26 protein-coding genes (1 of these 26 running past the window's edge) are annotated in these 43,554 nt (G+C 37.8%); 21 read left to right on the forward strand and 5 right to left on the reverse strand.

Annotated elements, in window-relative coordinates; translation table 11 throughout:
- The 10 genes from B9A18_RS10915 to B9A18_RS10960 form a co-directional block, all read left to right on the forward strand.
- On the forward strand, positions 1 to 2,119 hold the 3' portion of the coding sequence (locus B9A18_RS10915) for a SusC/RagA family TonB-linked outer membrane protein (RefSeq protein ID WP_084289322.1). 932 nt of this gene lie to the left of the window's left edge; 2,119 of the gene's 3,051 nt are visible here — the last part of the coding sequence; its start codon lies beyond the left edge, outside the window; it ends in the stop codon at positions 2,117 to 2,119.
- 18 nt (positions 2,120 to 2,137) lie between these two features.
- Complete coding sequence (locus tag B9A18_RS10920; RefSeq protein WP_084289323.1) at positions 2,138 to 3,490, forward strand: RagB/SusD family nutrient uptake outer membrane protein; 1,353 nt, start codon at positions 2,138 to 2,140, stop codon at positions 3,488 to 3,490.
- A gap of 46 nt (positions 3,491 to 3,536) precedes the next feature.
- Complete coding sequence (locus B9A18_RS10925) at positions 3,537 to 6,710, forward strand: SusC/RagA family TonB-linked outer membrane protein (RefSeq protein WP_084289324.1); 3,174 nt, start codon at positions 3,537 to 3,539, stop codon at positions 6,708 to 6,710.
- A gap of 19 nt (positions 6,711 to 6,729) precedes the next feature.
- Complete coding sequence (locus B9A18_RS10930) at positions 6,730 to 8,223, forward strand: RagB/SusD family nutrient uptake outer membrane protein (RefSeq protein WP_084289325.1); 1,494 nt, start codon at positions 6,730 to 6,732, stop codon at positions 8,221 to 8,223.
- Between the two features lie 28 nt (positions 8,224 to 8,251).
- Positions 8,252 to 9,022 (forward strand): DUF4843 domain-containing protein, encoded by a 771-nt coding sequence (locus B9A18_RS10935; RefSeq protein ID WP_159452635.1) that lies wholly within the window; start codon positions 8,252 to 8,254, stop codon positions 9,020 to 9,022.
- 16 nt (positions 9,023 to 9,038) lie between these two features.
- The gene (locus B9A18_RS10940) at positions 9,039 to 10,712 is read left to right on the forward strand and encodes a PKD-like family lipoprotein (protein WP_159452636.1); all 1,674 of its coding nucleotides are present in this window, start codon (positions 9,039 to 9,041) and stop codon (positions 10,710 to 10,712) included.
- Between the two features lie 70 nt (positions 10,713 to 10,782).
- Positions 10,783 to 13,293 (forward strand): zinc-dependent metalloprotease, encoded by a 2,511-nt coding sequence (locus B9A18_RS10945; RefSeq protein ID WP_159452637.1) that lies wholly within the window; start codon positions 10,783 to 10,785, stop codon positions 13,291 to 13,293.
- A 34-nt stretch (positions 13,294 to 13,327) separates the two neighbouring features.
- Entirely contained in the window at positions 13,328 to 15,838 is a 2,511-nt protein-coding gene (locus B9A18_RS10950; protein WP_159452638.1) for a zinc-dependent metalloprotease, read from the forward strand.
- Between the two features lie 89 nt (positions 15,839 to 15,927).
- Positions 15,928 to 17,328, forward strand: a complete 1,401-nt coding sequence (locus B9A18_RS10955; protein ID WP_159452639.1) for a TlpA family protein disulfide reductase — start codon at positions 15,928 to 15,930, stop codon at positions 17,326 to 17,328.
- Between the two features lie 10 nt (positions 17,329 to 17,338).
- The gene (locus tag B9A18_RS10960; RefSeq protein WP_084289331.1) at positions 17,339 to 19,117 is read left to right on the forward strand and encodes a TlpA family protein disulfide reductase; all 1,779 of its coding nucleotides are present in this window, start codon (positions 17,339 to 17,341) and stop codon (positions 19,115 to 19,117) included.
- Positions 19,118 to 19,242: 125 nt separating this feature from the next.
- On the opposite strand, the gene B9A18_RS10965 is transcribed toward B9A18_RS10960, so the two are convergent.
- The 3 genes from B9A18_RS10965 to B9A18_RS10975 form a co-directional block, all read right to left on the reverse strand.
- Positions 19,243 to 20,178 (reverse strand): helix-turn-helix domain-containing protein, encoded by a 936-nt coding sequence (locus B9A18_RS10965; protein WP_084289332.1) that lies wholly within the window; start codon positions 20,176 to 20,178, stop codon positions 19,243 to 19,245.
- Between the two features lie 190 nt (positions 20,179 to 20,368).
- Positions 20,369 to 22,039, reverse strand: coding sequence for a tetratricopeptide repeat protein (locus B9A18_RS10970; RefSeq protein WP_144009465.1), 1,671 nt, complete (start codon positions 22,037 to 22,039; stop codon positions 20,369 to 20,371).
- Between the two features lie 89 nt (positions 22,040 to 22,128).
- Entirely contained in the window at positions 22,129 to 23,823 is a 1,695-nt protein-coding gene (locus B9A18_RS10975) for a tetratricopeptide repeat protein (RefSeq protein ID WP_144009466.1), read from the reverse strand.
- A gap of 259 nt (positions 23,824 to 24,082) precedes the next feature.
- Between B9A18_RS10975 and B9A18_RS10980 the strand changes: the two genes are divergently transcribed.
- The 11 genes from B9A18_RS10980 to B9A18_RS11030 all read left to right on the forward strand — a co-directional run bounded on the left by B9A18_RS10980 (position 24,083) and on the right by B9A18_RS11030 (position 42,036).
- Positions 24,083 to 24,652, forward strand: a complete 570-nt coding sequence (locus B9A18_RS10980; RefSeq protein ID WP_084289335.1) for an RNA polymerase sigma-70 factor — start codon at positions 24,083 to 24,085, stop codon at positions 24,650 to 24,652.
- 65 nt (positions 24,653 to 24,717) lie between these two features.
- Complete coding sequence (locus tag B9A18_RS10985) at positions 24,718 to 25,902, forward strand: FecR family protein (protein WP_084289336.1); 1,185 nt, start codon at positions 24,718 to 24,720, stop codon at positions 25,900 to 25,902.
- Positions 25,903 to 26,011: 109 nt separating this feature from the next.
- A complete protein-coding gene (locus tag B9A18_RS10990) occupies positions 26,012 to 29,353 on the forward strand; it encodes a SusC/RagA family TonB-linked outer membrane protein (protein ID WP_084289337.1) in 3,342 nt (1,113 codons plus the stop codon).
- A gap of 34 nt (positions 29,354 to 29,387) precedes the next feature.
- Entirely contained in the window at positions 29,388 to 30,809 is a 1,422-nt protein-coding gene (locus tag B9A18_RS10995) for a RagB/SusD family nutrient uptake outer membrane protein (RefSeq protein ID WP_084289338.1), read from the forward strand.
- Between the two features lie 35 nt (positions 30,810 to 30,844).
- Positions 30,845 to 31,588 carry a DUF4843 domain-containing protein gene (locus B9A18_RS11000; protein WP_084289339.1) on the forward strand — a complete coding sequence of 248 codons (744 nt, stop codon included), beginning with the start codon at positions 30,845 to 30,847 and terminating at the stop codon, positions 31,586 to 31,588.
- A 21-nt stretch (positions 31,589 to 31,609) separates the two neighbouring features.
- Complete coding sequence (locus B9A18_RS11005) at positions 31,610 to 33,124, forward strand: PKD-like family lipoprotein (protein WP_084289340.1); 1,515 nt, start codon at positions 31,610 to 31,612, stop codon at positions 33,122 to 33,124.
- A 73-nt stretch (positions 33,125 to 33,197) separates the two neighbouring features.
- Complete coding sequence (locus B9A18_RS11010) at positions 33,198 to 34,322, forward strand: TlpA disulfide reductase family protein (protein ID WP_084289341.1); 1,125 nt, start codon at positions 33,198 to 33,200, stop codon at positions 34,320 to 34,322.
- Positions 34,323 to 34,370: 48 nt separating this feature from the next.
- Positions 34,371 to 36,515, forward strand: coding sequence for a S46 family peptidase (locus tag B9A18_RS11015; RefSeq protein WP_084289342.1), 2,145 nt, complete (start codon positions 34,371 to 34,373; stop codon positions 36,513 to 36,515).
- Between the two features lie 54 nt (positions 36,516 to 36,569).
- Positions 36,570 to 37,940: a TlpA disulfide reductase family protein gene (locus tag B9A18_RS11020; RefSeq protein ID WP_084289343.1), complete on the forward strand. Its 1,371-nt coding sequence runs from the start codon at positions 36,570 to 36,572 to the stop codon at positions 37,938 to 37,940.
- A complete protein-coding gene (locus tag B9A18_RS11025) occupies positions 37,937 to 39,289 on the forward strand; it encodes a TlpA family protein disulfide reductase (RefSeq protein WP_084289344.1) in 1,353 nt (450 codons plus the stop codon). Before B9A18_RS11020 ends, B9A18_RS11025 begins: the two co-directional genes overlap by 4 nt.
- Positions 39,290 to 39,444: 155 nt before the next feature.
- On the forward strand, positions 39,445 to 42,036 hold the full coding sequence (locus tag B9A18_RS11030) for a PAS domain S-box protein (protein WP_159452640.1): 2,592 nt from the start codon (positions 39,445 to 39,447) through the stop codon (positions 42,034 to 42,036).
- Between the two features lie 134 nt (positions 42,037 to 42,170).
- Here B9A18_RS11030 and B9A18_RS11035 read toward each other — a convergent pair whose 3' ends face one another.
- Positions 42,171 to 42,962 (reverse strand): hypothetical protein, encoded by a 792-nt coding sequence (locus B9A18_RS11035; RefSeq protein ID WP_144009467.1) that lies wholly within the window; start codon positions 42,960 to 42,962, stop codon positions 42,171 to 42,173.
- A 326-nt stretch (positions 42,963 to 43,288) separates the two neighbouring features.
- A partial coding sequence (locus B9A18_RS11040; RefSeq protein ID WP_144009468.1) for an integrase core domain-containing protein occupies positions 43,289 to 43,554 on the reverse strand: 266 nt, incomplete at its 5' end.

Here is a 43,554-nt window from a genome sequence, read left to right on the forward strand (position 1 = left end):
GCTGGGCATCGAAAGTAAGGCAGGTTTGTATGCAGGCGATCTGGCACCGTATTATGCAAAGCGTTATGATGATGCTTATAATAAAGGTATAAATACAAACTGGTTAGAAATGCCCTTGCGTCAGGGTATTGGAATGAAACATTCCCTTAGTCTGAGTGGTGGAAACGACGATATGGTTTATAGTGTAACCGCTGCTTTTAATGATAACCAGGGTAGCATGAAAGGTTCGTCTAGAAAAACGTCAGAGCTGGGGGCTTTATTTGGAGGCCGAATAAGGTCATTTTCGTTTGACAACAGATTTTCATATTTAGCTGCTGTTGCGTCGAACTCGCCTTACGGAACATTCAATACTTATACCTTACAAAACCCATATTGGAATCCTTATGACCCAGAAACAGGGAAAACGCAAAAAATATTAGAGGAAATTACTATCGGAGGGAAAACAATCAATTTGATGAACCCGGTATACAATACCACTATTGCAACTAAGGATATTGCTGATTATTCGAGAGTTAGTAACATAACCAATTTGAACCTGGTGATCAATGAAAAGCTGAAGCTAAATGGAAATGTAGGGATTAGTAAACAAATGGATGAAGTCAATTACTTCTTGCCACCTAGTCATACTACTTTTGCTGACGTTACTGCAGACAATCTGTTTGAGAGAGGGCATTATGAATATACTTCAAATTCATTTATGAATATGGAAGCTGGACTTCGCCTGGATTACCATAATATATTTGGAAAACATGAAGTCTATGCAACTGCAGGACAAAATATGATCCAGACTTCAAGTGAATCTACTGGGTTAATAGTTCAAGGTTTTAATGTTGACCGATTATCAGATATTGCTTTTGGAGCTGCGTACGCTACAACAAAACCCATTACCGGAAAAATTATTACCAGATATGCTTCTACTTTTGCCAATGCAGTATATAGTTATGCAAATCGCTACCAATTGGATTTATCTGCTGCCAATGATCTGCATTCTGCAATTGGAAGAAACGATAATAGCGTACTATTTTGGGGTGTTGGTTTATCATGGAATGTAAAGCAGGAAAGTTTTCTTGAATCAATTAAATGGATAAACAGGCTTAAATTAAGAGGAAGTTTAGGTACCACAGGTAATCAGTATTTCTTATCTTATCTGAACAGTACAACTTATAATTATTATACAAATCAACAGTATATCCCAGCTGGTACAGGAAGTGGTGTTATAGGCCGTGGGTTAGGCGCATACTTAACAAGTTATGCCAACCCTAATTTGAAGTCGCCCGAAACATTTAAACAAAACATAGGTTTGGATGTTGCAATGCTCGACAACAGACTAGCTTTAAATATTGATCTGTATCAACAAAAAACTTCCAATCTAATTTTGCCTTTAATTTCTGATCTCTCTAGTGGTTTTGTTGATTATACTTATTATCAGAACCAGGGTAGTATTGAAAATAAAGGACTGGAGTTTAGTGCGCTAGGTACTATTTATAAATCCGATAAAAATAACCTGAACTGGAATCTGCGTGTAAATGGTAGATGGAACAAAGATGAAATTACATACCTGACAGGATATTCACCTAGCGCAATCTGGGCAGTACCTTCATTAGGCATTGATTCACAAACAGGAGTGGAAATGTTCCAGAAAAAGGATGGATCTACAACAAGCGTTTGGGATGCAAATGATAAAGTTCTAGCCGGAGATTTGATGCCTTCTTTAATGGGCTCTTTTGGAACAGATGCCTCATTCAGACAGTTTTCTGCAGGTATCTATTTCAATTATCAATTGGGAGCTAAGGTCTATAACCAAACTTTAGCAGACAGGGTTGAAAATGCAGATGTCTTTTATAATGTAGATCGTAGAGCACTCATGCAAAATTGGACAAATACTATTCCAACATATGCAACAACCAGACTGGTTCAAAAGGACGATAGAATTCAATGCTCGTCAATCATGCTGGGTTATACTTTGCCAAAGAATCTTGCTAATAAAATCAAAGCTAAAAATATAGGTGTCAGGTGTATGTTGAATAACGTCTTTGAATGGGGAGGTGCCGAAATGGAGCGCGGAATTTACTATCCGTTCCAACGGAACTATACTTTTTCTTTAAATGCAAATTTCTAAAAGCGTAAAATCAGATTTATGAAAAGTTTTAAAATCAAAATATTAACTGTTGTAGGGGGGCTTTTACTGTTGTTTAGTGCATCATGTAAAAAATGGGTGAGCGACACCAGCGAACCTTTGCAGGTGGATGAATCACTTGTATTTTCTACAGAAAAAGGCTTTCAGGATGTGTTAACTGGTGTATATCTGCAAATGGGCGATTCGACCCTTTATGGACGTGATTTATCAATGGGCGTTCTTTCTTTGCTGGGCAGGAGTTATGACCAGAATATTGAAACCTCTATAGGACCTTTGTTTTATGAAAGTGCCAGATATAATCTTCAGGGTGCTGACTTAAAGAAATATGCTGCTGAGGTATGGATAAAAATGTATCAGTCTATTGCTAATCTAAATAATCTTCTGGTAAATATCGAAGCTAAAAAAAGCATATTTACTGGTAATAATTACAATCGCTACAAAGGAGAAACCCTGGCTTTAAGGGCCTATTTACATTTCGATCTGCTTCGTTTATTTACGATGGCGCCGGCAGCTGGTACAAGTTCTGGCCCTGGTATTCCTTACATTAAAACAATAAGTCCGGGTAAGGCAGCAATCTCCACTATAGATGAGGTGATGGGAATGTGTATAGAAGACCTGAAAACTGCAGAAAGTTTACTGAGTCCTACTGATGTAACAAATTATAGAATTAATAACTGGGCAGTGAAGGGAATGTTAGCCCGTTTATACTTATATAAGGGTGATCATGAAAATGCGAAACTGTGTGCCAATTCTGTAATAGAAAGCAACAAGTTTCTGCTAGCCAAAACGAATGCAGATCTGTTTTTTACCAATGAAAATTTGTTTAATCTGTTTCTATATCAGTCGCAGTCTTTTCAGAAATCCGTATTTGCTGACCAGGCCAAACTGGGGCTAACCGCGGTTAATCAGACTGAACTTTATGTAAAAGTAAATGGTGCTGTGGCAGATTGGAGAAAATCATTTGTAGACCCTACAACAGGAAACGGGACAGGCGCTCCCTTTATGCCTAAAAAGTTCTATCCTTTCGCTTCAAAGCCTTCAATGCCCATGGTTCGTTTGACGGAAATGTACTATATAGCCGCAGAGTGTGCCCTAAAAGATGTTGATGCAGTTAAAGCTACTGCTTTACTCGATACCGTAAGGGTACACAGAAATTTGCCCAAATATCCTATCGCAGGGTTGACACTGGAAAATTTAGGAATAGAAATCAAGAACGAATATCAAAAGGAGTTTATAGCAGAGGGACAGATGTTTTTTTACTACAAACGCAAGAATATGCCGTTTGCAACATTACCATTTACCAAAGTCCCGGTTGATGGAAATGCATCATACCTTTTTGTTAAGCCAGAATAATTTTTTAAGCATCCGATTTCTAAAACATTTTTGTTAAACGATCAATATGAGTAACGACTATAAAATATTAAACAAGACTTACAGGTCCATTTGTAGAGGATTGTCAGCACTGTTATTGCTAAACCTGCTTTCAACAAGTCTTTTTGCCCAAAATGTCACCATCACTGGTACAGTTAAAGATGAAAAGGGTGGACCAATACCAGGGGCTGTTGTTCAGGATGTAAATAGTAAAATTGTCACCTCAACTAAAGCCAACGGTACTTACGAGTTAAAAAACGTGTCCCCTAAAGCTACTTTAAGGTTCTCATATGTAGGTTTCAAACCGGTATACATGCCTTTAAAGTCAGGAGAAAAAATCGTGGATGTTATCTTGAAAGCTTCAACAACAACTTTGGCAGAAGTATCTATCAATAACGGTTTGTATAAAAGACCAGTTGGGAATTTTACAGGTGCGGCAAAGGCATATTCGGGTGAAGAATTAAAAATGGTAAACCCTCGTAACGTGATTCAGGCATTGGCTGCAATCGATCCATCAGTACGTTTGACAGAAAATAATATCCTGGGTAGTGACCCGAATCAGTTGCCTGTTATACAGATTCGGGGACAAAATAATTTACCCGTGTCAGCTTCTGGTAATCCTACAACTGGAACACCGGTTTCAAATGGTGATATGATGTCGAGTTATTTATCCAATCCAAATGAGCCTTTACTCATTTTGGATGGGTTTCAAACGACCATGCAAACGATTTACGATATGGACATCAATCTGATTGCCAGCATTACCGTATTAAAAGATGCAGCGGCAACAGTTGCTTATGGTTCTAAAGCTGCAAACGGTGTAATTGTAGTCGAAACCAAACAACCCTTACCTGGTAAAATCAGAGCTACCTATTCTGTAAATTTTAATATTGAATTGCCTGATTTATCCTCTTATGATTTATTAGATGCAGAAGGAATACTCGAAGCCCAACGATTGGCTGGGATATATAGTGATGAAAATCGTTTCAATGATATTGCTAAAAAGCAATGGTACAATTACCGTTTAAATAATGCGAAAAGGGGAGTAAATACCTATTGGCTTTCACAACCTGTACAGATTGGTTTCGGCACAAATCATAGTTTTTCATTATCTGGTGGGGCCGGGGCATTACGTTATGGACTTAACCTGAATTATAACAATTCTGAAGGTGTAATGAAAGAATCGTCCCGAAGCCGTTATAATTTAAGTTATAATCTTTCTTACGTAGTTAAGAACGTGAAGTTTGATAACCGGATAACCCTGGGCTATACTAAAGGTAACAATACGCCTTGGGGAAGCTTCAGAGATTATGCAGATCAGTTTCCTTTTTTCAGAAATAAAGATGAAGCGGGAAATATCATTAAAATATTAGAACCGAACAATAAGGAATTGGAATTTGATGGGAACGCACCCGGTGGAACCTTCACCAATCCATCTTATAACTCGACTTTAAATATAAAGGATTATTCAGCCAACTTAAGCATTGGGAACAACACCAATGTGGAATGGACAATAATGGATGGATTGCAATTGAGAGGTAGTTTGGGATGGAACAGGAATGTTCCAGAATCGGAAAGCTTTTACCCAGCTGATCACACTTCATTTGTAAAATCAATCTCGATATTTTCAGAGCTTGGAAGTTATGGACAATTAAGAGGGATAAATACAGCTATAGATGGTAAGATCAATGGAAGCTACCATAAAAAAATGGGTAATCATTCCCTGTTTGTTGCAGTGGGAGGTTCATTTCAGCAAACATCAAGTCAAAGTACAAGGGTGGGCGTAACGGGTATCCCGATCGATTATCTTAGTGAATTGGGCTTGGCTAATGGTTTTGGTTTGTCGAATACTAGGCCCCTTTCTAATAAAAGCTTAACCAAAAGTTTGTCCAATTATTTGAGTTTAAGTTACAATTATGATGATCGATATACAGCAGAATTTACCTTCAACCAAAGTGGTTCTTCTCAATTTGGTTCCAATAATAAATTAGCCCCTTTTTATGGAGGTGGCGTGGCTTGGAACATTACAAATGAAGATTTTTTTAAAGAAAATGATATTGTACAATCAGCTAAGCTAAGAGCTAGTTTTGGTATCACTGGTAACCAGAATTTTTCTCCGTATATGTCAACCCAGGTATATGAGTATAGCTTTATCAATGATTACCGCTTGTCACTTGGTGCATTGTTAAATAATTACGCCAACCCGGATTTGAAATGGCAGCAAACCTTAAAACAGAATCTGGGCTTAACCTTAGGTTTGTTTAAAGGAAAAATAAACGTTGGGATGGATTTGTTTAGAGAAACTACGGATAATTTGATTTTACCTCTGGATGTTGCACCCTCTACAGGCTTTGTAAATTATCAGGATAACCTTGGAGGTACCAGAAATCAGGGGTACGAGGTTTCGATTTCTTCACCGCTGATTAAGAATTCAAAAAGAAATATATTTTGGACGGTTGGCTTTAATACCGGCCATTATACCAATGTGATTACCAGGTTGTCGCCAGCTATTGAAGCTATTAATAAAGCTAATAACAGTTCTTTTGATCGTGAAACTCAAAAATCGCCATTGCCAAGATTTGTCGTTGGACAATCAACGACCCAAATCTGGGCTGTTCCATCATTTGGGATTGATCCTGCAACCGGTAAAGAAGTATTTGAGAAATTAGACGGCAGCAGAACTTTTATTTGGGATGCTAATGATAAACGCCCAATTGGAGACGCAAACAGTAAGTTTAAAGGTGGTATGTCATCAAATTTCACTTATAAAAACTTTGTGCTGAATTTTAATCTCGTTTTCCAAACAGGTGGATACATGTATAATCAAACGCTTGTTGATAGAGTTGAAAATGTTGATTTGCTTTCAGGTAATGCGGATCGCAGAGTACTTACAGACAGATGGAAACAGCCTGGTGATCATTCTTCTTTCAAATCGTTGGTATCTGGTCCAAATGCCGGGTTACAACTGACCAATGCCACTTCAAGATTTGTTCAAAAGAACGATTTTCTTGATATAACCAGTATGACTGTGGGATACAATTTCCCTTCAAACTTAAAGTGGGTTAAGGCTGCCCGCCTGTCCACACCACGCATCATGATTACCCAGAACAATTTTGCTCGTTTTGCTACAATCAAAACGGAACGCGGGACTGGTTATCCATTTGCCAGAAGTTTCAGCTTTGGCTTATCTACTAATTTCTAATCTTTTGTATCATAATAAGATGAATCAGAAAACACAACAAAAAAGAGGCCGAATCACCATACTAAAATTTGGGTATTTTGTGCTATTCAGCCTTGCCTTAATTGGGACAGGTGGTTGTTCTAAAATGCTGGATTTACCAGCCAGGGATAAATTTCCACAAGATATATTGTTTAAAGACGAGCAAGGATTTATTGACGCGCTTACTGGTATTTACATTGGAATGGATAAGCCAAATAATGGACCGACAGAGGGCTTGTATACCAATAATTTAACTGCTGGAATGCTTTCCATAATGGCTTATAATTATACGAATGCATCCAGCTCATCTGCCAGCAGTGGTTTGTATGCCAATGCTTCTCGGTATAATTATGAGGATTCAGGCGTAAAAAAAGAGATTGCAGGTATTTGGGCTGGGATGTATAACAATATTGCCAATTTAAATAACCTGTTGCGACATATAGATGAGAAAAGAGGATTATTTACCCGGGACAATTTTTATCGTGTAAAAGGCGAGGCACTGGCTTTAAGGGCATTGTTTCATTTTGATCTGGCCCGTTTATTCGGACAACCTCCTTTAACTGGAGCTGATGCGCCGGCTATACCTTATATCACAAAGTTCGATATCCAAACCAAACAATTTGTTTCTTTAAATATGGCTGTGGATTCTTGTATAGCAGATCTGCAATCGGCGAAAACTTTATTGTCGCAAACAGATACCACAGCACTTAAAATGGGTTCTCATGATTTATTCTCTTCCTATACCCAAAATCACATGAACTATTGGGCAACACAGGCCCTGCTGGCACGCGCTTATCAATATAAAGGAGATCATACCAATGCCATTAAAGCGGCTCAGGCATTAATCGGTAGCAATAAATTTCCTTTAATTACTACGAATGTTGCCAGTTCGTCAAATACGACAAGAGATCGCTTGTTTTCACAAGAATTGGTATTTTCTTTATATAGCAATAAGGTAACGAATATCAATAATAGCTTATTTAATATACCGAATACTGCGCTCACTTTAGCTGCTACTAATAAGGATTTAATTTATAAGGGATCTACTGGAAGTGCTACAGATTATAGATACATTTCCTGGTTTGATGCCAATACTCCAGGTGTTAATGTGCCTTCTAAATTATTTCAAGATGCTAAACTGCCTTATTTTCTTCAAAATAATATTCCCTTATTAAGAATTTCTGAAATGTATTATATCGCTGCCGAAAGTGCAGGGCGTGCAGGAGACCTAGGCGCTGCTTTAAGCTATTTAAATAGAGTTAGGGTTAGCAGAGGTTTAACTGATTTAACTACAACAACGGTAATAGATCAGGAAATACTTTATGATGAAATCATGAAAGAATATAAGAAAGAATTTATACAGGAAGGACAGACTTTCCTTTACTATAAACGATGGAACAAAGACCTTGCAGCGGTAACAGGAACTACCGTAATTGTGCCTAAAGGGGCTTATGTTTTTCCTATTCCTGATAAGGAAATTGAATACAATCATTAAGCTAAATCAATTGATAAATAGAAAAGACATGAAACGATTTAAACAATATTTGATATTATTTTCTGTAATTCCTTTTATATCTGCTTGTGAAAAGCAACCAGAATTATTTAAGGAAACTGCTGGACTTTATTTCGGTGTTGCGGAAGGACAGCTCAGTTATTCCTTTGCTAAATATCCGAAAAAGCTGTTGGATACGATATATGTGCCTGTGAATATTTTAGGCGATGCAGCGGGTACAGATAGATCCATTTCCATTGACTACGTAAAAGCTGTTGATATGGATGGTCTGGAAGGACAACATTTCAAATTACCTGAACAGGCAGTAATGCCGGCAAATGCTTATAAGACGGTTGTTCCCGTTGCGGTTTATCGTACCGCAGATCTTGAAAATAAGCCAGTTAAGTTTAAATTAAAAGTTAACCAGAGTGATAGTTTTCCTGGTTTAGGTATTACCAATCAGCAGACGGTTATTGTGAACCTGGCGTATATGCAACAGCCTGCAAATTGGGGTACACTCACAGGTTCACTTTTTGCCGGTTATTCAACCAATTTTGGTACCTGGACCAAAACTAAGTATAAGGTGATTTTAGATGCCTTATATGATGAGGAGAAAGGGGAAACTATTACAGAATTTCCAGGTACTCGTAGTCAGCCTCCTGTTATATACAGTCAATATTTAAGTATTGTAAGGAATTATATACGCATAAACTATCCTGGTAACTATGGGGGAGTCGGGGCTAAATTATTAGATCCAGACGCGAATAATCAGCCTGTACAAGTTGGACCTGCAAATTATTAGCGCTAAAATGAAAGACATGAAAAAGACAAAAATCACGCTATTAAGCGCTATTGTTGTATCAGTTTTGTTTATTGGCTGTTACAAGGATAAGGGTAATTATGACTATCAGGATCCAGAGGCGGTAAATATTGCTACGGATATGGATAAGGTAGATCGTACTGTTTTTATAACTGCAGACTCTATAGATCTGAATCAGAATGACAGCCTAAAAGTAAGACTTAAAATCAATTCTTCTATAGGTGTTGCAGACGATTATAATTATCAATGGTTAGTCACACAGTATAGCTCAACGAATCAGAATCCAAAAACAAATGTCATTGGTTCGGGGGTTCATCTGGACGCAAAAATTGTCTTGCCTCCCGATTTGTATCGGTTGGTAGTAAAATTGACGAGTAAAAAATCGGGTATCGAGTTTTACAAGCATTTTGCATTGAATGTTTCGGCAGCTGCCTGGGGTAGAGAAGGATGGTTGGTGCTGCAGGATCAATCTATTGGTGGTGGGGCAGACCTATCTGTGATCACAACAAGAGACGGATCTGTAAAAGGCCAGGTGTACAACAATGTTTATTCTTTGTTTAATAAACACAAATTACCTGCGGGTACTTATAAGGTAAATGTGACTAACTATGCGACCAATTTGCGTGCACAAAGGGTAACATTTTTTTATCCGAACGGTGGTGTAGAAGTAAGAAGTACTGACTTTGCTGATTCAACTAAATCTGAGGGATGGTTTGTTGTTCCTCCAGGTAATACTAATTTTCAATTGAATGGTTCTGCAGGGGGCAGTGGTGCGGGATGGGAATACATCATCAATAACAACCAGATATCTTACCGTCAGGTGTCTGCACTTTCTATTAAAAATCCTCCTATTTTCTTTAGCCCGCCATATTTGGGCAGCTTTACTTTGAGTCCTTTTGTAATTAGTTCAGCTAATAGTGATTCATATATGACTTTGTATGATAAGGCTAACCGTTGCTTTTTATTGCTAAGAGTAGAGACAGGTACATTCGTTCCTGCAAATCCTGATGTTCCAAACAAGCATTTTGTGAATTATGCAGGAACTGCATCAGATCTAAATCCCGTTACAGGTTCTGGATTTGATTTAAATAATATGCAGCATAATCTGGTTCATGCTGAAAATGCACAGCCTATGACCACCAATAATGGTTACTGGAACTGCATTTTTAGAAATGAGGGTGGTGATGCTACTTATTTAATACAGTTTCAGAGAGCGATAACTTACGCTAATAATTTTAAAACAGGTCGATATCTATTAACTGAAGCCAATTGTCCTGGTATTAATTCGGCTACGATGTTTGCCTGCCCTACTTATTTGTCTTTACCCGAAGGCGCATTTTATTATGTAAATGGGAACAATATTTATAAATGTGAGGTCAATCCTTTAGCAACATCTATAGCGAAAGTTGGTTTGACTTTTCCTGCCGGTACGGTAATTAAAGTGATGAAAACATTGAATTCCGGATATACAGCTGCTAATCTACCTGCTACTGAGGGTCGCGTGTTGGTCGTGGCTACAGATGAATCCGCCAGTGGAGGAGGTCATAAAGTATATTTCTTCAACTTAAACGCAACAGGGGATATTACTGGTTCGCCCGAAAATCCCGCTGATGTTTATACCGGCTTTGATAAAATCACAGATATTACTTTTAAAAAGGCCCTGGGACGTTAAACAGAACTAAAAACACAATTATATAAAACTCGGATAATCAGAGTGATCACTCTAAATGAAACAAAAATTTATGAAATTAAAATTTATCCCTTTTCTTGTTGCGCTATTCGCATTTGAGACAGGATTTGCGCAGGATTCTGCAGCAGTGAAGAAGCCGGTAGTAGCTAAACTGAAGGCTTATAAAGATATTATTACGGCCAAAGCTACTTCTAAAAATGGCTTGTTTAAAGTCCATAAAGTAGACGAGAAGTATTACTTTGAGATTCCTGACTCTTTATTATCAAGGGAGTTTTTATTTACTACACGTTTGTCTAAAGTAGCTACAGGTAGTCCGAAATTTGGTGGCGAAATGATGAATGCCATGATTGTATCATTTGAGAAAGCTCCAAATGATAAGTTGTTTGTAAGAGCAATTACGAATGTAGCCCAGAGTAATCCAACAGATATCATTTCTCGAGCAGTTAGAAATGCAACCATTGAACCGATAATCATGGTGCTTGATTTAAAAACTCGTGGTACTGATAATAAATCATCAGTGATTGATATGACAGATTTCTTTATGAAAGATAATATGATCTCTGGTTTTAATGCTGAAGCAAAGAAGCAAATGGGAACAGGAGCACCGGCGGCCGACAGATCAATGCTATTATCGATGGATGCTTATCCTGAAAATATTGAAATTAAGTCGTTAAAAACTTATACTATAGGTGCTGCACCTGCAGCTGCAGCAGGACCGGATGGTCCGGCAGCGCCAGGCGCTGGACCAGCTTCGAGTGTTGGTGTAACATTTGAAATTAGCAACTCGGTAATGGCCATGCCAAAAGTACCGATGTCAATTCAAGTATATGACCCTAGAGTTGGCTATTACAATGGTAGCTATCAGGTTTTTTCTGATGCACAACAGCAAGTTGAAACTAACCGTTTTATTGTTAGGAATAGATTAGAGGTTAAACCACAAGATATGGCACGCTATAAAGCAGGCGGTCTTGTTGAACCGAAAAATCCTTTGGTTTATTATGTCGATCCTGCTACACCAAAGCAATGGAGACAATATATCATTGCAGGTGTAAACGATTGGAATGAAGCCTTTAAAGGCGCAGGGTTTAAAAATGCAATTGTTGCAAAAGAATGGCCTGAAAATGATAAGTCAATGAATATTGAAGATGCTCGTTATAGAGTAATCCGTTATTTTCCTTCTGTATCACCTTTTGTAGTTGCGCCAAGATTGAGTGATCCCAGAACAGGGGAGATTCTTCAGGCTTATATAGGATGGTCGCACAGTCAGGTTAAAACTTTGCACGATTGGTATATGATTCAAGCTGGTGCTGCAGACCCTAATGGTAGAACAATGAAATTTAGTAATGAATTGATGGGGGCATTGATCCGTGCTGAAATTAGTCGTAACGTAGGATTTAACCTTGGTTTACGTGAAAATTTAGGTAGCAGTTCAACTATTCCAATTGCTCAGCTTAGGGATAAAAAATGGTTGGAAAAAAATCCATTTAACCATTCGATCATGGATCTGAACTTTTACAATTATGTAGCACAGCCAGAAGATATGATCTCAAGAAATGGATTGATTCCTAAAATAGGTGTGTACGACAAATGGGCAATTAAATGGGGTTATACTTATACAGGTGCCAAAGACTTCGAAAGTGACAAAAAGATCCGTTTGAAATGGATTTTGGATAATGTTAAATCGGGTTCTAAATTATGGTATGGAACAATCACTGCAGGCACTAATCCAAGTGATCCATTTGATCCAAGCGTACAATGGGCAGATTTGTCAAATGATCCGATAAAAGCAAGTGAGTATGGAGTTAAGAATTTAAAATTTGCGATGGCAAACTTGCTTAAATGGGCAGATAGAGAAGGTGATACCTATTATACTACTTCAGATTTATACTATACCTTATGCGATCAGTTTTCTTTCTTAATTCGTCACGTTTATTCTAATGTGGGTGGTGTTCATACTACTATTAAAAGTGTAGAGGAGGATGGTGATGTGTTTAAACCAGTAGCTAAAGCTACTCAAAAAGCAGCTGTAGCATTTATGAACAGAGAGGTGTTTAATACACCAACCTGGATTTTTGATCCAAATATTTTAAATAAATTTAGTAAGCCAGCTAAGAAAGAGCAGTATCAGAAAATGCAGGACAATGCTTTGAGTTATTTAATTCATTCTCCTCGTCTTTTTAGAATGAATGCGGCCACCATGCGTTACGGTGCAGAAGCGGTTTATACGGTGGATAACTTGTTTACAGACCTGAATAATGGCTTATGGGCGGAAGTGAAAAGCCATAAAGCGGTAGACAGTTATAAACGTATATTACAGAAAGCTGCTATTGGTTATATGATTAAATCTGCGCAAGACGGTGAAAAACTTCCTGATTTAAGTAAGCCAGGTCTGGAAGAATTGGCTGGTACTGATGTTCCGGTAGTATTACAATCTCACCTGAAATTAATTATGGATCAGTGTAATGCAGCTATTCCTGCTTATAAAGATCAAGTGATGGTGGCACATTTAAAATACATTTCAGCAAGAATTGCGAAGTATTTAGATGTAGAGAAAAGTAAATAAGGATTTATTAGAACGATATTTTTTAGAGATGAAGATGAAAATGATATTTGTTGGGCTACTGGGCTTATGTTGCAGTACTTCGATGGCTCAACAAGAAAAAGTTCAGAAAGCCAAGACAGATTCGGCTAAAAACACAATCAAGCCGATCAGTTCGATTGTAACAAAAGATACAGAGAGTAAAAATGGAATGATCAACATTCACCGGAATGGAGATAAATATTATTTTGAAATTCCTGATGCACTCTTGAAAAGAGAACTTCTGGTAACCAGCTGGTTGGTAACTGTACCTGGCGGTAGTCCAAAATTTGGTGGAGAGATTATGAACACACGTACGATTTCTTTTGAAAAGGGATTTGGTGGCAAGCTGATCATGCGAGCAATGAGTGTAGGTAACCAGGTTGATCCAAAAGACAACATCGCGAAGGCTGTAGCCAATTCAAGCATTGATGCCATTGCAATGGTGTTTGACATTAAGGCTGTTGGACAAAACGGAAAGAGTTCAGTAATTGATATTACAGATTTTTTCCAGAAGGAAAACACCTTTACGATGTTGAGCCCTGAGGTAAAATCAAAAATGTCTGTTAGTGGGATTGCTGCGGACAGAAGTTACCTGAAAAGTGTGGCTTCTTATCCTGCCAATATGGAGTTTAAAATGGTAAGAACTTATGCTGCTACGGCTGGTGGTGGAGCTGCTGCTCCGGGACGTCCCGCAGTCGCACCAATAGAAGCTGCTAAAATTGGATCTGCAATTACAATGGAGGTTTCAGTTTCCATTTTCTTAATGCCGGAAAAACCAATGATGCCGCGCCATTTTGATTTACGTGTAGGTTATTTTGCAAATTCATATCAACCCCTTTCTGATCAGCAGCAAGATTTTGGGCCGACAACCTTTATTGTTCGCTATCGTTTGGAACCAAAGGCTGAGGATATGGCAAAATATAAAAGAGGTGAATTGGTAGAACCGAAAGAGCAAATTGTATATTATATAGATCCGGCTACACCTAAACAATGGCGCCCATATTTAATTGCAGGTATTAACGATTGGAATGAAGCCTTTAAGGCTGCCGGTTTCAAGAATGCTATTATTGGTAAAGAATGGCCTGAAAATGATACGACGATGAGTCTTGAAGATGCACGTTATAAAGTGTTGAGGTATTTGCCATCAGACATCCCTAATGCTTACGGACCTAATATTCATGATCCTAGAAGTGGAGAGATTTTACAAAGTTATGTGGGATGGTATCATAACGTGATGAGCCTTGTGCACGATTGGTATATGGTTCAGGCTAGTCCGAATGATCCTAGAGCTCGTAAAATGAAATTTAGTGATGAGTTAATGGGAGAATTGATCCGTTTTGTATCCTCACATGAAGTAGGTCATACATTAGGGCTACGCCACAATATGGGAAGCAGTAGTTGCACTCCAGTTGAAAAATTAAGAGATAAACATTGGTTGGAAGCGCATGGACATTCTAGTTCTATCATGGATTATGCACGTTTTAACTATGTTGCACAACCTCAAGATAGTGTAGGTATTGTTTCAGGTATTATGCCACGTATCAATGATTATGATAAATGGGCCATCAAATGGGGATACACCTATATTGGCGCTAAAAATGACCAGGAAGATAAAAAAGTAGTATCTAGATGGATTACAGACAGCTTGAAAGCTAATCCGAGATTATGGTTTGGTGGTGAAGGTATGAACTTCGATGCACGTTGTCAGACAGAAGATGTGGGCGATAATGCCATGAAAGCCAGTGAGTACGGTGTTAAAAACTTACAATATGTATTGGCTCATCTTGCTGACTGGACAAAGGAAGACAATGATTTGTACAATAACCAAACAAAAATGTACTTACAGGTGGCCACTCAATTTAATAGATATGTGAACCATGTGATAAAAAACATTGCGAGTGTATATGAAACCATTAAAATGCCTGGTCAACCTGGTGATACCTATTCTTCAGTACCTGTTGAAAAGCAAAGGGAAGCAGTTGCATTTTTGAATAAGCAGGTTTTTGAAACACCGACATGGTTATTAGATTTAAACATGTTGAATAAAATTGGTAGCCCTGCACGCTCTGGCGCAGTACGTTCAGTTCAAAATAGTACCATGGTTCAGTTGTTTAATGATAGGGTATTCAATACTTTAAACATCATGGAGCAACGTTTTGGTGAGGAAAAAACCTATTCTGTAAATGAATATTTATCAGATATAAAATCAGGTGTGTGGAAGGAGCTGCAAACAAATCAAGAAATTGATATGTACCGTAGAGATGTACAAAAAAATTACATCAACTGTCTCTTGAGGGTGAAAAATGAAGCGGAAGTTGGTAATAATGCCTTAGGGTTACTTTTTGGTGGACCAACCGCGGCAGAGACCATGCCATTAACTGTGAATTCTGATATTGGTTCTGTTATAACCTTACATTTAGAAAATTTAAACAAAGAAATTTTGGCTGCTGCTGATAAGGCTACTGACAAAGATTCGAAAGCACATTTGCTATTTGTTGCCAATCAGATTAAAAAGGATCTGAAGTAATTTTTAAAGTATAAATAATTTATGTTAAAAAACTCATTCCCTGCTCCGCTTTAATTGTAGAGCCGGGAATGTTTATAAAGGAGGAAATTATGAAAAAATTATTGACGATTCTGCTATTGTTTGCCGTGGGTATCATTGAAGCTATAGCAGCATCGGGTAAGGCAACTGTTAATTGTACCGTTTATGGAGCACAGGGAAGTGGTTTGTACTTATATCAGCTTAAAGATGGCGAAGCCCATAGTTTGGGCTTTAAACGCCCTGATGAAAAAGGGACATGTAAGTTTGTCGTAGATGTAAAGGAAGGTGTTTATTTTTTTAGAAAGGCAGGAGGCAAAGGTCATACCTTTAATCATGTCATTTATCTGAAAGATGGAGATGTAAAAAAAATTGATCTGTATGCAGGTAAATTATCTCTTGATTACGACAGTTGTATTGTTGAACAACCAAATGCAGAAACAAAAGCTTTGGCAAACTGGATGCTCCAGTTTAATGCGTACGAGAAGTCAGTGGTAAATAGAAAAGATCAATCCCATGATAAGTACAGGGTTTTTGAAAAGTCTGCCTCCTCATTTTTGCAAAAAAACAAAACAAAAAATGTTTATTTTAACCAGTGGCTGGCCGACAAAGTAGAAACGGATCTCAAATACCTTTTAGCAGCAAACTATTTTAATTTTGGATCGAGGTTAAATACCACTTATGATAGTACTGCTAATGCTCAGGCATTTTATAAGCCATTGCAAGACAAAAAGATTGTATGTAATCCTAGTTTGCTGCGCTCAGAAAATGGCATGCAAATGCTCAATTATATTTTTGGTTACTGGAAATTTAATAAGGTGAAAAATACAAAAGATTTGGTTGCTTCATCTTTTTCTGAAAACACAGCATTCATTTGTAATGATCAGGTTAGGCTGCGCTATCTGGCCTACCATATGAGGAACATCAAAAAATATGAAGACTTTGTAGATCATGTAAAACCTTATCAGTCATTGTTCGCTTCAGCAGAAATGAAAGCAGCCTATCAGCAACGTTATGAAGATCTTTATCTCTTTGCCAAAGGTACTCAGGGTTATGATTTCGAATTGAAAGATGTAAATGATAAGCCCCACAAGTTATCCGATTTTAAAGGAAAGGTTGTCATCATTGATATGTGGGCTATGTGGTGTGCGCCTTGTTTAGCTGAGAAACCTATTATGGCAAAAATTGAACATGATTATTATAAGGATCGAACTGATATTGAATTTATTGGCGTTTCGGTGGATGGATTAAATCGCAGTGATCTTTGGAAGGGTTTTGTAAAGAGAAATGGCTTTAAAAGTTTAGAATTACTATCAAATTCAACTGAATCTATTCAAAAGTATTATAAGATTGCAGGCATTCCACGTTTTTTGATTTTTGATCGTGAGGGAAAAATTGTAACTGTAGATGCACCCATGCCATCAAATCCTGAATTTAAAAAGCTAATTGATAAAACCCTGGCTTCAACCAACTAACGAAATTTATATGAAAATTTTAAAAAATAATATTTTATTCTTTTTATTCCTGCTTATAACTGTTGATGCCCTGGCACAGGAGCAGTTGGTTAATGTAACAGGACTACTTACAGAGAAAAAGCATGCTGAAATTGCCATCTGGAGCAATACAGCCGGATCACCGCGCCTTATTGCTACCGCAGTAACGGATCCTGCGGATAACAGGTTTTCCCTTGCTGTTCCGTATCGTGCTGATGCAACTTATCAATTGCGTGTAACGATCATGAAAATGGGTAAATTGAGATTGGAACGTGATCTTGGTGCAACATTCCCAATACAGTTAAATGCGGGCGAAAATATCAACGTAACCTTGAATCCTGCACAGTTTGATGAGAAAGCACTAAAAGGTATGGTCGTTGAAAAAGGAGCTGCTAAATTTTCTACAGCAATGGTTAGTGGTACTTTGACGAATTGGAAAATTGGAGGAGAGTTGTCGTTGGAGAAGGTAGTTGAAGGCCGTTTCCAAAAAATAGAAACCTTTAATATAGAAAAGGGTAATCCTGTTTTTAGCTTGTTAATTCCTGTGAAGGAGGAAGGTTTCTATTACCTTTCAACTACCCGATGGAAAAAGCGCCTGTATTTGAAACCTAATGATAAGGTTGCTTTAAACATAGATGGTGCCTGGGCTACAGAAACCGAATGGGTAAAAACTACAGCAGAAAACAAAGTGCTGGTTAATTGGGAACAGCTGATTCAGCCTGCTTCCGTTTATGGTTATAATTTGGAGCAGCGGTCAAGAGCGCTTATAGATTCTGTAGCTTTTAAATCAGCGTACCAATCGTTACAGCCAAAGGTTAAAGACTTTTTAGCCGGTGTTAATACGCCTAATGAGAAGTTTAACAAGCTGTTTAAAACTGCAGGTCAACTGGATAATAGCCTGCTACCATTGCGCTCATTGCTCAATCTTGCGGGGAAAAAGCATTTGTTTTGGTTACCGGCCAGGGAATTTTCTAATGTGCCAGCATTTTACAGGGAGGTGTTAAAACAAAACAAAATTAATTCCGCTGATTTGTTGCTGTTTGGGGAAGGAAATGAATACATCAACTTATATGCTAAATTTAGCCTTAGCGAACTGGATGCGCAAAAAAGACAGGGCTTGGGTGACGCAGAGAAGCTACAGCATATGATGAGCACAGTTTCAAATGAGACTTTAAAGGCATTTTTATTAAAAGGACAGCTGGAAGACCTAAATGTTAATAATTACAGCGAGTTTAAGCATGTTTTTCTTCCTTATGCAAAGTATACAAAACCGGAATCCGTAAAGTGGAAATACAATCATGTTTTGGCACAGTTTGCTCCTGATACCGTTTTTATTGGTAAATCAGCTTATGATTTTACTTTACCGGATGTAAACGGCAAACCTGTATCAATGAAAGATTTTAAAGGTAAAGTGGTACTCATAGATGTATGGGCTACCTGGTGCGGTCCTTGTAAAGCACAAATGCCTTTCCTGAAGGAAGTTGAAGAGGCGTATAAAGGAAATGATAACATTGTTTTTGTGGGTATTTCTGTTGATGCTGAATCCGCCAAACAAAAATGGTTGGATATGATCAAAGAAAAGGGACTTGATGGGGTTCAACTCTTAGATAAGTCGGGTAAAGCCTTCGCTAATAAGTACAAGATTAATGCGATTCCTCGCTTTTTGCTGATCGATAAGAAAGGCAACTGGGTTGAAGTTCGCTGCCCGCTACCTGAAAATAAAGCAAGGTTAAAGGATTATATTGATCGTGAACTAAATAAAGGCGTGTAGCGGTTTATTTTAAAGATAGAAGAGCCTGTATCAGTTTTTGATACAGGCTCTTCTATTTTACGTACTAATTAGGGATACCGGCCTTCGCGGGTATGACAAGTGCTTTACCTGGAAAAGCAGTTCTCTTAGTAAACCGGTTCGAACTGACGGAGTGAGAAAGACGCTTTCGGGCTTTTAACTTTCAATCGTCCTTTATATTCAACAGGCGATTTACCGGTAACTTTCTTAAAAATTCTTGAAAAGTAAAAAGGGTCTTCATACCCTACTTTTTGGGCCACTTCTTTTATGATTAAATTACTTTGAGTGAGCAATTGGCATGCATGACGAATTTTTATTCTGATAAAGTAATCAATTGGTGAAAGCCCTGTTTTTTGCTTAAAAAGTGCAGAATAATGCGATGATGAGTAATTAAATTCTTTGGCAATGCCTTCAACAGTAAGGTGGTTTTGTAAGTTGTCTTTCATAAAGGCAATCGACTTTTCCAGTTTATCTTCATCTTCTTCTATATTTTTATTTGCCTTATTGGGAAATAAAAATAAGGAGATCAAATGATATAGATTGAAATTGGCATAGCCTATATTTTCGAAAGCAAAGCCATCTGATAAGCTTGAATAGATTTTGTGCCATGCTTCGAGCACGTCATCACCAAAGGGTAGCTGAGTAGGGTTTTCATATTTTTGGAAATCGAAGTCAGCTTTTAGGTCATCCGCCATGCTGCCACCAAATTGTACCCAGTAAATACTCCCTGGAATTTCGGCATCTGCTCGAAAAGACTGTAGCTGATCAGGGGTTAATAGCATGAATTGATTCGTATGAATGGTAAAGGCTTCATTTCTCGTTTCAAAATGACCTTTGCCATCCAGACAATAAATCAGGATATAATTAGAGTTGCTGTCTTCATTAAATGGGTAATGATGTTTAACATTGGATGAATAGCCAATTTCAGTTATATAAAGCGCATTTCTGAAAAACTTATTCTTAATGTAGTCGTTGATTACTTCAGTTGGAACAGTGATTTGATTTTTTCCAAAGAAATCATCTTTGTGGTTAGCCTTCTCCATGGTTCTTTAGTTAGGGGTATTGGTCGAAATTGATGGAGGCTAAATACGGGCTTTAGTTCTGGATTAAAGAAAAAGTGACCACTACAAAACCACTACAATGGCACTTTAAATGCTATTTTACAAGGGTTTTAACAAACAAACCGATTAAAAGAGAAGAAAGAACCAGAAGGCGTCCTGTTTTTATGATGTTCTATTGCCCGACTGGAGTTTGATCTAACTGAGATAAAAATATCACCAGGTTCGTATCGGTTCCGGTTAAATTCAACTTTTTGCGCAAACGGGTTCGGGCGATTTCTATTGACTTAGGACTAATGTTTGTGATTGCTGAAATCTCTTTAGTGGTTAGATTTAATTTTAAAAAAGCGCATAACCTAAGCTCACTTGGACTAAGGTCGGGGAACCTTTCGTTCAAAATATCAAAGAAGTCTTTATGAATGTTCTGGAACCTAAGCTTAAATTCTTTTAGGAGTTCTGGTTGAAGATTGGATTGTAGATCTATGACTACTTTTTGTACAGCTGTTTGAGACTCTGGTCCCATATTTTGTTTGATTTCCAGCAGCTTTTCAGAAATGACATCTATCAGTTCGTTCTTTTGAACTAAGTGTAATACCTGAGCAGTCAGTTCTTTATCTTTTAATTCTATGTCTTTTTCGAGGTTTTTTTTCTCCAGCTGCAAATGAGCTTGGTTCAGCTGTGATCTTCGGGCTTTATTTTTTTGCAGGAAGAAAAGAAGCGTAATGATGATCAAAGAGAGTCCTAGACTAATAGCAATTATCCAGCTATAAAGATCCTTTTCCCGTTGTTTGGTTTGCAGCTCACTTTGCTTACGGTCAAATTCAAACTGCATTTCTAACTGTGCGATTTTGCGCGTCCTTGCTTCATTAAACAGGCTGTCATTTGTCTCTTTCTGGAGTTCAATCGCTGCCAGGGCCTCTTTGTATTTACCTTGTTGTTTATATATGTTGTATAAATAGGAGGAGGATTGACTTAAAAGCCCATAAGAGCCCAGATCCTTTTTTAGAATGGTCACTTTTTTTAGGTACGGTTCGGCAGCTGTGTAGTCTCCTAAGCTATAATAGTACTGACCAAGTCTATAGTTTGAACTGGCTATACCCATCGTATCCCTGGTTTTTTCCCTGATTGCCATCGCTTCAAGATAGTGTTTAAGCGCTAGTTCATTTTTACCAAGATGTTGATAAACCTGTCCTTGATTATTTAAGATATTTGCAACATTCCCCTGATCACCTATTTGCTTACTGATCTTAAGCGCCTCATTTAAATAGATTTCTGCTCTACGGTAGTCTTTAATTTCTTTATAGGTCCCCCCAAGATTATTCAATAAGCCTGCTTTTCGTTCAAGATTTCTTTCTGTTTTATCTCCTAAATAAGTAAGCGCTTTGGTATATTTTGAAATCGCATTTTTAAAGTCGTTTTGCATCAAATATATTGTACCCAGGTTAACATAAGCAGCAAAAAGGATATTGGGATCGGGCTTTTTTTGCGAGTTATGAATAACCTTATAGTAAAATTGTACGGATTTTGGGTAATTCTCAAGCTGCAGATAGACTGTAGCCAGATTTAGATTAGCTCTTTGTAAGAATGAATCAGATTTAATCATATTTGCAAGCCTTGCTGATTCCTCTGCGTATTCCAATGCTAAAGCAGGCTTGGTTTTGGTGTTTAATTTGGTAAGCTCAGTTGCTATTTTAAATTTTTCCTCATCATTCTCTGTCAGGCTTAATGACTTTTTTAAGCTATCTATTTTTGAGGATTGCGCATCAGAATTTAAGCAAGAAAATGAAATACATGCCAGTAGGAAGAAGTGTTTGATTAATAAATTCTGAAGTAGTTTTTTTCTCACCAAATAGGGATTTAATTAAAAATGCAACATTCAATAATTAAGGTTTAACGCGATAAAAATACGAATCTTAATCCTTATTCAAGCTAATTTTAGTTTCTAGCCTGAGTCTGATCGAGTTGAGATAAGAATATAATTAAGTTCTGGTCGGTACCGGTTAGGTTTAATTTTTTACGCAAACGGGTTCGGGCTATTTCAATTGATTTCACACTTGTATTTGTTATAGCTGAAATTTCTTTGGTAGTTAGGTTTAGTTTTAAAAATGCACAGAGCCTAAGTTCAGTGGAACTAAGGTTGGGGAATTTTTTGTTTAAAATATTGTAAAAATCCTCATGAATGTGCTGGATTCTTAGCTTAAATTCTTCAAAAAGTTCTGGTTGAAGATTTGATTGTAGATCGGTAATGAGGTTCTGAACCGCCATTCGAGACTTGATATCCAGATTGTGGTTGATCTCAAGCAGTTTTTCTGAAATTACATGGATGAGTTCATTTTTGTGAACCAAATGCAATACCTGTGTCGTTAGTTCTTTATCTTTTAATTCAATGTCTTTTTCCAGATTTTTTTTCTCTGATTGTAGGTTCGCCTGTTCAAGTTGTGCACTTCTAACTTTACTTTTTTGCAAATAAAAAAGAAGGGTTGCAACGATTAAGGAAAGACCAAGACTAGCTGCGGCCAATATGAAATACAAATTCTTTTCCCGTTGTTTTGCTGCTAATTCAGCTTGTTTGAGATCCAAATGAAATTGCGTTTCCAATCGACCTATTTCTCGTGTTCGTTTTTCGTTGTATAGTGTATCATTTACTTTTTTGCTTAATTCAATCGCCTCCAGAGCATGCTTGTAATCACCTTTTTGCTTATACAACTGGAAAAGATAGAATGAAGAAACACCTACATAATGCAAGGATTCTATTTGTCTTGCGGTTTCAATCGCTTTCTTGAAATACGTTTCTGAGGCGTTGTAATCGTTCAACTTGTAATAGAATTTGCCAACACTTATATAAGATTGGGTAAGTCCCCATTTATGATCGTTTCTCTTCCTGATTTCTATGGCTTCCAGGTATTGTTTAAGGGCAGTATCGGTTTTACCCTGATCAGCATACAAAGTTCCCTGATTATTCAGCACATTAGCTATGAGTTCATGATTATTCAAGTGTTTAGCAAGGCTTAGTGCTTCATGGAAGTAATAGGCAGAGGGGGTATACATTTTTTTCTGATTATACAGAATCCCCATATTGTTTAGCAAATAGGCCTTTCGTTCAATTTGTTTGTTATGTGTCGGTTTTTTGATGGAGTATTGTTCAAGTGCTTTAAAGAAGTACTGAAGAGCTCTTTTTTGGTCATTTTGGAAATAAAAAAGAATTCCCGTCATTTCATAAGCGGAAAATAGTAAGTGTGAATCTCCATTTTTTTTTGCAGCGCGGATACTTTTGAGGAGCAGCTGGAGCGCATGGGGATAATCCCCCATAGATATATAAGCGGTGGCCTGACTGATGTATGCTCTATTCAATAATGAATCAGCACCCAGGCTTTTGGCTAACCGCTCAGATTCATTCGCATATTCAAGGGCTTGGGTGGGGGTAGGTTTATACAATTCTTCAGAAAGGAGAAGAGTTAATCTAAGTCTGTTCTCGACAGATTGGCTACGATTCAATAATTCTTTTAAGCGCTGAATAGTACTGTCTGACTGTGCATTTACATCTGTCTGAACAAAAAAAATGGCAATAAAAATCAAAACTAACTTTAGTTTAGTGCCAGTTTTTACGTCTCTATCGAATTTTAAGTTCAAAACAGTTAGGCTATAAAATTTAGATAAAGCACTAATTGTGCTAAGGAAGGAATAGTTATAATTATTAGGGGCAGAAAATGGATACAAAAAAATATTATTTTCAAAAGTAAGAATAATAAAACATTGGAACTGTCTTTTATATTAACTATTAATATATTTGTAGCATAGTACTTGCTGAATTTTATTGTTTTTGCAAATAAATAAAATCATCTTAGATGGTTGTTATTTTATACATCTATTGATTATTCATTCGGGGCACATGGGGGAACCTGACCAACCATTTTTATCTATTACTGACTTTGAACTACTATTCCAAAAGCACTATAAGTTTCTGTGTTTGGTCGGGAATCAGGTAATTGGTGATTTGGATGTGTCGAAAGACCTGGTACAGGAGTTTTACATTGATTTTTGGAGACGAAGGGAAACGCTACAATTATCAGGTACATTTCAATCCTATGCAACACGCGCCGTTAAAAATTTATGCATTTCTTATTTGCGTAAGCTTGAAGCTACTGAGGCTAAGAAAAATCAGTTCAATGTTGAAGAAAGTTTTGATCCCCAGGTTGATGCAGAGCTTCAGTTTGATCGCGAAAAACTTGATGTAGAACTTCGGGCTGCTATTGATAAGCTTCCAAAAGCGTGCAGGAATATATTTATGTTGCATAATTTTGAAGGTCTGAGTTACGCTCAAATTGCTGAACGAAATCAAATCTCAATCAATACTGTTAAAACACAAATAAAAAGAGCTTATGCCTTTTTACGGAATGAACTACCAAAACAACCTCTTGTTTTTATTTATTTTATGTTTCTGTATTCCAGGTACTTGTAGTTTGTTTTAATGGTTTTTTAACATTCTTGTCACCCGCTCTCTAATTTTTTTCGACTTATTTTTAGATGATGAGCAAACCAGACAATAACGATCAACCGGAATGGGAACAAATTCTTCGTTCACTTGAACAAGGATATGAAGTGACTGAAGATCGCCTCAATGAACTGACTGTTGATGAAAGAGCTTATATCTCAGAAATTACAGACAAACAAAAGCTAGGTGAAGCTGTAGCCTCATTGGAAGCTATTGATTTGAAAGCAGACTGGGGTTTAGTTAGCAGTCAATTGGATGAAGCCTCAGTTAACAAACGTACTGTTGCGCTCTTTTCAAAATGGGCACGTTATGCTGCCATTTTATTCCTGCCTGTTGCCTTGACTGTGGGCTTATACCTGACCTTATCAGACAAGCAGCCAAAACAGGATCAGCTGGCCCGTAAACATGAAAATAGAGGGGCAAATAAAGTAACCTTAATTCTTGGAGACGGAAGAGAAATTGAGCTTGACAGCCAGCAATCTATCAAAACTTCGGACGGAACTCAGATTCAAACAGATGCTGATCATGGCCTCGTGTATACAACTGAAAAGAATGAAAACAGATCCGCGATTTTTAACACCCTCGTGATCCCGAAAGGTGCAGATTATAAATTGTTACTGGACGATTTAACTGAAATTTGGCTAAATTCCGACTCCCGTATAAAATATCAGGTGAATTTTAATGCAACCAAAACCCGCGAAGTATATCTTGAAAAAGGAGAAGCTTACTTCAAGGTTGCTAAAAATCCAAATAAACCATTTATCGTACGTAGTGCTTTAATGAGTTTGCAGGTTTTGGGTACCTCGTTTAATATGAATACTTATTCAAATGAAGTTCAGACTACGTTGGTTGAGGGTAAAGTGAAATTGGAATCATTTGGTTCCAGGGAGCAGATGTTACTGAACCCGGGCCAACAAGGCAATTTTGATAAGTTTACCGGAAGTCTGAAAAAGCAGGATGTAGATGTCTTTCCTTTTGTAGCCTGGAAGGATGGAATTATAGTATTCCAAAATGAGAATATGGGAGAATTAATGGCCCAGTTAGGAAGATTGTATGATTATGAAATTGAATTTAAGGATCAAAGCTTAAAACAATTGCATTATACCGGTCGTGCTGACAAATCAGAATCCATACAAAATATACTGGCAATTATCCAGGAGACAGCAAACTTGAAATTTATGATTAAAGAAAGGAGAATCACCGTAGGAAAGCAATAAAAATTAACGGGCAATGTGCAACCATTACCCGTATAGCCAAGTTTTTATAAATCATTTGCTTGTGGGCAACAGGGATTTAATATGTTCAACTTAAACCAAACCAAATCTAATGAAAAAAAATTACGAAGAACTTATCAACGTAAAAAACATTCGGAAAGGAGAATGCAGGAAAATAGGGATGTTAACCTTACTGTTTTTAGCTCTTTCCATCAATGTGATGGCGCAATTGAGGCCAAAAGTGAGCCTCGACGTTAAAAATGTCCAACTTTCAACTGCGTTGGATGCGCTTCAGAAACAGGTAAAGACTTACATTGTTTATAACCATGAAGAAGTAAACGCTAAGCCTAAAGTTACTTTAAAAGTTAAGGATCAGTCGCTTGATAATGTGTTGGAGCAGTTACTGGCTGGTTCTGGTCTGAAGTTCAGTTTTCGGGCTAACAGTGTAATTATTGGGCCTAAACAAAAGGATGAAAATACCGGTACCAGAAAAGTTTCCATTACCGGAGAGGTTACCGATGAAAATAGGATGCCTTTGCCCAGGGCTACGGTTTCCGAACTGGGAACCAGCAATGGTGTGCTTAGCGATGAAAATGGACGATTTCGATTAAGCGTTGCTGAAGATGCTGTTTTAGTGATCACTTATTTGGGGATGACGGATCAGCGTATTTCAGTAGCTGGGAAAACTTCATTCAAAATCACCATGAAATTAAAAGATACAACCATTGATGAAGTGGTTGTAACGGGTATTCCATTTAACCGAAGAACGGAAAGCTTTACAGGCTCTGCATCAAAAATTACACGTGAGCAATTATTAAAGGCCGGAAACCTGAATATCTTTCAAAGTCTGAAAAGTGTAGAACCTTCGCTTAACATTCAGGATAATCTAGCTTTTGGTTCTGATCCAAACAGAATGCCTGAGATGCAAATCAGAGGTGCTTCTTCATTTCCGGATCTTAAAGGTCAATATGCAACCAGTCCGAATCAACCCTTATTTATTGTTGATGGTTTTGAAATGACCATTCAAAAGGTTTCAGATCTTGATATCAACAGAGTAGAGTCTGTTACGATTTTGAAGGATGCCTCTGCTAAAGCTTTATATGGTTCAAGAGCAGGTAATGGGGTTATTGTAATAGAAACAGTAAAAGTGAAAGCAGGTGAGTTGAGGATTAACTATACGGCAACTGTGGGCCTGGAAATGCCTGATCTGAATAGTTATAACCTGGTCAATGCCACGGAAAAAATAGACCTGGAGCGACAATTAGGTGCTTACAGCAGACTACAGCCTATTGTTGGTTTACAATATGATAGTCTTTATTACGCCAATTTGAAAGAAGTACAAAGCGGCGTAAATACCGATTGGTTAGCGCAACCTGTTCGGACAGGCATTACCAATAAACATACTTTTGGTTTTGAGGCCGGTGATGATAAATTAAGGGCAGGACTTACTTTCTTCTCTAACAACACACAGGGTGTGATGAAGGGCAGTGAGCGGAAAAGTCTTGGTGGTGCTCTATCACTTACCTATCGCTATAAAAATGTATTGTTCAGAAACCAGCTTCAATATACTGGTGTAAAAGCTGCCAATTCTCCATATGGTGAATTCTCGGAGTATGCAAGGTTAAATCCATACTGGAGACCTTTTAATGCCGACGGTAGTGTTCGTAAGCTTCTGGGCATCGGGCCAGTACTTTCTGAAAGTGTTTACAATCCAATGTACAATGCTACACTTAATACAGCTTCAACATCAGAATATACTGATGTCACCAATAATACTTATTTGGAGTGGACACTAAACCAAAATATCAAAGTTATCGGTAGGGTTGGGTTTACTAATACAGTAAGCGGAACGGAAGTATTTCTTCCGGGTAATCATACCAGGTTCAATAGTTTTATAGGTGATAACCTGTTTTTGAAAGGAACCTATGATAAGGGGAACGGTAAGTCTACTATGGTAAGCAGCGATGTGAACGTGAATTATTCGAAAGTATGGGGGAAGCATGTCTTATATACAAATGTCGGTGCAAATATTAGGGAGGATAATTCAGAAAATTACCTGTATAGTGCTATAGGTTTCCCTAATGACAAAATGGATAACATCATTTTTGCCAAACAATATGCCCTTAATGGTAAACCTTCAGGTACTGAATCTATCAATCGTGAATTAGGTGGATTGGCAGCCGCGAATTATTCTTTCGACAACAGATATTTTGCAGATTTATCCGTGCGTACAACTGCTTCATCACAATTTGGTACAAATAGTCGCTGGGGTTCATTCTGGTCTGCCGGTGCAGGTTGGAATTTGCACAATGAAAAGTTTTTACAGGGAAATAAGACAATCACGCACCTGAAGTTACGTGGTTCAATGGGATATACGGGCTCGCAAAACTTCAATTCCGACCAGGCGCTGTTATTGTACAACTACTTTGTTGACAATTCATATCAGGGCATGTTGGGTACGTATTTGAATGGTTTGGCCAATGAGGATTTAAAGTGGCAACAGAAACTGGATTATAATGCTGGCCTGGATGCTGAAATCATGTCGCGTTTAAACTTGCGCGTTGATGTTTATAATGCCATTACAACAAACCTTTTAACGGATATTACCACACCTCCTTCACTTGGTTTCGATTCTTATAAGGCAAATCTAGGACAGATTCGCAATACAGGAATTGAACTTAAACTAAATTACAGGATGCTGTTAAATCCGGCTATCCGGAGATCACTCAACCTGTTCGTAACAGGTATATCAAACACCAATAAAATCGTAAAAATCTCTAATTCACTCCAGAGCATTACAGAAGAGCAGGACAGGTTATCAACGAGAAGTAATAAACCTTTAGTGAGATTTCAGGAAGGGCAGTCGTTGGATGCCATCTGGGCAGTACCCTCTATGGGAATTGATCCTGCCACAGGAAAGGAGATTTTCGTGAAACTGGACGGAACGCTTACGGAGACCTGGAACGCAAATGATAAAGTGGTAGTAGGGCTAAACCAACCTAAAGTATTTGGTAACATGGGAGCCAACTATGAATATAAAGGTTTCAGCATCGGTTTTATTGCACAGTATAAAGTGGGTGGACAAATCTATAACCAAACCCTGGTTGATAAGGTAGAGAACGCACAGTTGAATTATAATGTAGATAACCGTGCTTATTACGACAGCTGGAAAAAACCGGGCGATAATGTATTGTTTAAAAGTATCGGTGTTTCCAATGCTCTTACGCTGGCTACTTCCAGGTTTGTGCAGGACTTTAACGAACTGAATATCTCTTCTGTTAATGTTGGTTATGATTTCTATAGATTCAGCTTTGTAAAGAAATTAAGTCTGCAGCGCTTACAGGTGATGTTAAACATGAACGATGTATATAGATTCTCAAGCGTGCGTGCTGAAAGAGGAACGGCTTACCCGTTTGCACGTTATGGCTCTTTTACAGTCACAGCTAACTTTTAACCATACATTTTTATAAACCTAAAGAACTAAAGAAATGAGAAATAGATTAATAGTAGGCTTAATGACAATTGTCGTGATGCTATCTGTAAGTTCATGTAAAAAGTGGTTGGATGTACAACCCCGCACTAAGATCAAATCTGATGTGCTGTTACAAACAGAGCAGGGGTATAAAGATGCTTTGATCGGTTGTTATACCTTAATGAAATCACAGTCATTATACGGTCGTGAACTGACTTTTGGTTTCATGGATGCGGTAGCGCAGCAGTATGATACCTTTAACAATTCTACCTACGGCAGCGTAGCGCAGTTTAGATATACCACTGACGCGAAAGTCCGTATTCAAATAGATGGCATGTGGAGAGGTATGTACAATATACTGGCTAATGTTAATAATATCCTCGATAACATCGACAATAATAAAGCGCTGTTTACAGGAAATAATTATCAGATTATAAAAGGTGAAGCACTTGCAATCAGGGCTTTCATCCATCTCGATTTGCTGCGTAATTTTGCCTCAACCGATCTTACAAAAATAGCTATTCCTTATGCGAATAGCCTTAGTACCGAAGTTACGCCGCGTTCAACAGGCAACCAGGTGATGGACTTACTTTTGAAAGATCTGGAGGATGCTGTTTTAAATCTTAATGTAGATCCGATAAAAAAGGGTATTAAACGTTCAGCAACAGATGAGTTTTTAAATAATCGTCACCAACGCCTAAACTACTTTGCGGTAAAAGGTATTGCTGCAAGGGCTTATTTGTGGAAAAATGATAAGGTAAATGCACTGACAAATGCAATGGAGGTAATTCAAGCCGGAAACCAGGTATTTCCATGGATTCAAACCTCGAATATATCGGCGACTGCAGATATGGACAAAGATTTTACTTTTTCAACAGAAAATCTTTTTGCACTGAATGTATTTGACCTGAAGATCATTGCTAATAAGTGGTTTATTTCAGCTTTTTCAGGAGATCAGTTATTAAAGAGTTCATTTAATTATGAGTCGATGTATGAAAAGGGGGGGATTGGGGCTAACGACTATCGATTGATATATACTTCAAGGCTATCTGGCAATAATTATATCCTTTATAAATTCTTTCAGCCCGACAATTATAAGATTGCTTATGCATCAATGATTCCTTTAGTAAGGCGCTCTGAGATGAATTACATCGCCGCTGAATGTAATGTTGGCTTAGACAATGGAAAGGCTATCGACCTGCTTAACGAGGTAAGAGAACATAGGGGAATTACGACACCGCTTTCCGCTTCGTTAACAGATGCACAGGTTAAGGCTGAAATTTTAAAGGAGTATAGAAAGGAATTTCAGGGAGAAGGACAGCTTTTTGGGTATTGTAAAAGGACTAAGCAGGCTAAGTTTCCGCCGAATTCTGTCACTTTAACGGATGTCCAATTGGTATTACCAATGCCCGAAAATGAAATTGAATTTGGTAAATAGATTAAAGTAAGATTATTCAACTTAAAAAAAATAAAATGAAAGCAATAATAAAACTATATGCTTTAATTCTTTCTCTAACTGTACTTTTAGGTGCCTGTACTGAGAAAGATATACTAGGTTACGAAAATGATCCGCGTTTGTTTTTTCAGATTCCAGGAAGTGGCAGTATTGCGCTTCGTGATTCAATTATCTATTCCTTCCCGGCTTATCCAAATATCGGAGACCATGATACCCTTTGGTTTAAAGCCAATATAATGGGTAATGCAAGTCCTCAGGATAGAGAAATAGGTATTAAGATAAATGCTAAGTCGACGACGGCTGTGGAAGGCGTAAATTTTAAATTCGAAAGCAAAGTATTACCTGCCAATGCTTTTTCGGTTCGCATTCCAATAGTAATTTACAAAGCGGGTTTAAAGGATAAATCAGTACGATTAGAAATAGAGGTAGCAGAGAACCAAAATTTCAAAGTAGGTTTTGAGCGGTACAGGAAAGCTGTATTTATTTGGGGAGACAAGTTTCTAAAGCCGGATATCTGGGATAAATCGAATTATCTCAATGCTTTCGGAACGTTTACCGAAACCAGATACGCCTTTATACTGAAAGCCTGCAAAATCACGGAACTTCCGGATCCAATGAACCTTGTGTTGCTTGCTGATTTTAATGCAAGGGCAAGAACGGCGCTATTGGAGTACAACACTACACCAGGTAATACACCTTTAACGGATGAGCTTGGTACTGTGGGATTCCCTGTGTTTACAGGTATTGGAGGTAATGGTTAAATCAAAAACAAATATAGACTAATGAAAATATATAACTATTGTTTTGCAGTTTTAGCTGCAATTGTGTTGTTTTTATTTGGCTGTGCCAAAGATAAAGGCAATTATGACTATAAAGATTTAAGTACCAGCTTTGTGGATACTGTAGCTATGCCGAATACTTTTTTTGTTAAACAAAATGAAAGTATTGAACAAGATGCAGTAAGTACGCCTGGGACTCCCGGAAATTTGGTGTATGAGTGGCGCCTGTTACAGCAGAGCTTTTCTCCGGATCCGGCAACGGGAATTTATTTTAACAAACTGCTCGCGAATACTAAAAAGCTTTCTTACAAGGTAGTTGATGCACCGGGAAGTTATATGTTGGTATTGTATGTAAAAGACAATGCCAACGGGGGAATAACTCAAATAGTTAAGATGCCATTTACCATCGGTTCTTATGCATCTCCAGGATGGATGGTATTACATGGGGATAATACAAGCAGTGATATCAGTATTATAGTGAATAATAAATTGCTGGGTAATCTATTGCCTGCCAATACGGACTACGTTCAGCCGAATGTATTTTCTGAAACTAATGGTGCAAAAATACAAGGTGAAGGCGCTAATGTGATTTATATGAGTAATCATTGGGTTGATGTGTTTACCAAGACTGATCAGGGGGGCTACCGCATAAGTGGTGATGACCTGCGTATCAAAAATACTTATAGCAACATGTTTATAAATCCACTTTCAGCTTCCGATATTCAATATCAGGCCTATGCAGGTTGGAGTTATAACGAGTTGCTGATCAATAAAGGAAGCTTGTATTTTGTTCCGCAACCTACACCTAGTTTGTATTACCAGTTCGGTGTAAGGTGTTTTGGTGAAGATTATGTGGCCGCGCCTTTTATTGGTACCATTTTCAACTTCTCTTATTACGGTGTGATTTATGATATGAAGAATAAACGCTTTCTTTATATTGATTTTCAGAGGTATGTCAAGCAATTTAAAGAGCCGGGATTAACAGCCAAATTTAACATGCGGAACGTAGGCAAAGAGATGGTTTACGCCGAACATGGCTTTGCAAAAGGATGGTTTTGCGTAATGCAGGATGAAGGGAATCCAAATTCACGTGAATTGTTCATCTGTAATTTTGATAAGACCGATGATGGAAACAGAGCGCTCGACCGCATTAACATCAGCAATGCTACTGATCTTAATAACGCTAAGTACTTCTCCATTGGCAATCGGGCCAACGTAATGTATTATGCTACAGATACCAAAATTTACCAGAACAACTACGCCGGTGATTTATTTTCAACACAACGGTATGACATATCCGTCTCATATCCGGGTAATGTGATTACAGGCATGAAGTTATTGAAGGTAAATCTTCATCCCAATGATGGTAAAATCCTTTATGTTGCACTTTATAATCCGACTACAAAAGCAGGAACTCTTTTGCAAATTGATGTGAATGAGGTAAGCGGTGTTTTTGGAGCGATAAAGGCTTATACAGGCTTCGGCAAAATTTCAGGAATGAATTATAAAATTAAATAATTGAAACATGCAATCAATGGCATTATTGTGTCATTGATTGCATCACAACCTTTTTATATCATAAAAAACTAAAATGAATAATAATCCATTAAAACGTATTGCTGCTATATTAGGCATCTCACTGTTAAGTTTACAGAGCTTTGCCGCTAATCCTTATTGCGTAGTTAAAGGCAAAATCAGCGGAGTGACGAAAGATTCAAAGATAATAGTGCAGCGTAGTGGCGGTGATCATGGTGGGGACGTAGCTATACAGCAGGCTACAATTAAAGCCGACGGAACATTTTTATTTTCACTTCCTGAGACGGTAAGTAATCAATTGTATGAGTTCAAAATCGATGGATCGAGGGGAGGCTTTACTTTCGTTGCTGAAAAAGGTCAGGTGGAAATCACTAGTGATATCAAAAAGATGTATACGGCCGAAATAAAGGGAACCCCTGAAAATGATCGCTGGAACAACTTTCAGCAATTCACACGTCAGCAAACTCAAAAAAGCAATGAAATGAATATGAGTGGAAGCAAGTTCAGCAAAGAAGAAAAACTGGCCTTTTTTAAAAGTGTGGAAGCTGAGAAGAAACGCTATGTAGATTCGTTGGCTAAAAACTTCCCAAATTCAGTGGTTGCTTTATATCTGGCCAAAGTGCCGCTGATGATGATGAAGCACGATCAGATTGATAGTGTTTTAAAAGGGTTTAAAGCCCACTTCTCTACACATCCCTATTATGTGGCTATGAAAAAGCGTGCTGATATATTACGTAAAGTTGCTCCAGGCGCAATTGCCCCAGACTTTAATGTAGTTAAACCTGATGGGAAATCTAAAATTTCTTTGTCGTCATTCCGTGGGAAGTATGTGATGTTAGATTTTTGGGCTTCCTGGTGCGTGCCTTGTCGTGCTGAAAATCCTCATACAAAACATTTGTATGAGAAATATAAAGATAAAGGATTGGAAGTAATTTCTTTTTCGTTAGACCACGAAATAAAACCCTGGAATGAGGCTATAGTGAAAGATGGTATGGTATGGAAACATGCATCTGATCTTGTAGGTGGTGTAAAATCACCGGTTGCTCAGAAATACGGTATTGATGGTATTCCTGCAATTTGGATTATTGATCCTAATGGAAAAATTATTGCAGAAGGTTTGAGAGGTGAAGCACTTGAAAAATTGCTTGAGTCGATCTTTGCACCAAAGACAAAAGGCTAAAAAGGAACCTACTAACCCTATTAATATTACGAAAACAAAGGATTGAATATGTATAAGAAAATCATTTCAAAATGGTCACTGCTGGTTGGACTGTTGCTGTCTTTTAGCGGGCAGCTAAGGGCAGATGAAGGGATGTGGCTGTTGGCCTTATTAAAGCAGCAGAACGCGGAAGAGCTAAAGGCAATGGGATTGAAGATTCCAATTGAAAAATTAACAGGTGAAAATGAAGGCGCGCTGACTGAAGCCGTAGTGGCTTTTGGTTCAGGTTGTACCGGCTCTTTGATCTCAGGATCAGGGCTTGTACTTACCAATTATCATTGCTCTTATGGTGCAATTCAGCAATATATTTCGCCAACAAACGATATTTTTAAAAAGGGATATTGGGCTGCCAAAGAGGGGGAAGAACTCCCTGTTGGTGACCTGGCTATTACCATCAATAAAAAAATATTGGATGTAACTGCCGAGGTAAAGGCAAATTCTCAGGATGTTTCGGATGTTAACAGTATCAATAAAGCAATAAAAGCTGTTTCGCAAAAATATGCTCAGAAGTATCCAGGTTATAAGATTTCAATCAGACCCTATAAGGACAACACTTTATTTGTGCTTTTTTTACAGCTACAATACAGAGATGTTCGCCTGGTAGGTGTTCCTCCAAAAAATGTAGCGAAATTTGGTGGAGAAACGGATAACTGGATGTGGCCACGACAAAGTGCGGATTTTGCTTACTTCAGAGTTTATGCCGATAAAAATGGTAAACCTGCTGTCTATTCGAAAAGCAATGTTCCTTTAGTGGTGAAGAACTATTTACACATTTCAACCGAAGGTTATAAAAATGGAGATTTTGCCATGTCAATGGGCTACCCTGGTCAATCAGAGCGTAATGCGACTTCTTCTCAGATCTGGCAAAAAACGCAGGTTTTAAACCCGCCGATGATTGCTGTAAGGGCACTTAGTCAGTCTATTCTTGAAAAGGAAATGGATAAGAGCAATGAGATAAAACAGTTGTATGCTGAAAATTATGCCAATTCCGCTAACTATTACAAGAATGCAGTAGGCATGAATTTTTGGGTAAATAAGCTGCATATTTTGGCTAAGAAGGAAGCTCATGAGAAAGAGTGGATGAACTGGGTAATGAAGGATGAATCTAGGAAAGCAAAATTTGCGACTCTGATGCCAAAGTTGAAGGCCGAAATTGAAGCCAATGCAAAGTTTAAACGTGCCCAAACATATTATTCTGAATGCTTTAGTACCGCTGCAGGTATCCCTCGTTTCCTTTCGGGGTTTGGTAGTGGTTTTTACACTTACGATTTGAAAAAATCTCCGGAGGTGAGTAAAAACCTTGCAGTTAATACAAGCATGTATTATAAGAAAATGGATATGGGGGTTGAGAAACAACTTACCAAGGCAGTACTTAAACTATGTAAAGATAGTTTACCTGCTGATCTTCGCCCTGATGTATTTGAATTGAAAAAATTGGATACTGATGCACAAATTGATCAATATGTGGATGAGTTATTTAAAAATTCTCTTTTTACCGATTATGCAAAATTAGATAGATGGTTCAAAAATCCTATTGCTTCTATAAGTGATGATCCGGTTGCTCAATTGATGAAATCTATCGATAAAAAGCAGACAGAAGTATTTAAAGAGGCCGAATTAAATGCAAGAAAGATTTATAGAATCGTTGAATCGTATTACAACAGTATTTCTGATTTCAAATCTGGTAAATACTATCCAGATGCAGATAAATCCATCCGTCTTTCTTATGGAACCGTATCGGATCTGGTATTAGATAATAAAACTGTTCCATATCAGACTACCTTAAGTGAGTTGATTGCAAAGGCTGATACGGTAAATAAGGATTACTTCCTGAATAAAGATTTACAGGTACTCTGGCAAAAGAAGGATTATGGAAAATACGCTGTAAATGGAGAGATGCCGGTTTGTTTTGTAACCAATGGGGATGTTACAGGTGGCAATTCAGGAAGTCCGATGATGAATGCCAAAGGGCAGATTATTGGGTTGGTGTTCGACTGCAACTGGGAATCAATGACCAGGGAGTTTAATTATGAAAAAGACCTGAATAGAGTTATTTGCGTCGATGTTCGTTATCTGTTGTTTGTAACCGAAAAGTTTTCAGGAACAAATAGAATTATCGGGGAAATTGAACAGGCAAACCAGACTGGGGTATAAATTAACGTAAATGAAGGTGGCGGTTATGCCACCTTCGATTAACTCATAAAATAGATGAAACAAATACTCAGACAGCTGCTCATCATTGTTTGTGGATGGATGTTTTCCTGCCCGGCTTTTGCGTCAAACGATATTAAAACAATTGTTAAAGGTTCCATTCAGGGAATCGATATCAAACACATTACCATATTTAACCGTGAATCTGTACGTGGTTCAAGAGTCACAGATTCCATAAATTCTAATGGACAGTTTCAATTTAACCTGAACGTAAAAGTGCCCGGATTTTATGTGGTTTCAATGGGGGAAGATGAGCCAACTGAGTTTGAGATGTACCTTAATCCGGGTGATCAGCTTAGCTTAAAAATTGCAAAAGACCAGGTTTTTATGATAGGTAAAGGAAGTGTATTAAACCAGTTTCTATATGATATGGCGACGAAATTTAAATATAATCCACTTGATTTAGCCAGTCATCTCGAAACTTACAACAATCAGGTTAACGCTATAAATAGTTCAACAAATGCAGAGGTAGTTCGGCGGAAGGCACTATTATTGGGCAATGCACAGGGCGTTTTTTTGGATCAGACATTTGGTCCGCTTTTGGAATCTAAAGCCCATGGAGCGGATGGTAAGATGATGCAGGTCAACTTTTCTGATCTAAACATTCTATTAATCCCGGAAATTATGGTTCACCCTAACTGGAGGCTAAATATCACCGAACTGATGTTTGCTAAAATGAAAGCCGGTCAGTTAAAGATTAATCATGCACACAGCTGGGTAGCCGACTTTGGTAAGGCTATAGAAAACCAGAAATTAAGAGAGGCCTATATCACTGCAACATTAACTTACGCTGCTTCTATTGGAGATCTGGTAGCCGTTCCTAAAGAAATAAATGCGGTATTACCATTGGTTAAAAACCCGGTTAGTGTGGCCAAAATAAATGGTTTGAAAGCAAAAATTAATCAGGGACTGAATTTCTATAAAAATGCACCCCTAGGCACTGACATGAGTGCATATGCTTTTCAAAATGCTAAAGATGAGCTGGTTTCTATTAAAGACTATAAAGGGAAACTGATTTATGTAGATATCTGGAATACGGGCTGTAAACCTTGTATCGCCGAAATGCCATATCTAAAGCAGTTAGAGCAGGACTTGCATGGGGAAGATATCGTTTTCCTTTCTGTTTCTTGTGATTACGATTTAGCGATGTGGAAACGGTTTTTGCAGAAACATAATATGACCGGTGAACAATTAATTATGATGGGTAAAAAGGATACATTTTTTGATAAGATTGGAAAAGGGGGAGTGCCTCGTTTTGTGATTTTAGACAAGCAAGGTAAGATGCTGGATTATAATAGTTGTAAGCGTCCCTCTAATCCGATATTGAAAATTTATTTGACAGAACTACTTAACCAATCAAAACTATGATTACATCAAGAGTTGCATTTATTGCAATTATATTATTTTCTTTTTTCACGGTGAAAGCTCAGGAAACCGAGATTAGAGGGGTTTCAAAAAAAACAAAACCTGACTTTGTAAAGCTATTTAGCGTAAATCAGGGGCAAATGGTAGAACTCGCTTCCGTAAAGCCAGCCGCTAATGGTGCATTTGCTTTTAAATTTAAACCTGCCTATAAAGGATACTACTTGTTGGGCTTTGGAACAGTAAATAATGGTACCCAGGATAAGTATAAACTGTATGTGAAAGGCAACGACCAGATCAGTCTTGAGTTGACGGATGAAGCATATATCCTTAAAGGCAAGAATAATAAAGAGAATATTGTATTAGAACAGTGGTATAAGACCGCTTATAAGGTGGAACGTAAAACGATCTATTTTAATCGTGGTGTCAGATCGTTTAAAGAGTTTTTTCCAATGCTGGAAGAAGCAGTTGCTAAATCAAAACCCTTTAGCGCTGGCATTAATACCGGGAATAGTCATTTCGACAAGTTAATGCGCCAAACCATAGCTTATGATCTTGGCTATTATACCTTAACCTTGTTGCTGTATCCTTCTGCTTCCAGACCTGATGAAAATGATTATACTCCTTATATTAAGAATTTTAAAGCAGATGATTTCCTTCAAAATGAGGTGTTGCTTCAATTCCCTTATGGGATAAATATGTTGAGTAACCTCGTTGCGTTTAAAAACAAGGGCTTAGGCTATGATTTTGATAAAGACGTACTGTCTATTCCAAACGATCAGTTGAAAGGGGATTATGCATTAACATATGCCGCACTTGCAAGATCATATAATAAGTACAAGCAAATTGTGGATACCTACAGTAAGTACTTTACAAGGAATGATCAAAAATTACGCGCAGAAGTTATTGAAGCTAAGAATGGTGTATACAAGCCAGGAGCAAAAGCGTTTGGCTTTAGTTATCCAGATGTGAATGGCAAAATGGTTTCATTATCAGATTTTAAAGGTAAATTGGTATTGGTGGATGTTTGGGCAACCTGGTGCGGTCCTTGCGTAAAAGAGATTCCTTCGTTAAAAAAACTGGAAGAGGAGTTTCATGGTAAAGATGTCGCATTTTTAAGCGTGTCTGTGGACGACCATAAGGATAAGGAAAAATGGAAAAAGTATGTTGCTGATGCGCAACTAGGCGGCGTACAGATTCATTCCGGACCGGGGGCGGAGATTTCAAGGGATTATAAAATTAATGGCATTCCGAGGTTTATGCTTTTTGATAAAAATGGGAATATTATAGATGTCGATTCACCGCGGCCAAGTGACCCAAAACTGAAAGAAATCCTGAAAGAATGGTTAGAATGAAAAAGCAGTAAATTCTCTATATTTATCATCAAATCAGGATTGCATCTATGGGTAAAGAGGCCAGCTACAAATCATTTCGTCCATTTATTTGGGCCTTTATAACCATTGTGTCACTGTTGGCAATCACCCAATATGTTGCTTACCTGCGTTATTCAATGCAGAAGAGGCAGGAACACGAAATTTTGAAGCATGAACTGGATGAAGTAGAAAGTAGATTCAAGGACATCCTTAACCATAGTATATCATCGGCAAATACATTCTCTATACTATATAAGCAGTACGGAAATATTGATAGTTTTGATGAGATCGCCAGGGATATCATGGAACACAATAAAGGGATTGATTTCATGAATTTTGCCGAGAATTATACGATTACCCACGTTTATCCCTTACAGGGGAACCAGAAGATATTGGGGCACAGCTTACTGGAAGTGCCCTTGTTTCGTAAAGAAATTGAGATTGCAATAAAGAGTAATAAGGTACTCTTTGCAGGTCCTTATCGGTTGACGCAAGGTAGAGGAATTGGGATTTCCTGTCGTATACCGATCATTATTAATAATAAATACAAGGGACTGGCAAGCGTGATCACAAAATTACCTACGGTCTTTAGTCTATTGCCGCAATTGAAAAATAATGGTGGAAAATTTGTTTATCAACTCTCTAAAGTAAATCCGGTTACACTCAAATCCGAATCCTTTTTTCCAAATTATGTTCCCAAAGCCAATAGTGGTATTTCAGTTTATATGCCTGAAGGAAATTGGACCTTACATGCTGCTTATTCTTCCCTCTATACCACTTCAAATGATGTATATGCCATATCGGTTCTAGGTATACTGTTAAGTTTCTCCATAAGTATAGTTGTGTATCACCGGGCCAAATTGCCGGTTAAACTTGAGCGCATTATCCAATCGAAAACCAGGGAATTGGCAGGCAGTGAAAAATACTACAGAAGATTGATTGAAAGTAGCACAGATGTCATCGCTTTGTTTAATGCCGCTGGACAGGCTATTTATAGAACACCCTCATTTGAGAAGGTTACGGGCTATACAGTAGCTGAAATGCAAAATGCTTCAGACATAGATCTGGTCGATCCGGAGCATAAAGACCAGGATCGACTGGATTTTGTGAAAGTTGCTTCCATACCAGGTAGTACGCTGTTTAAGCGCCATAAATTAAGGCATAAACAAGGGCATTATATTTATGTAGATGGTATTTATAGGAATATGCTTGAAGACGATAATGTGAAAGCCGTGGTATATACCTACTCAGATGTTACTGATAAGGTGTTAGCTTTACATGATCTTGGCGAACGGGTAAAAGAGCTCTCAACGATTTTTAAATTGAATGAAATATTAAAGGACACTTCGCAAGATATTGACAGTTTATTTGAAAAGATCGTTAATCTTATCCGCGAGGGCTGGCAATATCCTGAATATTGCGAGGCAAAAATAGAATTTGACGGAAAGAAATATATTACCGCTGGTTACCATTCATCACCTTATAGCCAGGTTGCTTCTTTCAGCTTAGTTGATGGGAAGTATGGTTTGGTTGAAGTGATTTATACTAAAGAAAAGCCAAAAGCCTTTGAAGGCTCCTTCTTAAAAGAAGAGCGTGACCTTATCAACACTATTGCTGATACGATTACGATATATTTAAATAAGGCAATCCAGCAACGCAATCTTATCGAATCGCAGAAAAAATTCCAGGATTTAGTTGAGAAATCCTTGGTTGGGGTCTATATTATCATAGATGACGCTTTGGTATACGTAAATCCCAAGGTTGTCGAAGATATCGGTTATACTGAGGAAGAGATGTATCTGCTAACGATCAGGGAATTGGTGCATGAAGAAGATTATGATATGGTCAGCCACAATATGTCGTTAAGGATGCAGGGAATTAATAAAAGCTATGAGACAAGAGTAAAAAGAAAAGATGGAAGTTATATATGGATAGAGGTTTTTGGGAATAATACCACCTATCAAGGAAAAAAAGCTCTTATAGGTACTATGGTGAACATTACCGGGAGGAAAAATCTTGAATTGGAAAGACAGGGAATCATACATGACCTGGAGCAACGGAACAGGGACCTTGAGCAGTTTTCAAACGTGCTGTCCCATAATATACGATCACCGATTTCCACGGTATTGGGATTAATTAGTTTATTGGATCAGGAAATGAATGAAGAGGACATAGCAATCGCCTTGCGGGGTATTGATCAGTCTGTCAAAAAATTAGATGATGTGGTGAAGGATCTGAATGAGATATTGCGCATTCGAAATTCACTTTCTAATGTAAATAGTAGGGTAGTGTTTAAAGAGATTTTAGATGAGACCAGAAAAACACTTGCGGATGCGATAGAAAAGAAAAATGTTTTGATCGAATACGACTTTACTGCTATACCGGATTTAAATTCAGTTCGGGCGTATATAAAAAGTATCTTTTGCAATGTAATCTCCAATGGCATTAAGTATTCACGACCGGGTGTTGTGCCGCATTTACTAATCAGATCTTCAAAGAGCGATGACAAAGTGTTTATCTCATTTAAGGATAATGGTATCGGCATCGATCTAGTGAAATATAAGGACCAGATATTCGGGCTTTATAAACGATTTCATCCCTCCATCGAGGGTAAAGGGCTGGGGTTGTACATTGTGAAAACGCAGGCTACAGCGCTTAACGGAAACATAGAGGTAAGAAGTACGCTGGAGCAGGGGTCCGAATTCATATTGAGCTTTAGTCTGTGTTAACAGAATTCCCACTAAGGGAATAAAATAGTTAAATGATTAGAAGAGTACAATGGGTTCGGAAAGATGCAGTTATGGCTTGTTATCAATGTTTAAATGTTTCATCTCCAAATACACTTCCTGGTACACAATCAACTCTAGCCTGCTTCGAAACCCATTTCTTGCCAGTTTATTGTTTTGGCCTTAGCAGCCTTGCCGTCTGATATAAACGCTTTTAGTATTGCTACGGGGTTAAAATCGATTGTATTGTAAAACATTTTTCCTGCAAAGGTATTCCTCAAAAACTGCAAGGAAATTACAGTAACACAAAGACAGCCTGGTTCAATCTTAAATTCAAATTGTTGTGGAGCTATAACATCTGCTTGATATTTGTATTCTATTTCTGTTGTTTGAACCGGATTGAAATAATGCTGTCCATTTGTCAGATCGAATATGCCAAGCCCAAAGCTCAACATACAATGTCTGATTTCTTTTGGAAAGTTAAGCTCTTGTGGAAGTCGCATTTCTGGTATGCTGATCTTTAATTTATTCCCCGTCACCTCTAATTCCGGACGTACATGAAAAATATTTCTTACCAGTGAATGTTGATTGAATTCAAAACCATTTAGCCTGTCAAAACTATCGCTGCGGAAATCGAAAATGCCTTTATCTATATTTTTACACTGATTTAGAATGTGTACTACTTCAGAATTTAAACGATTTACCATTTCGCCATCGGTAAAATCGGTAGTAATAGGATTAAGATTATTCCTCAAGGTCATGGCTAGCGTACTGGCTTTCCCGAAAATTTTGGCTGCGATTTTACTGGGCTCAGTATGACTGGAAGGTGTAAAAACAGGTTTTTTTTGAATAACCTGTTTATTTCGGTATTTCTTGTATACCGTAGGACCAATTTTGCCTGTAATAAATTTTCCATTAACGCTGGCCATAATTATATTGATTTGAGGTTTAAGAAATGCCTGGCTTTGCATCGACCAGGATAGTATAACTATGCGCAATTAGAGTGCCAGATTAATGCAGTTATCCTGGGTAATAGTAGTAAAAGGCGGGGTGTATGCGGGGTATAGGCGGACTCAATGCGGGCTATGGTAAACTGGTGGACAAAGATGTCTTATACTTGTCTTATACTGATTAGGCTTTACAAAATCGGGGTGACTTTACTGAAATTGCTTTACAAAATTATTTATTTTACTGAATATACTGTACACTTGGTCTGATACGGGTTTTACTTTACAGTTTTGAGAGGGGTTAATAATTATAAAATTAATTGTTTTTCTTTAGTTCTATTATACTTTTTTCTACAGTTTTTCCACCGCTTAATTAACGGTTGTTCAGTAGTATGAGCAATTACTGGTGTGAGATAATCGCAACTCATATGTGGACGAAGATGATTATAAGAGTCAATGCTTTTAGCAACCTCATGCATCGCTTGACTCCTGGATTGAAAAATACGATTAAGCTTAAATTCTGTTTTGAGAATCCCATTTATCCTTTCGGCTATGGGGTTCTCATAAGCTTCTC

It is taken from the genome of Pedobacter nyackensis (genome assembly GCF_900176505.1).
GTDB classification, from domain to species: domain Bacteria; phylum Bacteroidota; class Bacteroidia; order Sphingobacteriales; family Sphingobacteriaceae; genus Pedobacter; species Pedobacter nyackensis.

Excerpts from the sequence above, each read along its gene's own strand:
- B9A18_RS11035 (WP_144009467.1), bottom strand. The coding sequence starts at position 42,962 with ATGGCCAGCGTTAATGGAAAATTTATTACAGGCAAAATTGGTCCTACG.
- B9A18_RS10980 (WP_084289335.1), top strand. The coding sequence starts at position 24,083 with ATGGGGGAACCTGACCAACCATTTTTATCTATTACTGACTTTGAACTA.
- B9A18_RS11020 (WP_084289343.1), top strand. The coding sequence starts at position 36,570 with ATGAAACAAATACTCAGACAGCTGCTCATCATTGTTTGTGGATGGATG.
- B9A18_RS11030 (WP_159452640.1), top strand. The coding sequence starts at position 39,445 with ATGCAGAAGAGGCAGGAACACGAAATTTTGAAGCATGAACTGGATGAA.
- B9A18_RS10995 (WP_084289338.1), top strand. The coding sequence starts at position 29,388 with ATGAGAAATAGATTAATAGTAGGCTTAATGACAATTGTCGTGATGCTA.
- B9A18_RS11015 (WP_084289342.1), top strand. The coding sequence starts at position 34,371 with ATGTATAAGAAAATCATTTCAAAATGGTCACTGCTGGTTGGACTGTTG.
- B9A18_RS11005 (WP_084289340.1), top strand. The coding sequence starts at position 31,610 with ATGAAAATATATAACTATTGTTTTGCAGTTTTAGCTGCAATTGTGTTG.
- B9A18_RS11010 (WP_084289341.1), top strand. The coding sequence starts at position 33,198 with ATGAATAATAATCCATTAAAACGTATTGCTGCTATATTAGGCATCTCA.
- B9A18_RS10945 (WP_159452637.1), top strand. The coding sequence starts at position 10,783 with ATGAAATTAAAATTTATCCCTTTTCTTGTTGCGCTATTCGCATTTGAG.
- B9A18_RS10950 (WP_159452638.1), top strand. The coding sequence starts at position 13,328 with ATGAAAATGATATTTGTTGGGCTACTGGGCTTATGTTGCAGTACTTCG.
- B9A18_RS11025 (WP_084289344.1), top strand. The coding sequence starts at position 37,937 with ATGATTACATCAAGAGTTGCATTTATTGCAATTATATTATTTTCTTTT.
- B9A18_RS10935 (WP_159452635.1), top strand. The coding sequence starts at position 8,252 with ATGAAACGATTTAAACAATATTTGATATTATTTTCTGTAATTCCTTTT.
- B9A18_RS10985 (WP_084289336.1), top strand. The coding sequence starts at position 24,718 with ATGATGAGCAAACCAGACAATAACGATCAACCGGAATGGGAACAAATT.
- B9A18_RS10965 (WP_084289332.1), bottom strand. The coding sequence starts at position 20,178 with ATGGAGAAGGCTAACCACAAAGATGATTTCTTTGGAAAAAATCAAATC.
- B9A18_RS10940 (WP_159452636.1), top strand. The coding sequence starts at position 9,039 with ATGAAAAAGACAAAAATCACGCTATTAAGCGCTATTGTTGTATCAGTT.
- B9A18_RS10960 (WP_084289331.1), top strand. The coding sequence starts at position 17,339 with ATGAAAATTTTAAAAAATAATATTTTATTCTTTTTATTCCTGCTTATA.
- B9A18_RS10930 (WP_084289325.1), top strand. The coding sequence starts at position 6,730 with ATGAATCAGAAAACACAACAAAAAAGAGGCCGAATCACCATACTAAAA.
- B9A18_RS11000 (WP_084289339.1), top strand. The coding sequence starts at position 30,845 with ATGAAAGCAATAATAAAACTATATGCTTTAATTCTTTCTCTAACTGTA.
- B9A18_RS10955 (WP_159452639.1), top strand. The coding sequence starts at position 15,928 with ATGAAAAAATTATTGACGATTCTGCTATTGTTTGCCGTGGGTATCATT.
- B9A18_RS10925 (WP_084289324.1), top strand. The coding sequence starts at position 3,537 with ATGAGTAACGACTATAAAATATTAAACAAGACTTACAGGTCCATTTGT.
- B9A18_RS10990 (WP_084289337.1), top strand. The coding sequence starts at position 26,012 with ATGAAAAAAAATTACGAAGAACTTATCAACGTAAAAAACATTCGGAAA.
- B9A18_RS10920 (WP_084289323.1), top strand. The coding sequence starts at position 2,138 with ATGAAAAGTTTTAAAATCAAAATATTAACTGTTGTAGGGGGGCTTTTA.